The sequence below is a fragment of the Aliivibrio friggae genome (genome assembly GCF_057368515.1).
The window spans coordinates 1,959,937-2,017,607 of sequence record NZ_CM170648.1; the positions used below are offsets into that span (position 1 = coordinate 1,959,937).

The 57,671-nt window shown below is 39.4% G+C and carries 54 protein-coding genes (1 of these 54 running past the window's edge); 13 read left to right on the forward strand and 41 right to left on the reverse strand.

Annotated features, from left to right (window positions below; genetic code table 11):
* Positions 1-525 carry the 3' portion of a rhombosortase gene (gene rrtA, locus AC2INI_RS09100; RefSeq protein ID WP_486304663.1) on the forward strand. The gene continues 39 nt to the left of window position 1, outside the view, so only the last 525 of its 564 coding nucleotides appear in the window; its start codon lies off the left edge, out of view; it ends in the stop codon at positions 523-525.
* On the opposite strand, the gene recR is transcribed toward rrtA, so the two are convergent.
* The 6 genes from recR to AC2INI_RS09130 form a co-directional block, all read right to left on the reverse strand.
* Positions 497-1,099 carry a recombination mediator RecR gene (gene recR, locus AC2INI_RS09105; protein WP_486304664.1) on the reverse strand — a complete coding sequence of 201 codons (603 nt, stop codon included), beginning with the start codon at positions 1,097-1,099 and terminating at the stop codon, positions 497-499. The two genes, rrtA and recR, sit on opposite strands and share 29 nt — an antisense overlap.
* A 97-nt stretch (positions 1,100-1,196) precedes the next feature.
* Positions 1,197-1,532, reverse strand: coding sequence for a YbaB/EbfC family nucleoid-associated protein (locus AC2INI_RS09110; protein WP_122033171.1), 336 nt, complete (start codon positions 1,530-1,532; stop codon positions 1,197-1,199).
* 104 nt (positions 1,533-1,636) lie between these two features.
* Positions 1,637-3,769, reverse strand: a complete 2,133-nt coding sequence (gene dnaX, locus AC2INI_RS09115) for a DNA polymerase III subunit gamma/tau (protein WP_486304665.1) — start codon at positions 3,767-3,769, stop codon at positions 1,637-1,639.
* Between the two features lie 103 nt (positions 3,770-3,872).
* On the reverse strand, positions 3,873-4,418 hold the full coding sequence (gene apt / locus AC2INI_RS09120; protein WP_122033173.1) for an adenine phosphoribosyltransferase: 546 nt from the start codon (positions 4,416-4,418) through the stop codon (positions 3,873-3,875).
* Between the two features lie 143 nt (positions 4,419-4,561).
* Positions 4,562-4,960: a DUF454 family protein gene (locus AC2INI_RS09125; protein ID WP_486304666.1), complete on the reverse strand. Its 399-nt coding sequence runs from the start codon at positions 4,958-4,960 to the stop codon at positions 4,562-4,564.
* A 20-nt stretch (positions 4,961-4,980) separates the two neighbouring features.
* Complete coding sequence (locus AC2INI_RS09130; RefSeq protein WP_486304667.1) at positions 4,981-6,090, reverse strand: response regulator; 1,110 nt, start codon at positions 6,088-6,090, stop codon at positions 4,981-4,983.
* A gap of 255 nt (positions 6,091-6,345) precedes the next feature.
* Between AC2INI_RS09130 and AC2INI_RS09135 the strand changes: the two genes are divergently transcribed.
* Entirely contained in the window at positions 6,346-7,221 is an 876-nt protein-coding gene (locus AC2INI_RS09135; RefSeq protein ID WP_122033175.1) for a LysR family transcriptional regulator, read from the forward strand.
* 92 nt (positions 7,222-7,313) lie between these two features.
* On the opposite strand, the gene purF is transcribed toward AC2INI_RS09135, so the two are convergent.
* The 10 genes from purF to fabB all read right to left on the reverse strand — a co-directional run bounded on the left by purF (position 7,314) and on the right by fabB (position 21,240).
* Entirely contained in the window at positions 7,314-8,828 is a 1,515-nt protein-coding gene (purF, locus tag AC2INI_RS09140) for an amidophosphoribosyltransferase (protein WP_122033176.1), read from the reverse strand.
* A 34-nt stretch (positions 8,829-8,862) separates the two neighbouring features.
* On the reverse strand, positions 8,863-9,354 hold the full coding sequence (gene cvpA / locus AC2INI_RS09145) for a colicin V production protein (protein ID WP_122033177.1): 492 nt from the start codon (positions 9,352-9,354) through the stop codon (positions 8,863-8,865).
* A gap of 61 nt (positions 9,355-9,415) precedes the next feature.
* Positions 9,416-9,976, reverse strand: a complete 561-nt coding sequence (locus AC2INI_RS09150; protein WP_122033178.1) for an SPOR domain-containing protein — start codon at positions 9,974-9,976, stop codon at positions 9,416-9,418.
* Between the two features lie 9 nt (positions 9,977-9,985).
* Positions 9,986-11,266, reverse strand: a complete 1,281-nt coding sequence (gene folC, locus AC2INI_RS09155) for a bifunctional tetrahydrofolate synthase/dihydrofolate synthase (RefSeq protein WP_122033179.1) — start codon at positions 11,264-11,266, stop codon at positions 9,986-9,988.
* A 100-nt stretch (positions 11,267-11,366) separates the two neighbouring features.
* Positions 11,367-12,251: an acetyl-CoA carboxylase, carboxyltransferase subunit beta gene (gene accD, locus AC2INI_RS09160; protein WP_122033180.1), complete on the reverse strand. Its 885-nt coding sequence runs from the start codon at positions 12,249-12,251 to the stop codon at positions 11,367-11,369.
* A gap of 177 nt (positions 12,252-12,428) precedes the next feature.
* Positions 12,429-13,217, reverse strand: coding sequence for a tRNA pseudouridine(38-40) synthase TruA (gene truA, locus AC2INI_RS09165; RefSeq protein WP_122033182.1), 789 nt, complete (start codon positions 13,215-13,217; stop codon positions 12,429-12,431).
* A gap of 91 nt (positions 13,218-13,308) precedes the next feature.
* The gene (locus AC2INI_RS09170) at positions 13,309-17,400 is read right to left on the reverse strand and encodes a FimV/HubP family polar landmark protein (RefSeq protein WP_486304668.1); all 4,092 of its coding nucleotides are present in this window, start codon (positions 17,398-17,400) and stop codon (positions 13,309-13,311) included.
* 191 nt (positions 17,401-17,591) lie between these two features.
* Entirely contained in the window at positions 17,592-18,605 is a 1,014-nt protein-coding gene (locus tag AC2INI_RS09175; RefSeq protein WP_122033858.1) for an aspartate-semialdehyde dehydrogenase, read from the reverse strand.
* A complete protein-coding gene (locus AC2INI_RS09180) occupies positions 18,605-19,735 on the reverse strand; it encodes a 4-phosphoerythronate dehydrogenase (protein ID WP_122033859.1) in 1,131 nt (376 codons plus the stop codon). The genes AC2INI_RS09175 and AC2INI_RS09180 overlap by 1 nt, the downstream gene beginning before the upstream one ends.
* Positions 19,736-20,028: 293 nt before the next feature.
* Positions 20,029-21,240 (reverse strand): beta-ketoacyl-ACP synthase I, encoded by a 1,212-nt coding sequence (fabB, locus tag AC2INI_RS09185; protein ID WP_486304669.1) that lies wholly within the window; start codon positions 21,238-21,240, stop codon positions 20,029-20,031.
* A 120-nt stretch (positions 21,241-21,360) separates the two neighbouring features.
* Here fabB and mnmC point away from each other — a divergent pair, with 120 nt between their 5' ends.
* Entirely contained in the window at positions 21,361-23,403 is a 2,043-nt protein-coding gene (gene mnmC, locus AC2INI_RS09190) for a bifunctional tRNA (5-methylaminomethyl-2-thiouridine)(34)-methyltransferase MnmC2/FAD-dependent 5-carboxymethylaminomethyl-2-thiouridine(34) oxidoreductase MnmC1 (protein ID WP_486304670.1), read from the forward strand.
* Positions 23,404-23,532: 129 nt separating this feature from the next.
* Here mnmC and AC2INI_RS09195 read toward each other — a convergent pair whose 3' ends face one another.
* Both AC2INI_RS09195 and AC2INI_RS09200 read right to left on the reverse strand, forming a co-directional pair.
* A complete protein-coding gene (locus AC2INI_RS09195; RefSeq protein ID WP_486304671.1) occupies positions 23,533-24,507 on the reverse strand; it encodes a lytic murein transglycosylase in 975 nt (324 codons plus the stop codon).
* Positions 24,507-24,791 carry a YcgL domain-containing protein gene (locus AC2INI_RS09200; protein WP_122033862.1) on the reverse strand — a complete coding sequence of 95 codons (285 nt, stop codon included), beginning with the start codon at positions 24,789-24,791 and terminating at the stop codon, positions 24,507-24,509. The genes AC2INI_RS09195 and AC2INI_RS09200 overlap by 1 nt, the downstream gene beginning before the upstream one ends.
* 183 nt (positions 24,792-24,974) lie before the next feature.
* On the opposite strand from AC2INI_RS09200, the gene minC reads away from it, so the two are divergent.
* The 3 genes from minC to minE are packed head-to-tail and all read left to right on the forward strand — an operon-like array spanning position 24,975 to position 26,740.
* On the forward strand, positions 24,975-25,640 hold the full coding sequence (minC, locus tag AC2INI_RS09205) for a septum site-determining protein MinC (RefSeq protein ID WP_122033863.1): 666 nt from the start codon (positions 24,975-24,977) through the stop codon (positions 25,638-25,640).
* 24 nt (positions 25,641-25,664) lie between these two features.
* A complete protein-coding gene (gene minD / locus AC2INI_RS09210; protein WP_122033864.1) occupies positions 25,665-26,477 on the forward strand; it encodes a septum site-determining protein MinD in 813 nt (270 codons plus the stop codon).
* A 2-nt stretch (positions 26,478-26,479) separates the two neighbouring features.
* Entirely contained in the window at positions 26,480-26,740 is a 261-nt protein-coding gene (gene minE, locus AC2INI_RS09215; RefSeq protein ID WP_122033865.1) for a cell division topological specificity factor MinE, read from the forward strand.
* Positions 26,741-26,856: 116 nt separating this feature from the next.
* On the opposite strand, the gene rnd is transcribed toward minE, so the two are convergent.
* From rnd to AC2INI_RS09255, 8 genes are all read right to left on the reverse strand, one after another.
* Positions 26,857-27,978 carry a ribonuclease D gene (gene rnd, locus AC2INI_RS09220; protein WP_122033866.1) on the reverse strand — a complete coding sequence of 374 codons (1,122 nt, stop codon included), beginning with the start codon at positions 27,976-27,978 and terminating at the stop codon, positions 26,857-26,859.
* A gap of 142 nt (positions 27,979-28,120) precedes the next feature.
* A complete protein-coding gene (gene fadD / locus AC2INI_RS09225) occupies positions 28,121-29,803 on the reverse strand; it encodes a long-chain-fatty-acid--CoA ligase FadD (protein WP_122033867.1) in 1,683 nt (560 codons plus the stop codon).
* Between the two features lie 184 nt (positions 29,804-29,987).
* Positions 29,988-30,857: an alpha/beta fold hydrolase gene (locus tag AC2INI_RS09230; protein ID WP_486304672.1), complete on the reverse strand. Its 870-nt coding sequence runs from the start codon at positions 30,855-30,857 to the stop codon at positions 29,988-29,990.
* A gap of 5 nt (positions 30,858-30,862) precedes the next feature.
* Positions 30,863-31,411 (reverse strand): Slp family lipoprotein, encoded by a 549-nt coding sequence (locus AC2INI_RS09235; protein WP_486304673.1) that lies wholly within the window; start codon positions 31,409-31,411, stop codon positions 30,863-30,865.
* 23 nt (positions 31,412-31,434) lie between these two features.
* Complete coding sequence (locus tag AC2INI_RS09240; RefSeq protein ID WP_045102495.1) at positions 31,435-31,749, reverse strand: hypothetical protein; 315 nt, start codon at positions 31,747-31,749, stop codon at positions 31,435-31,437.
* 56 nt (positions 31,750-31,805) lie between these two features.
* Positions 31,806-32,507 carry a tRNA (adenosine(37)-N6)-threonylcarbamoyltransferase complex dimerization subunit type 1 TsaB gene (gene tsaB, locus AC2INI_RS09245; protein WP_486304674.1) on the reverse strand — a complete coding sequence of 234 codons (702 nt, stop codon included), beginning with the start codon at positions 32,505-32,507 and terminating at the stop codon, positions 31,806-31,808.
* Between the two features lie 7 nt (positions 32,508-32,514).
* The gene (gene yoaA / locus AC2INI_RS09250; protein ID WP_486311215.1) at positions 32,515-34,476 is read right to left on the reverse strand and encodes a DNA repair helicase YoaA; all 1,962 of its coding nucleotides are present in this window, start codon (positions 34,474-34,476) and stop codon (positions 32,515-32,517) included.
* A gap of 85 nt (positions 34,477-34,561) precedes the next feature.
* The gene (locus AC2INI_RS09255) at positions 34,562-34,750 is read right to left on the reverse strand and encodes a hypothetical protein (protein WP_122033872.1); all 189 of its coding nucleotides are present in this window, start codon (positions 34,748-34,750) and stop codon (positions 34,562-34,564) included.
* Between the two features lie 165 nt (positions 34,751-34,915).
* Here AC2INI_RS09255 and purU point away from each other — a divergent pair, with 165 nt between their 5' ends.
* Entirely contained in the window at positions 34,916-35,749 is an 834-nt protein-coding gene (gene purU / locus AC2INI_RS09260) for a formyltetrahydrofolate deformylase (protein ID WP_045102498.1), read from the forward strand.
* A 77-nt stretch (positions 35,750-35,826) separates the two neighbouring features.
* Here purU and AC2INI_RS09265 read toward each other — a convergent pair whose 3' ends face one another.
* The 10 genes from AC2INI_RS09265 to AC2INI_RS09310 all read right to left on the reverse strand — a co-directional run bounded on the left by AC2INI_RS09265 (position 35,827) and on the right by AC2INI_RS09310 (position 44,625).
* On the reverse strand, positions 35,827-36,624 hold the full coding sequence (locus tag AC2INI_RS09265; protein ID WP_045103337.1) for an alpha/beta fold hydrolase: 798 nt from the start codon (positions 36,622-36,624) through the stop codon (positions 35,827-35,829).
* Positions 36,625-36,752: 128 nt separating this feature from the next.
* Positions 36,753-37,625 (reverse strand): hypothetical protein, encoded by an 873-nt coding sequence (locus AC2INI_RS09270; protein WP_486304676.1) that lies wholly within the window; start codon positions 37,623-37,625, stop codon positions 36,753-36,755.
* Positions 37,622-38,764 (reverse strand): beta-ketoacyl synthase N-terminal-like domain-containing protein, encoded by a 1,143-nt coding sequence (locus tag AC2INI_RS09275; protein WP_486304677.1) that lies wholly within the window; start codon positions 38,762-38,764, stop codon positions 37,622-37,624. Before AC2INI_RS09275 ends, AC2INI_RS09270 begins: the two co-directional genes overlap by 4 nt.
* A 5-nt stretch (positions 38,765-38,769) precedes the next feature.
* On the reverse strand, positions 38,770-39,039 hold the full coding sequence (locus AC2INI_RS09280) for an acyl carrier protein (protein WP_486304678.1): 270 nt from the start codon (positions 39,037-39,039) through the stop codon (positions 38,770-38,772).
* Positions 39,036-40,202: an ABC transporter permease gene (locus tag AC2INI_RS09285; RefSeq protein WP_486304679.1), complete on the reverse strand. Its 1,167-nt coding sequence runs from the start codon at positions 40,200-40,202 to the stop codon at positions 39,036-39,038. Before AC2INI_RS09285 ends, AC2INI_RS09280 begins: the two co-directional genes overlap by 4 nt.
* Positions 40,195-41,118, reverse strand: coding sequence for an ABC transporter ATP-binding protein (locus AC2INI_RS09290; RefSeq protein WP_486304680.1), 924 nt, complete (start codon positions 41,116-41,118; stop codon positions 40,195-40,197). Before AC2INI_RS09290 ends, AC2INI_RS09285 begins: the two co-directional genes overlap by 8 nt.
* On the reverse strand, positions 41,118-42,062 hold the full coding sequence (darH, locus tag AC2INI_RS09295; protein ID WP_486304681.1) for a BtrH-related acyltransferase DarH: 945 nt from the start codon (positions 42,060-42,062) through the stop codon (positions 41,118-41,120). The genes AC2INI_RS09290 and darH overlap by 1 nt, the downstream gene beginning before the upstream one ends.
* A gap of 85 nt (positions 42,063-42,147) precedes the next feature.
* Entirely contained in the window at positions 42,148-42,561 is a 414-nt protein-coding gene (locus tag AC2INI_RS09300) for a DarG family dialkylresorcinol biosynthesis protein (RefSeq protein WP_486304682.1), read from the reverse strand.
* Entirely contained in the window at positions 42,561-43,709 is a 1,149-nt protein-coding gene (locus AC2INI_RS09305) for a beta-ketoacyl-ACP synthase III (protein ID WP_486304683.1), read from the reverse strand. The genes AC2INI_RS09300 and AC2INI_RS09305 overlap by 1 nt, the downstream gene beginning before the upstream one ends.
* 1 nt (position 43,710) lies before the next feature.
* Positions 43,711-44,625, reverse strand: a complete 915-nt coding sequence (locus tag AC2INI_RS09310) for a hypothetical protein (RefSeq protein WP_045102507.1) — start codon at positions 44,623-44,625, stop codon at positions 43,711-43,713.
* A gap of 199 nt (positions 44,626-44,824) precedes the next feature.
* Between AC2INI_RS09310 and AC2INI_RS09315 the strand changes: the two genes are divergently transcribed.
* Positions 44,825-44,983 (forward strand): YqaE/Pmp3 family membrane protein, encoded by a 159-nt coding sequence (locus AC2INI_RS09315; RefSeq protein ID WP_122033882.1) that lies wholly within the window; start codon positions 44,825-44,827, stop codon positions 44,981-44,983.
* 119 nt (positions 44,984-45,102) lie between these two features.
* On the opposite strand, the gene metE is transcribed toward AC2INI_RS09315, so the two are convergent.
* Positions 45,103-47,436, reverse strand: coding sequence for a 5-methyltetrahydropteroyltriglutamate--homocysteine S-methyltransferase (gene metE / locus AC2INI_RS09320; protein ID WP_486304684.1), 2,334 nt, complete (start codon positions 47,434-47,436; stop codon positions 45,103-45,105).
* 220 nt (positions 47,437-47,656) lie between these two features.
* Between metE and AC2INI_RS09325 the strand changes: the two genes are divergently transcribed.
* Positions 47,657-48,568, forward strand: coding sequence for a LysR substrate-binding domain-containing protein (locus AC2INI_RS09325; protein ID WP_486304685.1), 912 nt, complete (start codon positions 47,657-47,659; stop codon positions 48,566-48,568).
* Positions 48,569-48,615: 47 nt separating this feature from the next.
* On the opposite strand, the gene AC2INI_RS09330 is transcribed toward AC2INI_RS09325, so the two are convergent.
* Both AC2INI_RS09330 and AC2INI_RS09335 read right to left on the reverse strand, forming a co-directional pair.
* Positions 48,616-48,810: a DUF4250 domain-containing protein gene (locus AC2INI_RS09330; protein ID WP_122033885.1), complete on the reverse strand. Its 195-nt coding sequence runs from the start codon at positions 48,808-48,810 to the stop codon at positions 48,616-48,618.
* Positions 48,811-48,877: 67 nt separating this feature from the next.
* Complete coding sequence (locus tag AC2INI_RS09335; RefSeq protein ID WP_486304686.1) at positions 48,878-49,585, reverse strand: hypothetical protein; 708 nt, start codon at positions 49,583-49,585, stop codon at positions 48,878-48,880.
* Between the two features lie 324 nt (positions 49,586-49,909).
* Between AC2INI_RS09335 and dcuC the strand changes: the two genes are divergently transcribed.
* Together dcuC and AC2INI_RS09345 are read left to right on the forward strand one after the other, a co-directional pair.
* Positions 49,910-51,277: an anaerobic C4-dicarboxylate transporter DcuC gene (dcuC, locus tag AC2INI_RS09340; protein WP_122033887.1), complete on the forward strand. Its 1,368-nt coding sequence runs from the start codon at positions 49,910-49,912 to the stop codon at positions 51,275-51,277.
* 395 nt (positions 51,278-51,672) lie between these two features.
* Entirely contained in the window at positions 51,673-54,087 is a 2,415-nt protein-coding gene (locus AC2INI_RS09345) for a YgiQ family radical SAM protein (RefSeq protein ID WP_486304687.1), read from the forward strand.
* Positions 54,088-54,191: 104 nt separating this feature from the next.
* Here the strand turns inward: AC2INI_RS09345 and tyrS are convergent, their stop codons facing one another.
* Entirely contained in the window at positions 54,192-55,472 is a 1,281-nt protein-coding gene (gene tyrS / locus AC2INI_RS09350) for a tyrosine--tRNA ligase (RefSeq protein ID WP_486304688.1), read from the reverse strand.
* A 358-nt stretch (positions 55,473-55,830) separates the two neighbouring features.
* On the opposite strand from tyrS, the gene AC2INI_RS09355 reads away from it, so the two are divergent.
* Positions 55,831-56,601 (forward strand): phosphoribosylglycinamide formyltransferase, encoded by a 771-nt coding sequence (locus tag AC2INI_RS09355; RefSeq protein WP_486304689.1) that lies wholly within the window; start codon positions 55,831-55,833, stop codon positions 56,599-56,601.
* Between the two features lie 96 nt (positions 56,602-56,697).
* Here AC2INI_RS09355 and cydH read toward each other — a convergent pair whose 3' ends face one another.
* Entirely contained in the window at positions 56,698-56,787 is a 90-nt protein-coding gene (gene cydH / locus AC2INI_RS09360; protein WP_486304690.1) for a cytochrome bd-I oxidase subunit CydH, read from the reverse strand.
* 197 nt (positions 56,788-56,984) lie between these two features.
* Between cydH and AC2INI_RS09365 the strand changes: the two genes are divergently transcribed.
* A complete protein-coding gene (locus AC2INI_RS09365) occupies positions 56,985-57,566 on the forward strand; it encodes a porin family protein (RefSeq protein ID WP_486304691.1) in 582 nt (193 codons plus the stop codon).
* Positions 57,567-57,671: the final 105 nt, after the last annotated feature.

A 57,671-nucleotide genomic window follows, 5' to 3' on the forward strand; every position in this document is an offset into this window, starting at 1 on the left:
CTTGCACAACTGACTCCGGTATCAGATTTTTTTGTTTGGGACAGAAGCTTAATTCAACAAGGGGAAATTTGGCGATTAATAACAGGTAACTTTACCCATACTAACCTTCCTCACTTAATGATCAACGCAGCTGCTTTAACTGTATTTTGTTTTATTTTTAAGGATATTTTAAACCCTAAAAAGTTATGGCTATTACTGCTCTCTATCAGTTTGCTGACAGGATCGTTTTTATTGCTTTCACCCATGCAATCTTATGTCGGATTATCGGGTGTGTTACACGGTTTATTTATCTGGGCAGCCATTGAAGACATTAAACATCAACGCAATACTGGTTGGCTATTATTAATCGGTGTACTGGCTAAAATAGCTTGGGAGCAATACTTTGGAGCAAGTACTTCCACCATTTCTCTTATCAATGCAAAAGTCGCCACCGAAGCCCATCTTATTGGAGCACTTAGTGGTGGAATGCTCCAATTAGTCAGTCATCTTTTAATGCTTAATAAAGCTTCTGACGTCCCAAAATAGAGTGAGATAACGTCGTACCATCCACTAATTCGAGCTCTCCTCCCATAGGGACACCATGAGCAATTCGACTTGCTGATACTTTGTGTTCTTGACATATTTCAGCAATGTAATGTGCTGTTGCTTCCCCTTCAACGGTTGGGTTTGTTGCAAGAATCACTTCTTTAATATCCCCACGGCCTAAGCGGTAGTCAAGTAAATCTAGCCCTATATCACTTGGCCCAATACCATCAAGAGGAGATAAATGCCCCATTAAAACAAAATAACGTCCAGAGAATTGCCCCGTAGCTTCAACGGCAACAATATCAGCAGGACTTTCAACAATGCATAGCTCTCCACTGACCTGACGTTTTGGATTTAAACAGATCGCACACGTCTCTTCTTCAGTAAACGTTCGGCACTCTGAACAATGACCGATTTCAGACATCGCACGAGACAGAGAATCGGCTAATTGCATTCCCCCTTGACGATTACGTTGTAAAAGATGAAATGCCATTCGTTGAGCTGATTTCGGGCCAACCCCTGGGAGACATCGTAACGATTCCATTAATTGTTCTAATAGACCACTGGTACGCATAGTTTTTATATTCCAGAAAAGAAAAAGGCAGCCACTTAGCCGCCTAATTTACCAAGATAAATCGTAATCTATCCTAATATTTATTATCTAAGAAAACTTAGAATGGCATTTTAAAACCCGGTGGCATTTGCATTCCACCTGTAACACCAGCCATTTTTTCTTTTTGTGTTTCTTCAATACGACGAGACGCATCATTGAACGCTGCAGCGATCAAATCTTCTAGCATGTCTTTTTCGTCTTCTTCCATTAGGCTTGGATCGATTTCAACACGACGCACACTGTGAGAACCAGTGATGGTTACTTTAACAAGGCCTGCACCTGATTCACCAGTCACTTCTGTGTTTGCGATTTCTTCTTGTACTTTCTGCATGCGATCTTGCATTTGCTGGGCTTGCTTCATCAAGTTGCCCATGCCGCCTTTTCCACCGAACATAATTATTCTCTCTTAAGTTTACTTCTCTATTATTAAGAAAATGGGGATGAATATTGCAATTTCAACCCATCGGAATATTTTACTTTAGATTGCGTGAGCGACGTTTAAATCGGTCTTACGCTCTCTTGATCTATTTCTGCACCAAATCTCTGCATAAAGAAATTTACGTGCGGATCTTGTTGTAGGCTTTGGTACGCCGTCTGTAATTTTGTTTGGTACATTTGTTCGCGTAACTCTAAAGGTGTCGTTCCTTCAGTGCTGATATCAATTGATACGTTGACGTCTTTATTTAACGCCTGACTCAACGCTTGCGTAATCAATTCATTGGCTTTGTCACCATTTAAATGTGATTGTTCCGCTCTCAAATGTAACGCTATTTGATTATCTTGCTCAACAAAAGAAGAGTTTAAGACCAATTGTTGAATAAGCTTTGGTAATGTTGTTAATGACATTGCCAATGCTGACCATGGATCTTGCTTTGATGATTCGTCCACCAATAGCTGCACCATCTCCGGTGTTTTCTCATGCTCTAACGCTTGTTTTAACTTGGTTGGCGTAATATCACTTGCTACCTTTTTAACTTCAGGCTGCATTGATTTCCAACGATAAGGTTCTTCTGGTTTCTTCTCTTGTGCTGCTGAGTTTCCAATTTGCGACACCTGAGTACGAGGCGCTAAATGTTGCTTCTCAGCAATACGTTCTAGCACTGAACTCGTTTTTTTCTTATCGGATGCCGCACTAGACTTTTTTGAGCCAGTACCATTGTTTGTGTTAGCTAAATTATTTTTTGCACTGCGTAACTGATTACGAACGCCTAGCAAACCACTTTTTGGTGGTGTCACAGGGGCTTGCTGTGCTGTCTGTGGTTGTTCCTGCATTACTTGATGCGGAGTTCCCATCGGTGGAGCATCATACACTGGTGGCTGCTCTGACTGCGCTGGTGGCACATATTGATTCTGTGCGTATTCTTGTTGCGGTGGTTGAGCAACTTGAGGTGCCTGACGCTGTGCTGGCGTTTGAGGTCTCATTGCTGCTTGATTTTGATTCACCGGTGCCGTTGGTTGCTGTCTTAATACAGGAGCCGCTGTTGTTTGCGCCGCTTGAGGCTCTGTAGCTGGTACTGCGACAGGTTGAGCATCTAGCTGTTGTGCATGAACAGGACGAAACGCGACCATTCTTAACAACATCATTTCAACGCCTGTTTTTTCCGTTGGCGCTAACGATAAATCTTTACGACTCTGTAGGGCAATTTGATAAAAAAGCTGTACTTCTTGTGGTGATAACTGGCCACTTAATAGATCAATACGCTCTGCATCTGGTTGAGATTTATCCAAGGTTGCTGGCAATGCTTGATACATGGCTAATTTATGCAATTGATTAGCGATTTCTTTTGCTAATCCATCCCACTCAATTCCCATATCAGCGAGATCATTCACACAGCTCATTAGTGTCTGCATGTTTTTGGTGCTAATCGCTTCTAAAATGCGAACGGCTTGATCGGTATCTAGTGTCCCTAACATCGCAGAAACGATATCAGTAGTAACAGAACCATTACCCAGTGCAATCGCTTGGTCAGTCAAACTCAGCGCATCACGCATACTGCCATCGGCAGCGTGTGCAATAAGTCCTAGCGCTCTCGCATCTTTGGTCACTTCTTCTTTATCTAAAACAAAATCAAGTTGTTCATGAATTTGATCAACGCTGATGTGTTTTAAATGGAACTGCAAACAACGAGATAAAATCGTCACAGGTAATTTCTGTGGATCGGTCGTTGCTAATAAGAATTTGACGTATTCTGGCGGCTCTTCCAATGTTTTTAATAACGCATTGAAACTGTGGCGCGACAGCATATGAACTTCATCGATCAAGTAAACCTTAAAGCGACCACGCGCAGGTTTGTATTGAACATTATCAAGTAGCTCACGTGTATCTTCTACCTTGGTTCTAGAAGCCGCATCGATCTCAAGTAAATCAACGAAACGTCCTTCGTCAATTTCTTTACAGGTAGAACACACACCACATGGCGTCGATGTGATCCCTTCTTCACAGTTCAGCCCTTTTGCGAACAAACGTGCAATGGTGGTTTTACCCACACCACGAGTCCCGCTAAATAAGTAAGCGTGATGAAGTCGATTATGGTCAAGTGCGTTTTCCAACGCCGTAAGCACGTGAGGTTGGCCTACCACATCTTTAAAATGATGTGGACGCCACTTACGCGCCAGAACTTGATAGCTCATAGAATACAGCCCAAAATAAAATAGATCTAAATCGTAGCACAGCAAAAAAATGAGATCTCCCTTGATAGAGAGATCTCACTCAATTTATTGTGTATATGAAGAATTAGTGACCAGCAAACTCACAAATGCTGTACACGTTTAAACCTAGACCTTCTAAACGAGTTTGACCACCGATTTCTGGTAGGTTAATAACAAACGCGGCATGCTCAACATCACCACCAAGTTGACGGATCAGTTTCACTGTTGCTTCAATCGTACCGCCAGTTGCTAGTAGATCATCTACTACTAATACTTTATCGCCTTCAACAATCGCATCAGTATGGATTTCTAACGTATCAGTACCGTATTCAAGATCATACGTTTGTGCAATTGTTGGACGAGGTAACTTTCCTGGTTTACGAACAGGAATAAAACCGACACCTAATTCTAATGCTAATGGTGCGCCAAATAAGAAGCCACGAGCTTCAGTACCAACGATCTTAGTGAAACCGCCTTGCTTATATTTTTCTACAAGTAGCTGGATAGTCGCTTGGTATGCTTTTGGGTCTTCCATTAAGCTTGTTACATCACGAAACATGATGCCAGCTTTTGGGTAATCAGGAATAGATTTGATGCTGTTTTTAATCAGCTCTAGTGTTTCTGTCGACATGATTTTGTCCTACTCTGCCAAAATATGGCATTAAAATAAATTAACCGACTTATGTTATTCACTTTCTTTGCCGTGAGCAAGTATTACCCGTCGAGATGAGTTGTCGATCAAATCCCGATTAATCTTCACGATTCATTGAAAAATTAAGAGCTTGGAATAGTTGAGAACCAGTAAAGAAGTATAATTGCCAATACAAGCAACAGAACTTTTACCCACACGATTGGCGCTAAACTGATTGATATAATAAAACTCACAACAATCATAAATTGTGCTTTCTTTTTTATGGAGGCTTTAATAGTTTTACGATCTTGCCATTCAACAATAGGAGGGCCAAGAGAGGAATGTGTTAATAACCAATTATTCATACGTGGAGAAGCACGCATGAACCCTGCGCTCGCTAATAATAAAAAAGGTGTGGTCGGTAATAGGGGAAGGAATATACCGATAATTCCTAAGATTAACGCAATACTTGCCAAAATAAACCAAAATGCTTTATGTGAAAAATGCAAATTACTGTCTCTACATATACTGGATAACTTCATTTTTACGCTATCTGCATACATTAATCAACAGAGGTAGAACTCAACTCTAATTTAAAGCTACTACAGCCTAAATTATTTAATAACAATCGATTACGTTGCATGATCGGAAAGCGATGTACCTTATTTTTTGCAGCATTTAGCACTAACTGTTCACCTGCATGCAAAATATGTCGCTCTCTCTTATTTTCCCATACAGCGTCTAATCCTGCGGATAAAATAAATAAAGCTTCGTCTGCCAGATCAACGTAACCAAAAATAGCTGACATCGGCTGTGCATTATCTATTGTTACCATCCCTTTTTCTATTGATTCCAACATACTTGGAAGTGTATTTAATGAGATATTTTGATCTCGTATAAAATCATTAAAAAATGCTCGGATCAATAAACAAGAAACGACACTGCTCTCACCACCAGTATTAGAATCCACCAAATAGAAAAATAAACGACCATCTAATAACCATTCGTAATCAAAGATTAATGGCATGCCGTCAGTTGATTGAAGAAGACGATAGCCAAGTTTCCAATCACCATGCTGAGCATCACTCTCTGGCAACAGCTCAAATAATAATTCTCGTCCAACATTTGGTTCTTTTTGTAAATAATCTAAATGCCAGTGCAATTCATCATTACAACTTCTATCCATTTCTGATGTTCTAAACCATTGACTCGAAAAGTCCTGCATTCGATAAGAACTCTCTTCACTTAACTTCAATGCCGATGCTAATGATTTAATAAGAATAGAGACATCCGTGATAGGTTTTACTAAAAAGTCTTTTGCTCCTAAACGTAATACTTTGGCTACATCCTGCATATCACCACTGCCTGAGATAACAATGATAGGTAACATTGGGTACTCGAGAACCGCCTCTTCAACGAATTCAATGCCATTTAAAATCGGCATTGCTAAGTCACACAGCAGAACATCGGGCAACGAATGTTGTAGCATTTGTAAGCCTTCTAATCCATTACTCGCTTCTTTGACATTACATGAATAGCTTTCTAAAACGGCTCTGACGATTGAACGAAACGTTGGGTCATCATCTACAATTAAGACATCTTTATTCAATAATAGATCTTCTACTGGTACTTTATTTTCACGCACTCTTTTTTTACATTGCTCTACCGACATACGACTACCCTCTGCACGTTCCCTTGGCGAATAATGAATAATTCCCTTACTATTTAATTTATCACTCAGAATAAATTTAGTTCGAGATCAGGTTGAGTACAAATATTTTTCAATAAGATTGTTAATAAGTGTAAGCTTAAGCGCTTATGTGGACTTTTATTTATAAAATTTCACTTTAGTTGACTTATAACAACACGTACCTTAGGGTTTTAGTTACACTTTAGCGCTAGAAAAAACAGAGAGTATCTCAATATAATGAAATTAGATGATTTAAATTTGTTTCGACAGGTGGTCGATAATGGCAGTTACACTGCTGCCTCAAGAAAGACACTGATCCCTGTAGCGACAATTACTCGTCGGATTCAAGCTTTAGAAGATTCTTTAGATATTCGCTTACTCAATCGCCATGCTCGCAAACTATCATTAACAGAGTCGGGACAGAAATTTTACGATGAATGCGCCCCAATTTTAGCGACTTTAGTTAATATGAGTGAATGCTTAGGTGAAGAGTGTCGCGGAGCGGCTGGTAAGCTCAAAATCGCTGCGCCCTCTAATCTCACAAAACGCATGATCCAACCGATATTAAATAAGTTCATGTTACTCTACCCAAACATTGATATTAACTTAACAATGAGCAATCAACCGGAGCAACTTGATCCTACTGATTGGGATATCATTTTTAGAGTAGGAAGACAGCGTGACTCTTCACTTATTGCCCGTCAAATTGGCTCTTTAGAAGATATTTTGGTTGCTAGCCCTGCTTATTTAGAGGCGAATTCAGAGCCGAGTCATGCTCAAGAACTTCATAAACATAGCTTATTAAAAGGCCACCCATTAATGCGTTGGCGCTTAACAAATGGTGAAGGTGAATCGGTTACGATTACTGACGCTGGTCGCTTTGAAGCAAGTGAATTGAATGTTATTCGAATGGCTTGTTCTGATGGCTTGGGGATCACATTAATGCCAGACATCATGATCAGTCGTTATATTGCTGATGGTTCTCTAGTGCGTGTTCTTAAAAATTGGTCTGCTAACCCTAGAGACATTTATATGATCTACAATCATAAAGATCATCAACCAGAAAAAGTTCGTCTCTTTATTGATTTCGTAAGTAACCATATTGCCGAGTGATACGCATTTAGTTTTGTCTAAAAGAATGATCAAAAAAGCCTGTAAATATCACAGGCTTTTTTATATTAATCAATTATTTACTACGATTGGTATTACACACCTTCGTTATAAATATCTAGGCTTGCAATGTCTTGAGCTTCACTGTCTTGCTTAGCATCATCACCGCGCAATCCTTCAATGTGCTCAAGATATTCTTGGTCAATATCACCCGTTACATAGTGTGCATTGAACACAGACGTTTCAAAACGCTCTATCTCACGGTTACCACAACCAACAGCATCAACAAGATCTGGTAGGTCTTGGAAGATTAACGCATCTGCACCTATTTGCTTACAGATCTCATCCACTTCACGGCCATGAGCAATTAATTCGTTCGCACTTGGCATATCAATACCATACACATTCGGGAAACGAATCTCTGGTGCTGCTGATACCATATAAACGTTTTTCGCACCTGAATCACGAGCCATTTCAATGATTTGCTCTGATGTAGTACCACGAACGATTGAATCATCAACCAGCAATACGTTTTTATCTTTAAATTCTGAACGAATTGCGTTCAGTTTACGACGTACTGATTTTTTACGCTCTTGCTGACCAGGCATGATAAACGTACGACCAACATAACGGTTTTTCACAAAACCTTGGCGGTATGGCTTATTAATAATTTGTGCAATTTCAAGTGCAATATCGCATGAGGTTTCAGGAATAGGCAAAACGACATCAATATCTAAGTCTTCCCACTCGCGCTTAATTTTCTCGCCTAAGCGTTTACCCATCTCAACACGAGCGCTGTACACTGAAATTTTATCAATGAATGAATCAGGGCGAGCGAAGTAAACAAATTCAAAGATACATGGGTTTAATTTTGGATCATGAGCACATTGTTGTGTGTATAAACCACCTTCAAATGGAGCATAAATTGCTTCACCTGGTGCAACATCACGAACAAAGTCAAAACCAACCGCATCAAGTGCTACTGATTCAGACGCAACCATGTATTCTGTACGACCTTCGACTTCACGCTTACCTAAGCATAAAGGACGAATACCGTTTGGATCACGGAAGGCAACCATACCATGGCCAATAACCATAGCAGCTACCGCGTATGCACCACGAATTTGTTCGTGTACGTTAGCTACCGTTTTAAAAATATCTTCAGCAGTAAGAGGATAATGTGTTGTTGCATCAAGGTGGTGAGCAAAGATGTTTAATAGCACTTCAGAATCTGAAGTCGTATTTACATGTCGGCGCTCTTGTTCAAATAAGGTCTCACGGATTTCATTCGCATTGGTTAAGTTACCATTGTGCGCTAATGTGATCCCAAAAGGTGAGTTTACATAGAAAGGTTGAGCTTCTGAAGCGCTTGAGCTACCTGCTGTAGGGTAACGAACATGGCCAATACCTACATTACCTTGTAGACGTTGCATGTGTTTTGCTTCAAATACATCCTTCACCAAGCCGTTCGCCTTTCTCAGACGGAAACGATTGCTTTCTATGGTAATAATACCAGCAGCGTCTTGGCCACGATGTTGTAACACTGTCAAAGCGTCATAAATTGACTGGTTTACAGGTGTTGCGCCTACGATTCCAACAATACCGCACATGTCCTAGAGTCCTCAATTTGCTAAAAAACTGGCGCTATTTAGCGCCAGGAAGAAAACTTGATGTATCCTTTAAGTAATCGAAGAACCATTCAATGACCACCGAAAATTGCGGTATCAATTGAGATTGCTTCCACCACTCAGAGTCTGATAATGAGGTAAAGGCATCGATAAAGAAAAGGACCGCGGCTATAATTAATACGCCCCTTAACCCACCAAAGACAATACCCAACACTCGATCAGTTCCTGATAATCCGGTTTTTTGAACTAGCTGTCCAACAACATAGTTCACCACCGCACCAACGATCAGTGTCGCTACAAACAAGGCAGCAATTGCACTGCCATTTCTTATCATTTCATCATGTATGTTTGTAAAATAAACCGCTAATTTAGGATAGAAGTTACTGGCGACAAAAAAAGCACCAAACCATATCACTAATGACAACGCTTCTTTTACAAATCCTCTAATCAAACTGATTAAAGCTGATAGGCTAATAACACCTAAAATGACAAAATCGATCCAAATCATAATTTATCTTTTCTCTGTTGCTGCGCATTTTAACAGAAAAATCCGCGACGCAAACGTTTTCTTATGGGTTTAGTGGTGTAAATTTAAGCAATTGACCATTTAAGCCAGTAATTTCTTTTAGTTTCGGTAACTGTTTCTCTAAATCAGGTTTCGAAACATCTGGACCGACAGCCACTCGTACTAAATCCCCTTTTTTAGGATCTTTAGGAAAAGTATGAGCTTGAAAGCCTTGCTTACGCAGTTTAAGAGCTAAATTTTGTGCATTATCTGCATTTCTAAACACGCCTAACTGAATAATCCATGCGCTTTTAGCGTAATCAATTTTTTTGGCTTCTGGTGCTGGTTTTTTCTCTACAATGGTAAGCACTTCTTTTTCAGGCTCCGCTTCAGATGACTCAATAGTCACCTCAACAGGCTCACCTGGAAGCTCTGCATCAAAGTCGACAGGCTCTTGGATTTCGAACTGCTCTACATCTTTAGAAAGCTCTGGTTTAATTGGAATGCTGGCAAATTCTTCTTGGTAATGTTTTTTCTTACCATCGAATACATCTGGTAAAACAATTACCCCAATAGCAACCAATATAATGGTTCCGACTAAACGTCGTTGAAATGGACTAGACACTCATGTTCCTCATGCTTCTTTTTTCCAGTAATCCCATACTTCACCAACCGTATGGAAAGAACCAAAAACTAAAATTAAATCATCATTATCAGCCTGCGTTAGCGCTACTTTAAAGGCATCTACAGGTGATGAATATTCTGTTGCTTCTACATCTATAACCGCGGTTAATTCACTCGCGTTAGCCGCTCTAGGGCCAGATAATGAAGCAGGATACCAAACATCAACACTTCCCGTGAACTCACCTAGAGTCGATTCAATGTCTTTATCATGTAACATGCCGACTACTGCATGTACTTTCTTATTTGGGAAACGCTGTCTTATTTGTTGTACGAGATAATTTGCTGAATGTGGGTTATGTGCAACATCAAGAATAATCGTTGGCTCACTCTCTTGATTGCCACGGCTTAAACGTTGCATTCGCCCCGGTAGACTCGCTAACGTTAACCCTTCAACAATATTAACATCTGTTAATTCTAACCCTGATGTCCCTAAAGCCATGATTGCCGTTGCAGCATTCGCTAGTGGTAAGTTTGGTAATGGCAGATCATTTAAATCAAATGCCCCACTTTTCCAAGACCACGTTTGCGCTTCAGAGTTCACGCTGTAATCAAATTGATAACCGACTTGGTATAAATCAGCACCAATATCATCTGCATGGGCGGCAACACTAGATGGTGGATTTGGCTGACCACATATTGCTGGTTTTTCAGAGCGATAAATCCCTGCTTTTTCAAAACCAATTACTTCAATGTCATCACCAAGCCAATCAACATGATCAACCGCTAAACTCGTAATAATAGAAACATCATGGTCAACAATATTTGTTGCATCTAAACGTCCACCAAGGCCGACCTCTAAAAGAACAACATCGACTTGATGCGCTTTAAAAGCCCACAAAGCAGATAGCGTACCAAATTCAAAAAGGCTTAAGGATGTTTCTTTACGCCACGCTTCAATCGCAGAAAAAGACTGAGTGATAAGTGAATCAGATAAATCGTTACCGTTGATACGAATACGTTCGTTGTAACGAATAAGGTGAGGAGAGCTATAAACGCCTACACGATAGCCGGCATTAAGTAAGATAGATTCCATTAATGCACAAGTAGAGCCCTTACCATTTGTTCCTGCAACAGTTATCACTGTTGGTGCAGGTTTGGTGAGTTTTGCTCGTTGTGCAACACGCTGAACGCGCTCAAGGCCTAAATCAATGGCACTTGTATGAATGCTTTCTAAATAACGAAGCCACACCGATAAATCAGATGTGGCTTTCGGAGAATCAAATGATGTCATAATTCAACTACTTCACTACGGAATATAGTGACAGTATATATGACTTAGGTTGCTGTTTTAAAGTAAGAACTAACAACCTTGCTCTCATTTAATTTGTTTTTTACTTTGGTCCATCAACAGAAACAACTAATGGAGAAGACTGATTCGTCATTTTCGCCATTAAACCACCGATGCGCTGACGCATTTCACGACGGTCAACAATCATATCGATTGCACCATGTTCAAGTAAGAACTCGCTGCGTTGGAAACCTTCTGGAAGATCTTCACGAACGGTTTGTTCGATAACACGGCGACCAGCAAAACCGATTAAGGCTTTTGGCTCACCAATATTAATATCACCTAGCATTGCTAAACTTGCTGATACACCGCCCATTGTTGGGTCAGTCAGTACAGAGAAAAATGGTAGGCCTTTACGAGATAAACGTGCTAATGCCGCACTTGTCTTTGCCATTTGCATTAGAGACATAAGTGCCTCTTGCATACGAGCGCCACCACTTGCAGAAAAACAAACTAATGGACAGTTGTTTTCAATTGCCGCATCAACCGCTTTAACAAAGCGAGCGCCAACAACAGAGCCCATTGAACCACCCATAAATGAGAATTCAAATGCACAAGCAACAACAGGTAATTCTAATAATGTTCCTTTCATTACGATAAGAGCATCTGTTTCATTACTTGATTTCTGTGCTGCTGAAATACGATCTTTATAGCGTTTTGAGTCTTTAAATTTTAAAAGATCTTTTGGCTCTAATTCTTGACCAATTTCTACACGGCCTTCTGCATCTAAAAACGTTTCTAAACGTTTACGAGCTTTCATTCGCATGTGATGGTCACATTTAGGACACACTTCTAGATTACGTTCTAGCTCTGCAGAATAAAGCACTTGTTCACATGACGTACATTTCGTCCAAACCCCTTCAGGGATCGATGCTTTACGTGAACTAACAATATTGCTTGTATTAAAAATCTTTTCAAGCCAACTCATGGACGACCTTTCTATTAGTGATCTCTCGCACCATCGCAAGAGAAATAAAATCAATTAAATAGATTAAACCATAAATAATAGCCAGTGTAGATAAAAAACTGGTTGTACCTATTTTCAAGATTGAACCTATATCAACTTTTTGCTGATTAAATACACATATTTAATCTCGTTGAAAGATCAATTATCCGGTAAAAATAGAGGACCTAATGGCACTCGTGGTAAATCCCATTCTTTTGGATAATCCACATCAATAAGATATAAGCCTTCAGCTTTAGCTGTTGGTCCCGCTAATTTACGGTCTTTTGCTTCTAGTAGCCATTGAACCCATTCGGGTTTTTGCTTACCTCTGCCTACTTCAATTAAGCTACCAGTAATATTACGCACCATATGATGAACAAAGGCATTAGCTTTAATATCAATCACGATAAAGTCCCCATGACGGGTTACTTTCAAGTGGATTAGATTACGCCAAGGGGTACGTGACTGACAACGAACAGCTCGAAACGAAGTGAAGTCGTTTTCACCCAATAAATACTGCCCAGCTTGGTGCATTAAATCAGCATCTAATGCTTCATGATAATGGCTAACACCATGACTAAAAATGGCAGGACGTTGGCGGTTATTAAAGATGATATAACGGTAACGTCGTGCTGTAGCGGTAAAACGAGCATGAAAATCTTCGGTAACTTCTTTAACCCAACGAACCGCTATATTTTTTGGTAAATTTGCGTTTACCCCTACCATCCATACTGGTAATTTACGGGTGCTATTTGTATCAAAATGTACGACTTGACCGGTTCCGTGTACTCCAGCATCAGTTCGGCCTGCACACATAACCTCAATAGGTTCATTCGCAACAATCATTAAGGCTTTTTCTAATTCTTCTTGGACACTCGTTACGTCTTTTTGACTCTGCCAACCGTGATAACTGGCACCATCATATTCGATACATAAAGCTATTCGCATGATATTTGATTCTTTTTATTCAATAATACGCCATTATAAAAAAAGGCGGAGCTCACCGCTACCGCCTTTTTAAGATTATTGCCAATCTAAACTAATCAATTTGTCGCATTAATTTTTCAGCTTCAACTTTCAGTGCTGGATCATCACATCGCAATACTTCTTCTAGAAGCTCTAAAGCGCCTTTGTCATCAGACATCTCAATATAAGCTTTAGCTAAATCAAGCTTGCTTTGAGCATCACTATTTACATCAACATCATGAGAGCCTACATTACCTAGCATGTCTGGGAAGTCATCCAACCCAACATCTAAATTCAAATCTTCTTCTTCGAAGTCTGATTTATCTCCATTTTCAGTTTCTGCAATTAATGCTTCTATACTTAAGAAACGATCTTCACCGTGAGGATCACTCTCAACATTAGGTTGCTCTGACCAATCTTCATCTTCTAGTTCTGCTTCTGTATTTGATGCGTTATCTAAATTGAATCCGCTCCAATCACTCGCTCCATCATCTAGCATGCTATCAAGATCTAAACCTGAACTATCAAGATGAGTTAAGGCTTCTTTTTCTTCATCAGAAACTCGTGATTGAAAATCAAAAGCTGTTGGCTCTGATTTATCTTCATCTTCTGCTGCTTCATTTCTTGGCTCTGCGTGAATAATTTCATCAGAAGTATCTAATTCAGAATTAAACTCTTCAAGATCGTTACTGTCTTCATCTTCTAAAGCAGCCAATGCATCTTCTATTGATAGTCCTTCAAAGTCACTGTCACTGTCATCAAGTTGAGTTTCATTGCTTGGTTGTGAAAAATCAACGGCACTGTTTTCTAAGAAGTCATCTAAAGAAAAATCATTTTCGTCGTCTTCATCTTCTACTTTATCTAAAGGCTCATCATTTTCAACGTCTAGCTCTTCAGTTTCAGCAAACAGATCATCTAACTCATCGTTAGTTTCTGACTCTAACTCTGGCCCTTGAGCTTGTTCTGTCGCATCTGTACTTGATGTATCCAGTTCTACTGGCTCTTCAAGTTCAGAGAATACATCATCTTGTTCAGCTTCTGATTCAACTTCAGGTTCAGGTTCAGGTTCAGGTTCAAGAAGATCATCAAGCTCAAACGAAATTTCATCTTCTGTTTCCTCTTCTACTTCTCCTAAAGGCTCATCATTTTCAATGCCTAGCTCTTCAGTTTCAGCAAACAGATCATCTAGCTCATCGTCAGCTTCTGACTCTGGCTCTTGAGCTTGTTCTGTCGCATCTGTACTTGGTATATCCAGCTCTACTGGCTCTTCAAGTTCAGACAATGCATCATCTTGCTCAGTTTCTAATTCAACTTCAGGTTCAAGAAGATCATCAAGCTCAAACGAAATTTCATCTTCTGTTTCCTCTTCTACTTCTCCTAAAGGCTCATCATTTTCAATGCCTAGCTCTTCAGTTTCAGCAAACAGATCATCTAGCTCATCGTCAGCTTCTGACTCTGGCTCTTGAGCTTGTTCTGTCGCATCTGTACTTGGTATATCCAGCTCTACTAGCTCTTCAAGTTCAGACAACGTATCATCTTGTTCAGTTTCTAATTTAACTTCTGGCTCAAGAAGATCATCAAGCTTAAATGAGATGTCGTCTTCTGCTTCCTCTTCTACTTCAGCTAAAAGCTCATCATTTTCAACATCTAGCTCTTCAGTTTCAGCAAACAGATCATCTAACTCATCGTTAGTTTCTGACTCTGGTTCTTGAGCTTGTTCTGTCGCATCTGTATTTGGTGTATCCAGTACTACTGGCTCTTCAAGTTCAGACAACGCATCATCTTGTTCAGTTTCTAATTCAACTTCTGGTTCAAGAAGATCATCAAGCTCAAATGAAGCATCTTCTTTTTCTGTATCAGATTCAAATAATGAAATATCATCATCTTCGTCTTCATCAGCTTCAACTAACCAATCTTCATCACGAGGTGTGTCTTCTGAAAGTGCCTCTGATACTGCTACACCTTCTACTTCAGTATCATCGCCACGCTTTCCCGGAGTAGTTTCTTCCTCTTCAACATCATCACCAAGTAACTCATCTAAAAGTACGGTGCTGTCTTCATCTAGCTCAATTGTATCGTCTTCGTCTTCATCATCTAAAAACTCATCCAGAAGGGCTGTGCTATCTTCATCGATTTCTACACTGTCGTCTTCTTCACTCAGCTCTTCGTCATCACCAAGTAATTCATCAAGTAATGCCGTACTGTCATCTTCGATATCTAAGTCAATGCTCTCTTCTTCATCATCAGACTCGCCCAATAACTCATCAAGTAGCGCCGTATTGTCATCTTCGATATCTAAATCAATACTCTCTTCATCATCAGATTCATTAAGCAACTCATCTAGTAACGCTGTACTCTCTTTATCAGATTCTAAATCAATATCCTCTTCATCAAGCTCTCCAAATAAAGCATCATCATTATCTAGTTCGATACTCTCTTCTTTATTAGAACCTTCAGTCGTTTCATTTGTATTTTCCATCTCTGATAATAAAGCATCAAAGTCCAATTCATCTTCTACTGAATTTGAAACCGGCTCTGGAGCAAGTTTGGTTTCTTCTTTTTCGTCCAGATCCCAACCTTGGTCTAGCTCAGACTCTTCTGAGTCATCTTCCATATCCATTGATGAGAACAGATCATCTAGCATTGATTGATCAAGTTCTCCACCTTCAAGATCTTCGTTATCATCAAGTTCTGGCGCTGATTTATCTAACGCTGATAGATCTGAATCATCAATAAGTGATAGATCAAAGTCGTCATCTTCTTCTTCTAAATCGCTTGCTGAGAATAAATCACTGTCGAAATCATTCAGTGCTTTTTCCATCTCCTCAAGACCTAGTGCTTTTTCTTCCGCATCAACGGTTAGTGCACTTGAGGACATATCAATGTCATCATCTAAACCATCAAGGTCTAAATCAAGATCTCCATCAGACAACATTAAATCTAAATCATCGTTTTCTTCACCGTCTAATGAAGCAAATGGGTCATCATTATCTGAACTGTTATTTTCGGTTTCAAACTCAGCGAATAAATCATCATTTGAATCTGAATTATCGTCACCAAATAAGAATTCGTCATCATTTAGATCACCTAAAAGGTCATCATCGTCATCTAAACTAATTTCTGGAATGTCATCATCCATATTGAAATTATTATCTGGCATAACTAGCGGTGAAGGCTGAGTTTCTGACGTATTTTCTGCGTCTTCCTCTTCCTCTTTCTTACGACGGAATAAGAAGAATGCAATTAAGCCTGCAATTAAGGCGCCTGGAATTAAAGCAAGTAATGCGATTAGACCTGGGCTTGATGCTAAATTATCCATTGCACTTGGTTCTGCTTTTTTCTCAGCAGCCGCAAGTTGTTTCTGTTCATTAATGAATTTTTCGACTTCATTACGAATTCGGTCTTCATCCCCTAATGAATTTTTTAGATTGTCGACTTCATTTTGAACTTCTGCTAATCGAACACGCAGTTGGTGGTTATTTTCTTGTAATGCTGAAAATTCTTGTTCTGTGGTATCTAATTCAGATTTCAGCTCAATAACTGAAGCAGGAGCAACAGCTTTACTCACCTCTTTAGCTGGTGATTTATTAACAACCGATGCTTTTTCTTTACTTGGAGATAACGCTGTTTCTTTTGACGCTGGCGTTGATTTACGCTCTGATACAACTGTACTTGTCGTTTTGGTACTCACTGATTTTTGCGCGTTCTGTTTATTTTTATGAGCAATAAGCAGTTGTTTAGCATCATCAGTATTTTCACGACGAACTTGTTCTAACGTCGGTAATCGCAAACGGCTATTTGGCTCTAATCCATGAATATTATTATTTTCAAAGGCGTGTGGATTTAAGCGATAAATAGCAATTAAGGTTTGCTGTACCGAGGTCGTATTTGATGGGTTCACACGACTTGCAATTGACCACAGAGTTTCATCTTCTTTTGTTGGGCCATACATTTTTGTCGGTGTTTTTGCTTTTTGCACAACAGCAGTAGTCGAGGCTCTCTCTGGTTGTGATTGAACAACAGCTTGCGAACTGACAGTTTGATCCTTTCCCTCAGGCCCCACAATTTGAATTGTTCCTGCTGCGTTTGCAACGGAACATTGTGATGCAATGAATAGCGCCAAAGGAGTTAGCGTTTTTAACAATTTGTTGGATGCGTCAGACACTAGAGATGCCTCTTAAATAAATGAAAAAATGATATCTATGTAACTATATCGGATAATAATAAAAAAACTGTAGCGATTTAGCAAAAACTGTGGAGTTAATGGAAGAAAAAAGCCTTAGCTTTCACTAAGGCTTTCTTTTTTATGGCTAATATGCGTATTTGTTATAAGCAATTCTGCATATATATTATCTATTAATAATAATCGCGAATTAATACTTCTGCGATTTGTACTGCGTTGGTTGCAGCACCCTTACGTACATTATCTGCAACAACCCACATATTTAGCCCCATTGAGTGACTAATATCCTCACGAATACGAGCAACCATTACATGGTCTTTACCTGTAGCATCACTCACTTGTGTTGGGTAATCATTACCGTGGAATACTTCAATTCCATCTGTCTCTTCAAGTAAACGAGTTGCTTCTGCTGCATCAATTGGAGCACGAGTTTCAATATGAACCGATTCAGCATGGCCATAAAAAACAGGGACACGCACACACGTTGCATTCACTGTGATGCTTTCATCTGCAAAGATTTTTTGCGTTTCCCACACCATTTTCATTTCTTCTTTGGTGTAGCCATTGTCCATGAACTCATCAATGTGAGGTAGGCAGTTAAATGCAATTTGCTTATCGTATGCTTTGTTCTCTGCTGGTAAGCCATTTAATAGCTTAGCCGTTTGACCTGCTAATTCATCAATACCCGCTTTACCAGAACCTGACACTGACTGGTACGTTGATACGTTAATACGATCAATACCTACAGCATCATGAATTGGTTTTAACGCAACTAACATTTGAATCGTTGAACAGTTAGGGTTCGCAATGATATTGCGGTTACGAAAATCAGCAAGGGCCTCAGGATTTACTTCTGGGATCACTAATGGAATATCCTGATCGTAACGGAAGTGCGAGGTATTATCGATAACAACAACACCAGATTCTGCTGCAATTGGAGCCCATTTAGCTGAAAGTTCACCACCCGCAGAAAATAGACCTATTTGCACTTGGCTCCAATCAAACTCTTCTACATTTTCAACAGTTAATGTCTTATTATTAAAACGAACTGTTTTACCTTCACTACGCTCGGAAGCTAAAAGGTATAAATTGCGAACAGGAAACTTACGCTCTTGCAATACTTCTATGATTGTTTCGCCAACGGCACCAGTTGCGCCAAGAATGGCAACATCAAATTCTTGAGTCATTAGACTTCCTCGATTGTAAATCCAAGTTGTTGTAACGGGGTAAGACCACAGTTTTTATCACCTGTGATTGTGATTGCACTGTATTCTCTTCTATCCCAATAATCTTTGCGCATTTTGTCAAATGCACCAACTGTTGAGATTTCGGTTCTGAATATGGCATCATCTTTTCGCACATCATAGACTAACTGAATCAAATTGTGCAGTGTTGAATGATCCCATTGCTGATTTAGTGTCACATTAGGGATTGGCGCGATAGGTAATAGAGCCTGAGGATCAGCTCGTTCTTCACGATTTAATAACTCACAATAAGAGTTAAAGATCATGGTTGTTCCACGTGCTTTGCCTTCTAGTCCATACCCTGCAATATGAGGAGTGGCGAAAGAGAGTAAAGGCAATAATTCCATATCAACTTCTGGCTCAAACTCAAACACATCTAATACCGCTTTAAAGCCATCTTGTTTTAATAAGCGTTGTTTTAATGCTTGATTATCAACCACAGGACCACGCGCAGCATTGATCACTATTTGGTCATTACGCAGCGCTGTTAATCTTTTTTCATTCATCAGATGATGAGTTGGAAATTCACCATTGCGGGTGATCGGCGTATGGAAACTAATAACATCTGATTTTTCTAACAATTCTTCTAGCGGCACGAATGCGCGTTGATCGCCTTCTTGCTCTTTGATTGGGTCATTAAGTAAGTATGGAATAGCTAACGCATCAAGACATTTAGCTAAATAAGAACCAACTTGACCTGCACCCACAATACCAAACGTTTTATCAAAGATAGAAAAACCGTGTTGTTGAGCCAATACCATGACACAACTTAATACGTATTCAGCAACACCCACTTTATTACAACCAGGAGCTGCCGTGAAAAATATCCCTTTTTCTTTCAATAAAGTTTGATCAACATGGTCCATACCTGCTGTTGCTGTGCCTACAAACTTAAGTTTATTGGCTTTTGAGATCAGCTCAGCATTCACTTTGGTTACAGATCGAATCATTAATGCATCAACATCAATTAAATCATCTGCTGTTAGTGTTCTTCCTGATTTAGCAACAACTTCGCCTAGCTCACTAAATAGTTCAGCAGCATAAGGCATATTTTCATCAATCAATATTTTCATTTTTTAATCAGTTATCCTTTTCGATTTATGAATTCAGTTTATCATACCAATCACAGTAAGTAAGTGTTCAGAAATAGCGCAGGAAAAATGCTTGAGAACAAGGCGGATTTTTTGATAAGTAGCTATTCTACAATCAAAAAATTGAACGCAGTTATCGAGCATTTTAACCAGCTAGGATGATCAATTATTTACTACGATTGGTATCACACACTTCCGTGATAGAAAACAGGCATAAAAAAACCCAGCCAATTTAAGTGACTGGGTTTTACTATCTTTTTTTAGTGGTTACGCGATTACGCTTCGTATTTCTTAATTACTAGCGTTGCGTTTGTACCACCAAAACCAAAGCTGTTAGACATAACTGTTGTTAGTTTTTGATCGCGTTTTTCAGTAACGATATCAAGACCTTCAGCTGCTGGATCTAGTGTTTCAACGTTGATACTTGGCGCGATAAAACCGTGATCTAGCATTAGCGTTGAGTAGATAGCCTCATGAACACCGGCTGCACCTAGTGCGTGACCAGTCATTGCTTTAGTTGCAGAGATTGCAGGGCTGTTCGCACCAAATACTTCTTGGATAGCGCCTAGCTCTTTTGCATCACCAACAGGTGTAGATGTACCGTGAGTGTTCACGTAATCTACGCTGTCTACATTTTGCATTGCCATTTTCATACAACGAACTGCGCCTTCGCCTGATGGTGCTACCATGTCGTAGCCATCAGATGTTGCACCGTAACCTACGATTTCACCGTAAATTTTAGCGCCACGAGCAAGTGCATGTTCAAGTTCTTCGATAACAACCATACCGCCGCCACCAGAGATAACGAAACCGTCACGATCTGCATCGTAAGTACGAGATGCTTTTTCTGGTGTGTCATTGTATTTTGATGATAGTGCGCCCATCGCATCAAACATCATCGTTAGAGACCAATCTAGCTCTTCACCACCACCAGCAAACATTACGTCTTGTTTGCCAAGTTGAATAAGCTCTACCGCGTGACCAATACAGTGCGCAGAAGTTGCACATGCAGAACTCATTGAGTAGTTAACACCACGAATTTTAAACGGTGTTGCAAGACATGCAGAAACCGTTGACGCCATTGTACGTGGAACCATGTATGGACCAACACGCTTAACGCCTTTCTCACGCAAGATATCCACTGCATTTACTTGGTTTAGTGATGATGCACCACCAGAACCTGCAACAATACCTGTGCGGTCATTTGAAACTTGATCTTCTGTTAAGCCAGAATCTGCTACTGCTTGCTCCATTGAGATGTAAGCAAATGCAGCCGCATCACCCATGAAACGCATTTTTTTGCGATCGATGTGGTCAGCAGGGTTCATTTTCAAATCGCCCCAAACATTACTGCGCAGACCCTTTTCAGCGAACTGCTCAGAGAAGTTAATGCCTGATTTACCAGCTTTCAGAGACTCTAATACTTCTTCTGCATTGTTACCGATACTTGATACAATGCCCATGCCTGTAATTACGGCTCTTTTCATGATTCTTTCCTAATAAGTCATAAATCTTGGTAGATAATAGCGAAGATAGCACAACAAAGTGGTCAGCTTTCCTATAAGTCGTTAAAATCCGACGTAGATTATCTTTAATGGTTCTAATTTATGTCACGAAATCACATTTTACCACAAAACAGCATCACTAATGCAATCCTTGATTGGAATGAGTCTGGAACTCCTGTCTCAAATGACTTTGATGATGTCTATTTTTCTAATGATAATGGATTAGAAGAGACACGATACGTCTTCTTACAGCAAAATCATCTGCCTCAAAGATGGCAAGATTATGACCAACGTCGTTTTGTAATCGGTGAAACAGGATTTGGTACTGGGTTAAACTTCCTTGCTGTGTGGCAATGGTTTAAAACATTTAGAGAACAAAACCCAGATGCTGCACTTAAAGAGCTTCATTTTGTTAGTTTTGAAAAATTCCCTGTCACTAAGGCCGATCTCATTAAGGCCCACCAAGCATGGCCTGAATTAGCAGAGCTAGCTGAGCAACTGCAAGAACATTATCCTGCTGCCGTTCCAGATTGTCACCGACTGGTATTAGAAGATGGCATGATAACACTCGACCTTTGGTTCGGTGATATCAAAGACTGTATGCCACAAATTTGGATGGATGATTCAGGAGTTATCGACGCTTGGTTTTTAGATGGTTTTGCACCAAGTAAAAACCCTGAAATGTGGAATCAAAATCTATTTAATAATATGGCCAGCCTTGCTAAAAAAGGCTGTACTTGCGCTACTTTCACAGCAGCAGGTTTTGTTCGTCGAGGCTTGATTGAAGCAGGCTTTGATATGAAAAAAGTCAAAGGTTTCGCTCATAAAAGAGACATGATCGCTGGTACATTAACGGAACGTAAAACCAAGGCGAATCATGCGGTTTGGTATGCACGCTCGACACCAGAAAATATCACAGATGTGGCTATTATTGGTGGAGGTGTTGCCAGTGCATCATTGGCGACAACACTGCTTCGTCGCGGTGTAAATGTCACTGTTTACTGTAAAGATGATAAAGCCGCACAAGGCGCTTCTGGTAATCAGCAAGGCGCTGTATATCCTCTACTGAATGAGAAGTTTAACTCACTGTCACGATTCTTTGCTCCCGGCTTTATTTTTGCTCGTCAGTTCATCGACCAAGCAGCCAAAGACGTGGAATTTGATCACGATTGGTGCGGCGTAACCCAACTCAAATGGGATGATAAATCAGAAAATAAATTAAATAAAATGCTAACCGCTCAGTTTCCCAATGAACTCGTCACCGCATTTAGCAAAGAAGAAACAAACCACCATGTTGGCCTACCAATCAATATGGAGAGCGTTCATTACCCTCTTGGGGGCTGGTTATGTCCAAAACAGTTAACTCGTGGGATCTTTACTCATTTATCAGAAAACCCACTATTTACGTTGCATAATAACGCTGAAGTGACGCAATTAACTCAAACTGACGATAAGCAATGGAACGTTATTCTTGGTGAAAAAATAAATCGACATCAAGCCGTTGTGGTTGCTAATGGCCATAAATTTACTGATTTCGAACAGACCAAAGATATTCCAGCAACACCGGTTCGAGGCCAAGTGAGTCATATTCCTACCACGGAATCACTAAAAAAACTGAAAACAGTGTTGTGTTATGACGGTTATTTAACCCCTGAAAATACCAAGAATCAAAGCCATTGTATTGGCGCAAGTTACGATCGCCGTGATTTAGATTTAGCGTTTAAAGAATCAGATCAAATAGAAAATGGTGAACGATTACAGAAATGTATTCCTAATGAAGCTTGGGTGAAAGAGGCAGATACGTCTGACAATCACGCTCGTGTCGGCATTCGCTGCGCCAGTCGTGATCATCTGCCATTTCTTGGCAATGTGGTTCGCTTTGAAGATATGCAAGAAGAGTACAAATATATCTATAAAAAACGCCACTGGTTACGTGAAGCGAAAGATATACCTGTCTATGAAGGTTTATTCTGTATGCTGACATTAGGTTCAAGGGGATTAAGCTCTGCGCCACTATTGGCAGAAACCTTAGCATCACAGATCATGGGAGATCCAATTCCGCTACCAAATTCGGTACTTGAAGGATTGCACCCAGGAAGATTATGGGTGAGAAGGTTGTTGAAAGGAAAGCCGTTGGATATTTAAGAGAAAGTAAGAGCAGGGACTAGGTCGGTCGCCAGCTCCCTTTCAGGTTTCAGGGGGCTCGTTGTAAGTGATAAACTCACAACAAACTCCCCTGAATCCTTTGAGCGAAGCGATCTGAACCCTGCTCTATTACTTAATCGAATCAGCTAAGTGACTCACCGCTAACGCAAAGTAATGCGAACGGTTCCAGTCCATTAAAACTTGGTAATTATTGTAAACCAGATACGCACGACCATCGTTATCATCGGGTTGCACTAACCACGCTTCGATATCGACGTCAGGTAACGCTTTGCCCGTTAAACGACGAACACCAAGGTCTTGCCATTGAGCTAATGACTTACCTTTTTCTTCAGATAGCCCTTTTAGGCTTTCAGCATCTAATGATTCAGGTAATTGTACTTGACGTCCCCACGTATAAGTATCGTCCCAACCCACTTGCTTTAAGTAGTTTGCTGCTGATGCGAATACATCCGCGTGAGTGGTCCAAATATCTTTACGACCATCACCATTGCCATCAACGGCATAAGCTAAGAATGACGTTGGCATGAACTGACATTGTCCCATCGCCCCTGCCCATGAACCTTTCATGTTTTCTGGAGTAATGTGACCTTGCTGTAAAATGGTTAATGCAGCCATGGTTTGTTTTTTGAAGAATTCTTCACGACGGCCGTCATAAGCTAACGTCGTCAATGCTTCAATCACATTATAACCACCAGTCAGCTTACCAAAATTACTTTCAACGCCCCATAACGCAACAATAAAACGAGGTTGAACGCCATATTCATTTCCAATACGGTTCAGCTCTTTATAGTGTTTTTGGTATAAATCGTTTGCTTGTTTGATTTTCCATTTCGGCACTGCGCGTGGAATATACTCATCTAGCGTTAATTTTTTTTCTGGCTGGTTACGATCTGATTTGACCGCTTTTTCTTTAAAGGCAATATCTTTAAATGCACGCTCAAGAATAGGTTCTGAAATACCTATCTCTCTCGCTTCATTTTTTAACTCTACAATATAGTCCTGAAATTCCCCTTCAGGAGTATTTGCTGTAACAGATGTTGCCATGAGCAGACTGACTATCCCTAGCAGTAATTTTTTCTTCATTATTCACTCTCTTTTCTTGCTGCTTTATCTTTTTTATATTTTTCAAGCAAATTTTCTGGTGGTGGCGGAAGTTGTAAAAAGAAACCTTCATTTTTAATTGATGTCTTTACTGTTTCTACATCAACTGAAGCTAGCGTTCTTCCTGCTAAGTTTACTACCATTACCATGGTTGGCGTTCCAAACATCGCCATCAGTTCTTTAGGAACTGGTGTAAAGTCATCTTTTTTCTCTATATAAAGATAAGCACCTTGTTTTTTGGTACTTTTATAAACTGAACAGAACATTTTATAACCTATTTTGAAAAGGGTTGATCTTGCTCTCAACTTCTAACATGTAAACAATGTCTATTTGATGAGAGCCTTACTAAAAAGTACACTTAAGACAAGAAGATAACTTGCTGTGCAGTCAAACTGACTATAACATGGTATCAGATTTGTGGTATTAAATTTATCAAGATACAGAATAGTATGACAAAAACAGCCGATTTAAAGGGCAGTAATTTCACCCTTTCAGTATTACATTTACCTAATGATGACGTACATCAGGCATTAGCTATGCTTGAAGAAAAAGTGGCAAAAGCGCCTTCTTTTTTTGCTTCTGCGCCTGTTGTTGTAAACATTGAAAATGTATCAAATGAAATTAACTTTGTTGAGCTAAAATCTGGTGTCGAACGCACTGGTATGATCCCTGTCGGGATCACTGGCTGCAAAGATAAAGAAAAACAAGCTCAGGCCACTGCAGCAGGGTTTGCTGTTATGACCTCATTTACACCTCAACAAGTAACACAAAAAGCCAATATGCAACCAACGAAAGTGGTTAGAACCCCTATTCGTTCTGGTCAGCAAGTGTATGCAAAAGATGCCGACCTTGTGATATTAAATCACGTAAGCCCAGGCGCTGAGGTCATTGCTGATGGCAGTATACATATACATGGAACCTTGCGAGGCAGAGCAATTGCTGGTGCGAGTGGCCAAACAGAAGCAAAAGTTTTCTGTAAGAATTTACAAGCTGAACTGATTTCCATTGCGGGTAATTATTGGTTAAGCGACCAAATTGACAAAGAGTATTGGCATCAAAATGTCATGATCACTATGGTTGAAGACCGTATTCAGATCGATACCCTAACGTTATAGCACAACATAAAAGGAATAATAAAAATGGCACGTATTGTCGTTGTGACTTCTGGCAAGGGCGGTGTAGGTAAAACTACGTCGAGTTCTGCTATTGCATCAGGTCTTGCGCTGGCTGGCAAGAAAACAGCAGTTATCGATTTTGATATAGGCTTACGTAACCTTGATTTAATCATGGGTTGTGAGCGTCGTGTAGTTTACGATTTTGTAAACGTGATTAATGGCGAAGCTACTCTAAATCAAGCACTAATCAAAGATAAGCGCGTAGGTAACTTGTTTATCCTACCGGCTTCTCAAACTCGCGATAAAGACGCACTAACCAAAGAAGGTGTACGCCGAGTTCTTGATGACCTTATTGAAATGAATTTTGACTTCATTATTTGTGACTCTCCTGCGGGTATTGAAGCTGGTGCATTAATGGCACTATACTTTGCTGATGAGGCAATTATTACGACGAACCCTGAAGTTTCTTCAGTTCGAGATTCAGACCGAATTCTAGGGATTTTAGATTCTAAATCACGTCGTTCAGAAGAGTCATTAGAACCAGTTAAGCAACATTTACTACTTACTCGTTATTGCCCTGCTCGTGTAAATCAAGGCGAAATGTTAAGCGTAGAAGATGTTGAAGAAATCTTGAATATTCCACTATTGGGAGTTATTCCAGAGAGTCAATCAGTACTAAATGCATCTAACAAAGGTGTTCCAGTAATTTTTGACGAAGAATCAAACGCAGGCTCTGCATACCAAGATGCAGTAGACCGTCTGTTAGGCAAGGAAGTTTCATTCCGCTTCTTAGAAGAAGAGAAGAAAGGTATCTTTAAACGACTATTTGGAGGTTAAGCATGGCATTGCTTGAGTTTTTTAGACCACAGAAAAAAGCCACTGCTAACATAGCTAAGGAAAGGCTACAGATCATCGTTGCAGAACGTCGCAATGGCGGTCCTGCTCCTTCATATTTACCACAGCTAAAAGAAGATATTCTTAAAGTGATCAGTAAATATGTAAACGTAAGTCCTGAAATGGTAACCGTGTCTCTTGAACAAAAAGAAGAAGACCTATCAGTTTTAGAACTAAACGTGACGCTTCCAGAAGACGACCATTAATCTTTAGGTTAAACACTGCGCTTATAATATTAAAAAAGGTGACTATTAATAGTCACCTTTTTAGTAAGCAAGCAATAATACCAATTCCAGTAATTACCTAATTAATTACATTGATATTACTTTTCAAGCACAGACATAAATCGAGCTTCTAATAAGTCACCACGCCAACCGTTTAATGTTTCCGGTTTGAATTCTGGCGCAGAATTTTTCTTCCACTTCCAAGAAAGTAACTGATTTAACTGCTTTTTAGACGACAGAAATTCAGGCATTAATCCAGACTGATCTGAAGCTAATTTCACTTCATCTTTCAACAGCTTAAAAATCTGCTTATAGCCTGGGTAATCCATTAATCGAGAGATCTCTTTTGGGTATTCTGCTGGATCTAAATCATCCGCTAAATAAGTAAAGCGTAACAGCTTACCACCATGACGTTGAACTTCTCTTGGGTCAAAACCCTCTTTTAGCATTTGCTCTTTGCTGCGCAAACCAAAACGCGCTAACTTCCATAAACTTAATTCATGAACAACAAAGTTAACCGCTAAATCACGCTTTCTAGCTTCTTCTAAACGCCATTTCGCGGCCATTTTCAATATTGCTAATTGCTTAGGGTTTAATTGCCATGCATTTTTAATATCTAAATACGCTTTCTCAGCATCTGGCTGCTTTTCACGTTTTTTTACCGCTAATTCAGATTCTTCATAGGCTGCTGCTTCCCACTGTGTTTCTGCTAATTCTGCTTTTAGCTTTTCAAACATAGGCAGTAAGTAATGCACATCTGCTGCGGCATAGTTAAGCTGTTTTTCAGACAATGGACGCGCCATCCAATCTGTTCGAGCCTCACCTTTATCTAGATCTACACCTAAATAATCCGACACCAATTTCGCAAAGCCCGTGGATAAACCATAACCCAAGAATGCAGCCATAATTTGAGTGTCTATCATCGGCGTAGGCATACAACCTGCGTAGTGTTGGAACACTTCTAAATCTTCACCACAAGCATGAAGTACCTTAGTGACTGATTCATTTTTTAATAAATCCCAAAGCGGAGTTAAATCATCTATTTCAACCGGATCAACCAATGCTAACGTTTCACCATCAAACATTTGAATCAAACCTAAACGTGCATATAACGTTCTTGTGCGTACAAATTCAGTATCTAACATTAGAAATGGTTTATGACTTGCTTGCTGACAGATCTCAGCTAAACGTTGACTCTGTTTAACGATTTCAAATTCCACAGTTCTTCCTTAAAAAATCGGTAAGGCAAGATAGCTTAACCTCAATAAAAACTAAGCTATCTTGTCTCTATTATTTATATTTATTATAAAAATAATGCCAGCGATTAAGCTGGCATTATCGTGTTTTTACATTGTAACCAAATTACGCGTTTTCTTCTGCTTTATATTCATCTCGCAGTTCACGACGCAAAATTTTACCTACGTTTGTTTTTGGAAGATCGTCTCTAAACTCAACAATACGTGGGATTTTATAACCAGTTAAATGCTTGCGGCAGTGAGCAATAAGTTCATCTTTAGTAAGGCTAGGATCGCGCTTAACAACACAAATACGAACCACTTCACCCGATGTTGGATGAGGTTTACCAACAGCTGCAACTTCTAACACTTTCCCATGAAGCGCAACTACATCTTCAATCTCATTTGGATACACGTTAAAACCTGAAACTAAGATCATGTCTTTTTTACGGTCAACAATGTGTAGGAAGCCTTCATCATCAAATTTAACGATATCACCAGTGCTTACCCAACCATCATCAGTGATCATATCTTTCGTTGCTTCAGCACGGTTCCAATAGCCTTTCATCACTTGAGGACCACGGACTTGAAGCTCACCAATTTGATCATTAGCAACGACATTGCCCTCTTCATCAACCATACGAACTTCAGTTGATGGGACAGGTAAACCAATAGACCCATTGTATGAGGTTAGGTTATGTGGATAAGCTGCAACCAATGGAGAACACTCTGTTAAGCCATAGCCTTCGAGTAAGTAACAACCTGTATGTTGCTGCCATTTTTCAGCAACTGCACGCTGCACAGCCATACCACCGCCAACAGATAAGCGAAGATTGCTAAAATCTAACTCATGGAAATCTTCATTGTTTACTAACGCATTAAAGAGTGTGTTCACTCCTGTAATTGCCGTAAATGGATACTTCTGTAGTTCTTTAATAAAACCAGGAATATCACGAGGGTTAGTAATAAGTAAGTTGCGACCACCCATTTCAACAAATAGTAAGCAGTTTACGGTTAATGCAAAGACATGATACAGAGGCAATGCGGTAACAATAAGCTCTCGACCTTCTGTCAACACAGGACCGTAAGCCCCTTTTGCCTGCATTACGTTAGCAATCATATTACGATGAGTCAGCATTGCGCCTTTTGCTACGCCCGTAGTGCCGCCAGTGTATTGTAGGAAGGCTAAGTCCTGACTATCAATAAATGGCTTGATATATTGCATTCTACGGCCTTTACGCAATGCATTACGCATAGAAGTCGCATGAGGAAGATCGTACTTTGGTACCATTTTCTTCACGTACTTAACAACGAAGTTTACAATAGTGCCTTTCGCACGAGGTAATTGCTCACCTAGATTCGTTAAGATCACGTGTTTAACTGGCGTATTATCTACCACTTCTTCTAGCGTACTAGCAAAGTTTGAAACAATCACGATTGCCGCCGCACCAGAATCATTCAACTGATGCTCTAATTCACGTGGTGTATAAAGTGGATTAACGTTTACCGCTACCATACCTGCACGTAATACACCAAACAACGCAATAGGATATTGCAATAAGTTCGGCATCATTAAAGCAACTCGGTCGCCTTTTTTCAGTTTAAGTTCATTTTGTAAGTAAGCAGCGAAAGCACGACTGCGCTCTTCTAACTTACGAAATGTCATTACTGAACCCATATTGATAAATGCAGGCTGATCGGCATATTTATGAACCGATTGCTCAAACATATCAACCAATGAACTGTATTGGTCTGGGTTTATTTCTGCTGGTACGTCTTCTGGGTAACGTGAAAGCCAAACTTTATCCACGCTTTTCTCCTATTCTATATACGATTCATTGCTCTTTTAGCAATAACTCAATAACAGTGATCAGTATCACTTTTGATGAGTAGACTATTTACTCTACAATTATAGTCAACTATTTTTATTATCAATTATTTATTCGTTGCTTATTTGACCATAAACATGGCTTTTTTTTAAATATGTGAAGCAGTTATGTGGTTATTTTGTTAACCAGAACACCAATATAATAGCTCACTTGATCTGGGTGCTCTAAATGGCAGTGGTGACCACCCTCTATTTTAAAACATTCAAAATTGGAAATATGACGATATCGATGGGTTTTCTGCTTTAAATGCCCATAACCTTCACTGCCAATAACAGCAACAACTGGGCATTCAATCTTCGAAAGTAACGATAAAGCATGAGCTTCACTCATTCGATAGAGAGAATCACATTTCACTTTCGCATCAGTTGTCCATTGCACATGTTCAGATGATGTTGTTAATGAACGAGTGACCATTGGTTCTATTAGTAACTCAGGCAATTGATTCACTTTTGATCGCAACTCAATCGCCGCTTGCTTATCTTTTAATGTTCGTTGAGGCTTATTCCGATAGCGTTGGCGACTTAGGATCCCTTGGCGTAACCGTTCAGTGATCTTATCTTCTTCTTCACTCAATGGGCCTAATGCTTCAATCATCATAAGTGCGGACACTTTTTCAGGAAAAACAGCACAATAAGCACTCGCAATTAAAGCGCCTAGTGAATGCCCAACTAATACTACATTTTCTAATTTTGTTTGAAGTATTATCTGATGAAGATCGTCAATATAGTCAAAGAAGTGATAAAAATTATCATCCCCTTTATGGCTTGATAACCCGTGACCAAACCAATCTATCGCAATTAAATGATGAAATAGCTGCTGCTTTGTGTAGGCTTCCATCGTTGTTTTAAACGTGGCCGCATTATCTTGCCAACCATGTAAAAATAATATCGTTTGATGGATCTCTTTTGGTTTAATTTCCATCACGGCTACTGTGCCATGGTGAAGGTCAATGCTTGATTGTTGAAATAAACTCATACTGGTTATTTTACTTCCTGTACGACTTTCCCACGTCGGCTTTCAATACTGCGCTGATGTAAACATCGACTGCCAGTACACGGCATATAGCTCATATTGAAATCATTGCTCACGACGTATTCTTGCACTTGCCATAAATGAATAGCAGTACCCGTTATAACAGGAAAAGAGTAAAGAAAATCACCGACATTGGCCTTTTCAATTCCATTTGATTGCCCTAAGACCGTAATTAATCGACCTTTTGCATAAGTCACCGGATCGATAAACCCATCAAAATAGACCACAAATCGGCCATTAGGCTCTTGAGCTATATCTGGTTTTCCAGCAGAAGAAATAGGTAGGTTAACCACTTCAATGCGAGTGGTCGTTTTTAAGTTATCAATACGAGCAACAACCCCACCTAAACGTACTTCGCTTGGTCGGCTATGTTCAGCAGCTGCTGAAAAAGCACTGTATTCAGTAATCACTGCCGCTTGAGATGATTCTAATTCTGTAGGAAGTGAGCTACAACCTGCAAGTAATAACGCAAATAGAAAGCACAATGTCTGTTTCATATTAATCCTTTTCATAACTGAAGCTAGATATAGAGATCGACACCGACGAGCTGAGCAAGTTCCTCTCTACGCTTTTGCAGCATAATATCCATATACTCTTCCATTGCTTTACGATTCCCCCCTTCAGGCAAATCGTATTGCAATCGAGAGTTAGCATACTCTGAAGCATTAAGCTGCTTTACTTGATTAGTAACTGCTGTAGCCACTTTGGACGGCTGAGCAACCATGGCTTTACTGCCATTAGCTTTCTTAACCTGATTATTCTTTCCAACGGCTTGCTGCTTTTGTACTTTTTGATTCTGTACTAATGCAGGCGGTAGCCCATGAATTGATACCATAGTGACCTTTCTTAATTGATTAATAAACGGAGCTCATCACTCCGCTAATTTAAAAATTATTCGCGACCTGGTAGCTTTTTCCAAGTAACCGTATCACGAACATAAACAGGGGCAGATTCTTCTGCTGGCAACGCCAATCCTTGCTCAAATTTTTGTTGCGCTAAAAACGCGATATCTTCCGCATCAGGATAAAGTACTTCTGATGCTTTGCGCTCTAATGGTAATTCCACTAACGCTTCCGTATACGCATCCCAGCCGGTACCTACGGTTAACCACTCACCTGATTGTTCAGGTAAATACGTTAACAAGGCTTCTGGCTTAAACACAGATTCAGCAACGTTATAAGTCCAGGTTGCATCATCATTACGTTGATACATACCAAAGTAGACTTCACCCATGCGAGCATCAATCGCTGCGGCAACTTGCGTCGCCCCATGAACTCGGTAGCCCGCTTGCGCCATTGCTTCTAATGTTGAAATACCTATCATAGGTAAATCGGCACCAAATGCTAAACCTTGAGCAATACCAATACCGATACGAACACCAGTAAAGCTACCTGGCCCTTGACCAAATGCGAGAGCATCTAAATCTTGTAAGCGCACACCCGCTTCTTTTAATACTTCATCGACAAATGGAAGTACTTTAATCGTGTGTTCACGCGGTGCCACTGCACGTCGAGAATAGACTTTTCCGTCAACAATCAGTGTGACAGAACAGTTTTCAGTGGCGGTATCTACCGCTAAAATATTTGCGCTCATTAATGCCTCAATTTTCTAAAATGGCTTCTTGTTTTTCTGATTCATTTTCATTGGTCTGATTGGCTTTTGCCAAAAATTCAGACACATTACGTAAATCTCGTGTGCGCGGTATCGGTGGTAAACTTTGCAAGAACGTAGAACCATAAGGTCGAGTGACCAAACGATTATCACAAATAACCAATACCCCTTTATCTTTAGTATCTCGAATAAGACGACCAACACCTTGCTTTAAGGTGATCACAGCATCTGGTATTTGTACTTGCGAGAATGCATCACCACCACTCAATTGACAATCTTCAATTCGAGCTTTTAGCAATGGATCATCAGGTGCTGTAAAAGGAAGTTTGTCTATGATAACACAGCTTAGCGCGTCACCTCTAACATCGATACCTTCCCAAAAAGCCCCTGTCGCAACCAATAATGCATTACCCAGTTCCATAAACTCAGACAATAATTTCTGCTTTGTCGTTTCACCTTGAACTAACACTGGTAAATCGAGAGTTTGTCTAAATTGCTCCGCCAGATCTCGCATCATTTGGTGCGAAGTACACAAGAAAAAACAACGGCCATTATTTTGTTTAATCACGGGTTGTAATAATTCAACTAACTTATCCGCAATGCCATAACTGTTTGGTTCAGGCAAAAAGCGAGGAACACACAGTAATGCTTGGGTTTGATAATCAAACGGGCTCGGCAGAGAAAATTGTTTTGTCGGCTCTAACCCTAAGCGTTGTGTAAAATGAGAGAAATCATCATTTACCGCTAACGTTGCAGACGTAAAAATCCAAGCACCTTCTTTATCTGCCACTTGCTCTTTAAATTTATCAGCCACAGATAATGGCGTAATATTCAAACTAAAATGACGTGGCGTACATTCATACCAATAGGAATAACCACCAATAGTGGTATCACAAACACGCTCAAGACGGTTCTTCAATAAAGCACAACGATCAAAAGCCGCATCCAATAATTGACTGCGTCCTAGTGCTAGCTTTAATACATCATGAGCTAATTCAAACGCATCATTGATTCGAACTATTTCGCGCTGAACCGCTTGTGATTTAATCGCTTCTCGCCAGTTACCCCTAAAATTGGTATCACCTAGAATAATACGAAGATCCATCGCGGCACCCGCTAGACGCTCTGCTACTTTTTGTAACTGACGCATGTCTTTCGCTTCAGTGCGATAACCGATCTCTATATCTTTTGCTAATTCAGTTAACTGGCGACTAGATAGATTTTGACCAAAATATTGACTCGCAATATCTGGTAACTGATGCGCTTCATCAAAAATAAAAATGTCAGCTTCTGGGATTAATTCACCAAACCCTGTTTCTTTAATCGCTAAGTCTGCAAGAAATAGATGATGGTTAACGACCACGACATCTGCATCCATCGCTTTTTTACGTGCTTTAACCACAAAACACTCATCAAAGCTTGGGCAATCCTTACCTAAACAGTTGTCATTAGTAGAGGTTATTGAAGGAACAATTGGGCTGTCTTCTGCAATCGCTGTGCAATCGCCTAGATCACCCGTTTTGGTTTCAGATGACCAAGCCCGTACTTTAACCAATTGGGTTAATAATTCAGGATCAGCTTGCGGAGTATGGCTTTCTACCAGTTGTTGATTTAACCGTTCAGGGCATAAATAATTTGAACGCCCTTTTAATAACGCAACTTGGCCATAAAAGCCCAACGACGACGTCATCAAAGGCAGATCACGATGAAATAACTGCTCTTGTAAGTTTTTAGAGCCAGTGCTGATAATGGTTTTTTTACCACTCACAAGAGCAGGAGCAAGATAAGCAAAGGTTTTTCCTGTCCCTGTCCCTGCTTCTACTACAAGTTGTGTACCATTTTTAATAGCATCATGGACCGCATGAGCCATATCAAGCTGAGGTTGACGAGGTTGGAAACCAGGAATGGCCTTACCTAACGCGCCTGAAGAAGAAAAAATCTTGGCAATCATATCAACCTACATTCATCGTGATTATAAAATAGGAAGTGATTATGCCAAGATTTTCAAAGAAACTAAACGTTAAGTTTCTTGAGAATTATTTATTAAGGTATCGATTTAACCAAGGACTTTGAATAGGGGAACTCAGTTCTTTTGCTGCTGTCATTGGGGATGTATGATTTTCGAATAGTCCCAATAACTTACCATCATCAATATCATCTAAAGATGTTTTCATAATTGATGCTACACGTTCTTTATAAAGTTTACTTGCTAACATTTTATCCATAACGGTCGCCTTTAAAAGAGAGCACGTATTCCTGTGCTATTTATAATTTAATTTTATTTCTGAATGAAAAACGCTTTACGATTCATTCAATTGTAGGTACAAACAAGAGGTACGCTTTATATATATCAAATTTAAATAGAACACTTTGTGATCACGAGAGATAAAATGGAAAAGAAAATACTACTAACGGATTGCCCTGATTCTCGTGGGCTAATAGCGAAAATAACCAACATTTGTTACAAGCATCAATTGAACATAGTTCACAATAATGAATATGTTGATAACGTAACAGGCCAGTTCTTTATGAGAACGGAGCTAGAAGGTATTTTCAATGATGAAACCTTCTTACTAGACATTGATCAAGCATTACCAACAGGTAGTCACCGTAAATTAGTCACTGAACCGTGCAAAAAAGTGGTTATTCTAGTCACTAAAGAAGCACACTGTATTGGTGATATTTTAATTAAAGCTTATTCAGGTGCCATGAATATTGAGATTGCTGCAGTCATTGGCAACCACGATACCTTAGGTGGACTAATCGAAAAGTTCGACATTCCATTCCATCATGTTTGTCATCAAGGCTTATCACGTGAAGAGCATGAAGAAAAAATGCTGGATGTGATTAACTCATACCAACCTGAATATGTCGTGCTAGCAAAGTACATGCGTGTATTAACCGCTAACTTTGTTGCCCAGTTCCCTAAAAAAATCATCAACATTCACCACAGCTTCTTACCGGCTTTTATTGGTGCAAAACCTTACCAACAAGCTTACGATCGTGGTGTCAAAATCATTGGTGCAACCGCGCATTTTGTAACGAATGATTTAGATGAAGGTCCAATCATTAAACAAGATGTTATCCCTGTGGATCATAACTTCAGTGCAGAAGACATGGCGATGGCCGGTCGTGATGTGGAGAAATCAGTATTAAGTAAGGCGTTAACTAAAGTCTTAAATGATCACGTATTTGTATATGGTAACAAAACCGTTATTCTTTAATTCAGAACATGAGTTAACGGATATAAAAACGGCGATCATGATGATCGCCGTTTTCTATTCAATTCTTATGTTTGTTTCTATTGAGCTGCAATAAATTCTATCGCGTACTTATTGAATTCTTTTGGTCTATCAATATTACACACATGGCCACATTCTGGAATTTGTAATAACTGACTGTGTTCATGTACCGCTACCATCTCTTCTACTGGCTTCATAAATAAATAATCATTTGCTCCCATCACATACAGTGTAGGAATTGCTAATTCTTTATCTTTGAAATAACGCATTAGTGGATTTACATCAGCGGCTAGCTTAAACCAACGTTTAAACTCTTTCTGACACAATTTTTTAGCTTCACGGGTAAAGATATGACGTGATTCTTTTTGGCTTTTTTGTGGCATAACAACATAAGAGAACAGTTTATATAACCACATATAAGGCATGATATTTTTCGTCATATCTCCCATCTTAATTAAAAATTGAGATCGAAAATTAAAACGAGTAATTGCTCCTGCCAACACCATAGAACTTACTCTATCTTGTGCTAACTCGGCCAAATTACGAATAATAATAGTGCCTAAAGACATACCCACAAAATGTGCAGATTTAATATTAAGATGATCAAGTACATCAATAATATCTTGGCTTACCACTTTAAAAGAGTATTGCTTGTTCATGAATTCTTTAATTTTCGAGAAATTATTCGAACGTCCATGACCACGTAGATCAATTAGCAGAACATTAAAATTCTTCCTAAAAGCAGCTACTTGCTTAAACCATGTTGTCGAACTTCCACCCGCACCATGAACAAAAACAACCCACTTAGAGCTTGATTCATGTTCATAAGCTCTGTGGAATAATAAAGAATCAGACATCCATTCAACTTTCATAAAAAATATACATTGCGATGACTATATCACTTCAAGACAGTAATGAATATACATCACCACATTTCCTGTCGTTGAGCTAACAAGATAAAATAAAGACATCCTAACCCATTGATTTATAGATCTAAGGTTAGGGTTATTACTCTATATCTCTCCTCAAAGCCATCAATGAACAGTAAGCGGCCTTGTTGTTCTTCTATAAATAGATTCAAAGCATACAATTGATTGGTTTCGTAGAAATCACAAACAGGTTGGCAATCAAATAAATCGCTAGGCACAACGTCCATAACACAAGTTATTAGATCATTTGAAACTCGTTGACCAAATGCGACATGCGTTGCGAAAAAGGCTTGAGTCGTTAATAAGGAAGTCAGATATGCCAGTAACGATTGTTGGTTAAACTGTTGAGGTAATACATCAATTTTTGCTTTAGCGCCATTCTTACTTGCACTTAATAACATCCAATTTGATCCCTCGCCTATCACCGCATCTTCTGAAAGATCTAAATAACCATGAGGATCATTAGATTGCTCTACTCGCTCATCCACCCCACCCAGCAATATATTCTGCTCTTGTTGGTTTTTTAGACTCGCATCGGCTAGTAGTAATGCATTTTCAACCACAAATCCTTGCTGCGCTAAGTTTAGGTTTTTACTCTCAAGGCCTAAAAACTTCGCAATATAAAACCCAGCTGTATTACTTAATGAGTTAATAAAGTCGACGGGTTTAGGAGGCATATTTTCCACATAACGCTGCTGACACAATCGATTAAATACCGATAAGTTCCCCTGACCAGAGACCATAAACAGTGCGGTATTTTTATCTAATTCCTGTTGCTCTTTAATATCAGAGACACCTAACAAACTAAGTTGAATAAAACGATCAGTTCGACGAACAAAACCAGACGCTACTTTTTTGCATTCTGCTTTTACATCAACATCTTGGTCTTGTTTAATATTCACACTAGCAACGCAATGCACATACATCATACGACGTCCTTCTTCACAACAAGTGCATTATTGTTACCACCAAAACCAAAACAGTTCAGTAAAAATACCCCAGAATCACACGGGATGCTTTCTTGTGTTGGAGTCCAGTTAATCTCATCATCTTGAATTTCAAAGTTTGGCGTTTTAGGTATGAATCCGTTGTTAATGGCCTGCATCATGATCACTAACTCACTCACACCGCAACTGCCTAGCGTGTGACCAATATACGGCTTTAATGAAAATAACGAGGGCGTTTGAGAAAACACTTGTTTCATGCCATTTATCTCTGCTAAATCACTTAGATTACTTGCGGTTCCGTGTGCCTTTACAGCTGTGATATCTTCTTCGCTCACATTACTGGCTTGCAGTGCATTCTTAATTACTTGAGCGATACCAGAACCATCCGGATTTACGCCTGTCACACTGTGTGTCTCACACTGACTACTGCCACCACAAAACTGCCAAGGTGATAGTTTGACATCATCACGACTCATTAACAGTGCACCTAAGGCTTCTCCTAATAGCAATCCATCTCTGTTTGCATCAAAAGGCTTAGTTTGCTGCTGAGCCAATAATTGCATAGATACGAATCCCTCAAAAGAGTGAGAGGCGAACATTTCCATCCCGATGACCAGTGCATAATCGATGACACCCGCCTCCAGCATCGTTGCTGCATCTAAAATGGCATTAGAGCTCGAAGTACAAGCGGTGTTGTAAGTTAAGCTAAATGGATTTAAACCAAACTTAACCGTTAATCTATCGGCATACACACCATTTCCGACTCGACTACCTGAAAACTGAGGTGGATTATTTTCTTTAATACTCGAACCAAGTGGTTGCATTAACGACATATCATTGGCGGCACAACCTAAAAATAAACCACAACGTTGGCGATCTTGCTCTGATATATTGTGCAGTTCAAACAAGTTGCTAATCAGTGTGTCCAAATAAGGAATAGGATCAAACAGTTCCTCAAAATTACCGTTATTCTGAATCGCGTAATAAGGCAACGTTTTGATCTGTTCAAATACATTCACTGATTTATCAACAGTAAGGTATTTGCCCGCTTTCATTAAATCCAATTGCTGTGCTTTATTGCCAAGTGCGCTTAACACGTCGCCACCAAGTATCGTAATCATCGTTATTATTCTGGTTGTAGGTGATCAGCAAGGTGGTTAATCGTCGTTACAATACGGCGAAACTCTTTTGGGTCTACCAAACGTAAATTAAAGTGACGCTGCAATAACATCGAAATTTGCAATCCATCTACTGAATCTAACTCTAAACCACTTTCATCAGAAAATAGCTCTACATCATCTGCCAATTCATCTGTTGCGATTTCTTCTCTGTCACACTCTTCAAGGATCATGTTTTTAAGTTTTATTTTGAATTCTGTATCTAACGACCCTTTCATGAACTTTTCCTTTGTTTATAAGTAAATACAATACTGGCAATCAATAGTGAAACCACGCCAAATAACGTCAATGCCATGGCTTCATTAAGCACATCCATTACGCTTCCTCGACGTAAGAAAATATCTAAAAACCCCTCTAATCCCCACGACATCGGAGAAATATTGGAGAAAGTTTGCATTGCTTCTGGCATCACAAACTTAGGCACCATGACGCCACCAATCGCCCCTAATAAAATATTAACAATGCCGCCAATCGTCGTTGCTTGTTCAATGCTATCAACCACGGTTGCAATCAAAATAGACAAACCAATTGCCGATAAACTGAGTGATAATGAAACCAATATCAAACCAAAAACCGAACCACCAATCGTTAATGGAGCCGCACCAAATAGAGGAACGATATACATGCCAACGCCAATCATTAACCAGACTTGCACTTGATTTATCAGCATATAAGGTAATATTTTCCCACCAAACAAGGCCGCTAAGCTGAGATTCATGGTGCTTAATCTCATTAAGGTATTTTGTTTTCGCTCACTAATAAAAATGGTCGACATCGGAATAATGACAAAGAACAGACCAAACACGATCCATGAAGGTACGCTTTGTTGAGTCGAGGTCGGTTTTTCATCTTGGGATAACTTGGCGTATTGGATTTCCATTAATGACGATTCATCAAAAGAATTATCAGCACTGTCATCATCCAAAAAATCAAAATTATCTTGATTAGCAGAGTTCACTTCATCAAGTTTATTTCCCATCCAACTCAAGGCTATTTGGTTCTTGAAAATGGTCAGTAAAGAGGGAGAGGTATCTGCCGCCACACTAATTTTCAGTGGTAGATCGTCTTGATAAAAACCATCAGGAATATCGATAATAAACTGCACCCCCTCTTCTTCAGGTGAGAGGTAGTCATTCGAACTCAAAGGATACTGAGTTAATGTTTTAATAGTAGATAATTTAGTCGTTAACGCTTCACTAGCAGCGGTTGAATCTTGATCAATCACTGCATAAGTCATTAATGATTTATCTTCGTTCATCACATCTTTAAGTGCCAATGACATGATCAAGATAAACACCGCAGGCATAATAAACAACGCAGCTAACGCGTGTTTATCTCGGCCTACCAATAAGAATTCTTTTATCAACATGGCTTTAAACATCGGTTCTTCCTTTTGATGTTAGATTGATAAACAGAGATTCAAGTGTGGTTGCACCATAGCGGATTTGTTTCACTTTGATGTGCTGTTGTTCTAATTCACTGATCACTTGAGCAACCAATGTGCTGCTTGAATGATCTAATAGTAGAGTCGTCGTATCAACTACGCTCACGGCCTCCATATTCATAATAGACAGAGATAGCGGTACCGATGAATGAGGATAAAGCTCTACAATCACTTGCTGACTCTCTTGATTATTAATCAATGAGGATATTGAACCTTGCTTAACGATTTGACCCGCATTCATGATTGCCACGTCATCACAGATTTTTTCTATCTCTGGCATATAGTGCGATGTATAAATCACGGTTTTATTATCTGACTTATACGCCTTAATTGTATCCAAAATTTCATTGCGCGATTCAGGATCAATCCCCACTGTCGGCTCATCAAAAAACAGAACATCAGGATTATTTAACAAACCAATCGCTATATTTAAACGGCGCTTTTGACCGCCAGATAAGGTTGATGATTTTTGATCCATCATGGCTGCAAGGCGATTCGTTTCTACCGCATACGCTAAATTATCTTTTAAGGTTTTGCCTTTTATTTTTTGCACACCAGCAAAGAAGTTTAAGTTCTCTTTTACACTTAAATTCTCATAAAAAGCCAAGCTTTGAGGGATCAAAGAGCAGCGCTGACGAATAGCCTTTAGATTATTTTTTAACGGTAAATCAAAAAAAGAGACCTCCCCAGAATCAAACGACACTAAGCCATTTAAAATGGAGATCAGCGTGGTTTTTCCTGCTCCGTTAGGACCGAGCAAACCATAAATACTATTTGAGGGAATGGAGAGCATTAAGTTATCTAACGCTTTCTTGTTACCATAGGATTTATTTAAGCCACTAATTTTGATCATTAAAACGCTCGCATTAATGATAAGTACAATTGCTTTTCTTGCTCAGCAACTGATTCTAATTTTGCTGCAATAATATCAAATTCAATGGCTTTTTTATTTCGAGGACGGATCGCTTTGGCTATTAATAATGCAAATTCACGCCATTCATCACCAATCGCCGTCATCTCAATAGAAGCGGTTTTTAGCTTTTCGTTATGAATCAACTCTGACGCTTCTTGTAAAAAAGAAGCGTAGATATAACGAAAACCGGCACCACCGGTACCAATCTCTTCTTGCATACGAATGATATGGCCTAAAAATAACTTGGCATAATGCTCGTCTTTATTTTCTAATTGGCGAATATGCTTGGCTAAAAAATGCATCCCTTTTAAGCCTGCAATAGGCACAGGGGTTTTCAGCATCGTTTTAGCGGTTTTCTTAATGCTTTTTTCAATCACACTAGGGTAATCAATCGAACTTGGAATATATGTTGGGTAATACAATGACCCTTTTGGTGCCATAACACCTTTAACAAAACGGGCTTTTTGTAGCGCTTTCTCTTCGGCTTCAACTAAGCGCTCAAAGACTGGGTCACTGATTTGATAGGTTTGATTTTTTTTATCAACAACAATGAGGTTATGAGCATTAAAATGAAAACGCATCTCTTCTGGAAAATACGGCAACCAGAATACAGACGTTTGTGCGCCGACGATTTTACCTTGTTCAAGTAACTCATCTAATCGCTTGGTGCCTTGCTCTGGCTTTGAAAACTTCTCTAATTTCATTTTCAAACCGATGCTTTTTTGCAATCCTTTCATTATGGATTTTGGCATCGAACGATAGGCAATCAATGGCATGCCGCTAAGTTTCACAAACGGAAGATAAGCAAACACTAACGCGCTTGATAAACCAAACACCATTGGCTCTGATAATGGCAAACCATGATGAGTAAGCATCGAAGACATGACACCACTCTCGCAGTGTGCATAGTGTTTGTGTTGAAACTGAGTATTATTTTTTTTCAAGGTAGTGGTCATGAACACGCTTTATTTATTTTTTATTCGAAAGGTTAGGTAATTTAGTTAATTGCTTAACTGAAATACCTAATGCATCACTATAGGCCGAAAGCTTAGCTGGCGATAACTTAGCAAACACCGATGGTGAAAAATGACGTTTAACTCGCCATTGAAACCAACCAACGGATTGCGCTAACACCATTAGATCCATACGTTGAGCAAACATATGATAATACAAAGAGGACTTTTCACCTGTTCTTACCAGGTCATACGCTACTTGTGCTTGTCGTTCAAATTCATTTAAGGCTTGCTTGGTGACTTCTTCTTCGACTTCCCAACCTGTAGACGCGACCACTGAGTACTCGCCATTTTCATCGGTGGCATACACGGCTTTCGCATTATTAGCGTAAGTTGAAATATTATCTTGCGGGACTTTGTTAACTTCCATTAGACCACCTTCAATTGCATAAAGGCGGTAGAGAATCGTCCACTCTCAGGTACGTAACACAATAATGTATCACCTACTTTTAACTCACCAGAATGGAACAGCTCTTCTAACATGATATAAATCGAAGCTGAGCCTGTATTTCCTTTGCTTGGTAAATTAGTAAACCAGCGTTCTTGTGGAATATCACAGCCAGCCTCTAACATCCCTTGATACAGACGATCACGGAAGTAACCTGATGAGTAATGAGGAACAAAATAGGTCACTTCATCTGCGTTTACTTTACCTTGCTCAACTAACTCTTTTAGCGGCTTGGTTACCGTGTATTCAACAATATTATCGTTCAGTTGTTTTACGTCTTGCTTAACTGAAAATATAGATTGATCTAACCACTCTTGAGACCCATATTCACGCCAGCCTTTTAAGCTGCCATCTGCTTGTTTTTCAGCCCCCGCATACATACAAGCATTAAGCTCGTTAGCGTATGATTTTTGCATCATCCATTCAATTTCAAGGGAGATTGAATCGGTATTAGGTTGAGACGTTAATAGTGCAGCACCCGCCCCATCACTTAACATCCAACGTAAAAAGTCTTTTTCAAAAGCAATCTCAGGTTGACGCTCTAGTTTATCCACCACATTTTCAATTTCAGCTTCAAACTTATTGGCTCTCATCATCGCTGATGCATTTTCAGAACCTGTGACCACGGCATTATTACTTTGGCCACTTAGAATCGACATATAGCCATATTTTAATGACATGGTCCCCGACAAGCAGATCCCAGAGGTTGCCATCACTTCACAGCTAGGGATCCCTAGTTCACCGTGCACCATTAGGGCATGATTTGGTAAAATTTGATCCGCAATCGTCGTACCACAAGCTAACAACTCGGTGGAATTAATATCAAAGGAAGGTGACGATAATTTTCTGATCGCTTCTGCTGTAAGCTCAGTATTCGTATGCGTCGTTTCGCCGGTTGCAGGATTAATTGCATAATAGCGCTGCTTAATTTTATTGGATCGCAAAATGAGATTTTTTGCACGAGAGGGACGCGAACCAACTTGTCCAAGAACGTTTTCGATTTCTTTATTACCAACGGCATCATTAGGCAAAAAGGCCTGAATGTCATTGATATATACTTTTTTATTCATTCTAACGTCCTGACGGTTTTTCGTAATAGGTAATGCTTTCTTCTACTGCTTTCTTTCTAAAAGGTGAAATAAGTTTCTTTACTAATAAGTTTATCGGTACCAAAGTTAATACCATTAGCGCTAAAAATACGGCGTATATAGTAATCACTATTTTACGAGGAAAAGAACCTGGCTTACCTGACTTTTGAATTAGCTTGCCCCACACCATAAATGAGCGTGTGGCGATTTTTTCAGAACCGATCAGTTTTCCATTTACTGTCACTGCATTCAGGTTTTTAAGTAGCGGTTCTTTTTTCTTTTCTAAATCATTTTCTAATGCACTAACAAGGCGATGACCAAAGCGTTCACTTTCTTGCAGATCTTGTTCAGATACCCCTGCGGCAGGGAAAATCCAAAATGGATCTTTTTTGCCTGTTAATAACCAACGAGGGGTAGTAATAAATGCATAAATAGACCCCCCTTGATCGGTTAATACCGCATTATCGATCAATGTACCACCTAACTCTGCAATAACCGCTTTCATCTTCTCTTGCGCCATTACCCACATATCACGACAGGCAATAAAAGTAATAACCGGCTTATCTTTAATTAAACGCTTTGCTTGCGCTGTTTTAAGAAATCCAGTCATTGGAATTGAAGGAGATAAAAACCACACCGTATAACCGATAATAACTAAGTCATACTCTTCTTCTAAATTTTCTGCAGGCTTCACTTCACAGCCATTCATATAAATCGCTTCAGGAAAAGCATCAAAGAATGGGTAAAACGACCATGGATAAGGGTATTTATTGACAGGCTCAACACAGTGATAATCAACCTTTACTTCATCACTTTGACGTAAAGGTGCAGTTGCGAGCTCAACAAATTTTGCAAGCTGCCCACTTTGAGAGTGAGAGACGACTAAAACTTTTTTCATAGGCGAAGTAATTTCATTATTAATGTGATTATTTGCAAACTATTTTATAGCATCCATAATTATTATAAATAGGTAATCAATATATTTAACAACTTCAAGCTTAAATAGATAATCTCCTCGTTTAATTAATAAACTATTTGATATTAACTCCATAATAAATTAGCGTGAGCTCATAACTTCATTTTATTAAGGATAATATATGAACAAGCTTGTTTTAATTATTTTATGTGTATTGCTTCCACCACTAGGTGTTTTCTTTGCAAAAGGGGTAGGAAAAGATCTCTTAATCAACATTGTACTGACTCTTTTCTTCTGGGTACCAGGAATGATCCACGCCCTTTGGGTAACGACTCGTTAAAAAAGTAACTCATTAAAAAACCGTAAAATAAAAAAGCGAAACCCTAAATGAAGGTGTTTCGCTTTTATTTGGTTCCACGTAAATGAACGTTATTAACCAGCAATATTAGTTACTCTTATCTAAGCTGCGTTAACTTGCCATTTCTTACGCAGTGTTTTCGCCGCTTTTACCATGTTTTCAAGCGCTGCCTCTGTTTCTTTCCAGTTACGCGTTTTCAAACCACAATCTGGATTCACCCATAAACGCTCAACAGGCACTTTTGCTGCTGCAGTTTCAATTAAATCAACAATCCACTCTTCGTTTGGAATATTTGGTGAGTGAATATCATAAACACCCGGTCCAATCTCATTTGGATAATTAAAGTCTTCAAACGCTTTCAATAATTCCATGTTTGAACGAGACGTTTCTATCGTGATCACATCTGCATCTAACGCTGCCACTGATTCGATAATCTCATTGAACTCGCTGTAACACATGTGAGTATGAATTTGAGTTTCTGATTTCGCACTTGCTGCTGAGATCTTAAACGCTTCTACCGCCCAATCTAAATACGCTTTTTGATCACTCTTTTTAATCGGTAACCCTTCACGAATTGCTGGCTCATCAATTTGAATAATATTAATGCCCGCTTGCTGAAGGTCAGAAACCTCATCACGTAATACCAGAGCTAATTGCTGTGCGATCTCTTTACGAGTAATGTCTTCACGTGGGAACGTCCAACCAAGAATCGTTACAGGACCTGTTAGCATGCCTTTCATTTGCTTGGTTGTTAGAGACTGTGCGTACTGAGTCCAATTGACTGTAATTGGAGCTTCACGCTCAATATCTGCCACCACGATAGCCGGTTTAACACAACGAGAGCCATAGCTTTGGACCCAACCAAATCGTGTTGCTTGAAAACCATTTAGATTCTCCGCAAAATATTCAACCATGTCATTTCGTTCTGCTTCACCATGCACTAATACATCCAAATCTAAACGCTCTTGACGCTCAACTGCATCAGCAATATGACCTTTCATTGCCGCAACATAATCTTGTTCGTTTAATTTACCTGCACGATACGCGCTGCGCTGTTGACGAATATCAGAGGTTTGTGGGAATGAACCAATTGTTGTTGTTGGCAATAATGGTAAACCTAATTTTTCAGCTTGGTGTTGTGATCGAACTGAATACACATCTGCTCGCTCTGCTAACGCAGGGGTAATTGCCGCTAAACGTTGCTGTACTGCAGGCTTATTAATGTGCTCTGCCGTCTCACGCTCACGCAGTGGCTGACTGTATTGATGGCAGGCTAAGATTGCGTTTTGGTTACCATCTAGTGCACCACCTAACAAAGTCACTTCTTTTAACTTTTGTTTTGCAAACGCAAACCACTGTGCCGTTTCTTGTGATAATTCCGTTTCTTGATCTAAATCTACAGGGCTATGCAACAATGAACATGAGCTCGCAATCCACAACTTATCACCCAATTTAGCTTTCACTGGTTGCAATCTTTCATGCAAACGTTCTAAATCTGCTCGCCATACATTACGACCATTAATCGCACCAACAGACAATACCCACTCTTTTGGTAATGCAGCTACAATCGTGTCTAATTGTTTAGGGTCTGCAGAGATATCAATATGTAAGCCATTTACCGCTAATTCAGTGATCTTATCTAAATGGTGTTCGACGCCATCAAAATACGTTGTTAATAGTAACTTCACATCACTTTGGATTACTTGATAAGCCAATTTAAATGAATTTGCCCATGCCTTTGGTAGTTCAAGCGCTAGAATTGGCTCATCAATTTGTACCCATTCAACACCAAGCGCAGATAACTTCGAAAAAATTGCCTGGTAAGCAGTGAGTAAGCGAGGAAGAAGCGCTAAACGATCAAACCCTTGCTCTACTTCTTCATCATTCACTTCTTTGCCTAACCACAAATAGCTTAATGGACCAAGAAGTACTGGTTTAACGGTATGCCCTTGTTTTTGTGCTTCTGCAATTTCATCAAATAGCTGTGACCAACTAACGTTAAATTTATCGTCTTTAGAAAATTCAGGAACAATATAGTGATAATTAGTATTAAACCACTTAGTCATATCTGAGGCCGCTTCACCACAACCACAGCTGTTTTGGGATTGACCACGCCCCACTTTAAATAAGGTATCTAAATCTGGAAAACCGTTATTGTGACGAGCTGGTACATGACCTAATAGAAGACTCGTCGTTAATACATGATCGTACCAAGCAAAATCACCCGCAGTAACGAAATCAAGTCCAGATGTGGTTTGATCTTTCCAATGACGTTGACGTAATTCACTGCCAACTGCTAATAATTCTTTTTTCTCTATCTCACCACGCCAATATTTTTCTTGTGCAAATTTCAACTCTCGTTGAGCACCTACTCGTGGGTAGCCTAAAATATGAGTGACTGTTTTTCCTACTGTATTGTTTAATTCTGTTGTCATTGACTTAATTCCCTTAGCCGTTTGGATGGCTAAACAATGACGTTTTTTATCACTATCTACAACGTCGAATACTTCACTTTGATTATGAATTTATTTCAACAACGCTTCTATATTATAAATTTCTTTATTTGGTTTTAGCCGTCTAGATGTTTACTTTTCTGCATTTTCATTTTACTGTGAAGAGAATTAAACAAACTCAAACGGAACTTGAGGATTTATAATGATTGAATTAAAACATCTAAAAACATTAACTACATTGCGGGATACTGGCTCATTAACCGCAACGGCTAATGCCCTCCATTTAACCCAATCAGCCCTTTCCCACCAACTGAAAGATTTTGAAGCTCGCCTTGGTAATCATGTTTTTTTACGTAAAACACGCCCGGTAAAATTCACCTCAGAAGGTGAGATCTTATTAAAACTGGCAGATGAAGTTTTGCCGAAAATGGCCAGAGCTGAATATGATATTGCCAGCCTAAAAGAAGATTTGCATGGTCGGCTGCATATGGCCATAGAGTGTCACTCTTGCTTCCAATGGTTAATGCCTGCAATTAAAGAATATCAAGTTGGTTGGCCTGAAGTTGAATTGGATTTTTCATCAGGCTTTGGTTTTGAGCCTTTACCTGCATTAGTGAATGGCGATCTAGATTTAGTGATCACATCTGACATTCAACCTCGTGGAGAGATACATTACGAGCCATTGTTTGATTTTGAAATGCGCCTTGTCATGGCAACAAACCATCCTCTCGCGAATAAAGAATGTATTGAACCTGAGGATTTGCTCGATCAAACCATGCTAACTTATCCAGTCCAAAAACAGCGCTTAGATATCGTAAAACATTTCCTATCGCCAAATCATGTTGAACCAGCCAAATGGAAACAAGCAGAAAATACATTAATGTTGATACAAATGGTGTCGGCAGGTTTAGGAGTTGCAGCATTACCTAATTGGGCAATCAGTGAATTTTCAAGACAAGGATTAATTGAGAGTAAACCATTAGGGAAAGGATTATGGAGAAGATTGTTCGCTGCCGTTAGGGACAGCGAACATGATAAAAGATATGTACAAGCATTTTTCTCTACTGCGAAACAGCAGAGCCAGAGTCATTTAGATGGAATTAAAATGACTTAAATCGAGGTATCTTCTATTGCTTTATTTCTATTGCGTTAATTTAAAACTTAGCTATTTTTAAATTGATTCGTTAATGGGTCATATTGATAACCCAAGCCACTGAGCTTGTCTTGAACTCCTTGTGTATCAAGCTCATACACGCTGGACAATTCTTCTAGACTGTGACATTCCAATCGCAATTTTTCATTAATGATGCCGAGTAGAATTCCACTTTCTAGTCCGTGAGCATTACTTAAATCCAATCTTCACCCTCCATGTTGCTTAAGAGACATACTTAGATTAGATCAGTTTTGAAAAGTAATGCGTGGCCTACATCACAAAAAACAACTGAAATTGATAATAACCAGAAATAGCCATAATAACGCTTGAAACAAGCAATACTTGCCACTTCACAGCCTGTTGTTTAAATAAGTGAAAACTCCACAAACCAATACTTAATAGCATCAAGCCTAATGCAATACCCAATTTAACGGCCATCTTATCCAAGAATATTTCATGAATACTTAATGTTTGGCACAATAAAATAATGGCCATGACAATTCCACTCACTACACCACTGATTGGTAATAGCTTATGGAATGTTTGTAAACGAGTTCGTGCCAAGGTTAATAGTAAATGAGTTAACAATGCTCCAAATAAGAATGGACCTGTCATTGCAAAAAATAACTGGGTAAATGAACCTGAACCCAAGGCTAAATTAACAAAGCTTGCCGCAGCAAAACCATTCGCTAATGCCATCACAATTAATGGCCCTTTATCACGCGTTTTGCCTGTTTTTACACTCAGATAAAAACCAGCAATGGCAATCGCAGGGACAAAATTAATTGCAAAAATAGAAGCATAAGTTATACCGATACCAGCAATGACACACCAGCCAAGGATCAAGACAGGTAGCCATTTATGAATACGGCCACGTTGACCAGGGCAAATATCCCCTTTGTGTAGAATGATCGTTAATAGTATTTGTGCACCTAAGAGTGCAGGAATAAGAATATATTGTAAGGTTTGAAAAAACATAACTACGCCACCTAATTAGAATGACGCTAGTATAAACCCTAATTTCACTTCGTCTAGTAACGGTTGAAAAACAATCAATTTCTATTAGGTTCTCAAAAAGACAGGTAGTAAGTTTCAACTCATTAGCCTTTTACAGCAACAAGAACAACAGTTGCGCATCATCTTATTAACAGAACTATTTTTTATTTGTTTTAGATCATGATGAGGTTAAGTAGCAGATGTGCTACAGGTGAAAATTAGGTAAGTTTCTATTACGAAATGTGTAAGAATATGTATATAAGTTACACAATTTTTGTATTTTTGAAATCTTAAGGGGAAAATTCCATGTTGGAGTTAATGATTGGTTTGGTGATCACCGTATTGGTGGGTTACTTTATCGTAAAAGGATATAAGGCGGCAGGTGTACTACTGACCGCTGGTTTAGCATTACTTATTATTGCAGGCTTATTAGGGCACACCGTTTTACCTGCAAAAGTTACCGCTACAGGTAACTTATTAACAGATGCACTAGAATACGTGAAATACATGCTGCAATATCGTGGGGGCGGCCTAGGTATGCAAATCATGCTACTTTGTGGTTTTGCTTCTTACATGACTCACATTGGTGCAAACAATGTTGTTGTAAAGCAGTTCTCTAAACCATTAGCATTTATTAAATCACCTTACGTTTTACTTGTTGCGGCTTATATCGTAGCGTGTTTAATGTCTCTTGCAGTAAGTTCTGCAACAGGTCTTGGTGTGCTATTGATGGCGACACTTTTCCCAATGATGACAGCGATGGGTATCTCTCGTCCTGCAGCAGTTGCCGTTTGTGCCTCTCCAGCAGCCATCATTCTTTCACCAACTTCTGGTGACGTTATCGTTGCTGCAGAAAAATCAGGCCTTCCTCTACATACGTTCGCGGTTGAGACGGTATTACCTGTTTCTATCTGTGCAATCATCGTTATGGCAGCAGCGGCTTTCTTCTGGAATAAATACCTAGATAAGAAAGAAAATACGCCAATGGAAAAAGTTGATATTTCAGCAATGGAAGTTAACGCACCTTCTTACTACGCGATTTTACCTTTCTTACCAATCGTTGGTGTCTTTGTCTTCAATGGCGAAACTATCCCTGGTTTATCTCTAGATATTTATACTATCGTTGTTGGTTCAATCTTCATTGGTGCGGTCATTAACTTTATTACTAATAAACTAGACGGCAGAGCTACGCTAGAAGATTTAGAATCTTGCTACGCAGGTATGGCTGACGCGTTTAAAGGTGTGGTAATGCTATTAGTTGCAGCCGGTGTATTTGCACAAGGCTTAATGTCTGTTGGTGCAATTGATAACCTACTGCACCTTGCAGATTCTGCTGGTGCAGGTGGTATCGCATTAATGCTTCTTCTAACTGGCTTAACCGTAGCTGCAGCGATTGCAACAGGTTCTGGTAATGCTCCTTTCTATGCATTCGTAGAATTAGCACCACAACTGGCTGGTAAAATGGGTCTTAGCCCTGCATTCCTAATCATTCCTATGCTGCAAGCATCTAACCTTGGTCGTACTATTTCACCAGTATCTGGCGTTATCGTTGCGACATCTGGTATGGCAAAAATCAGCCCATTTGAAGTGGTAAAACGTACATCTGTGCCTGTTATTTGTGGCTTAATCACGGTAATTGCAGGAACGATGGTACTTGTTCCAATGTATGCATAATATGCTAAATAGATAACAATATTAACGCCAGTGGTTTAATTCGACTGGCGTTTTTTTTTAATCTATAACCTATTTTCTATTAAATTTTGTGATACCCCATCAAATCGGCACTTTTCTTACAAAAAATTCACCTAATTCTCACGTAAATCTTATTAATTGAAGATACATTTGTCATATTCAATATTTCAATCAATACGAGCACATTTCCCATGATTAAAGATACGGCTATCATTTTTACCCTCTCTTTTTTAGCCATCTCTATTACCTATTTATGCCGTTTATACATCTAGTTCTATCTTGCTATTAGACGCCCCTACTTATATTGAGGGCTTTATTTTCTGGTTAAATCACTCGCAAATCGGTATAATTCGGCCTCCAAATTCTGAGGTGAACTAATGCACAACGTAACTCCAATAAACGAATACCCGAAATTCTGGGCAGAATGCTATGGAACAGCCCCTTTCTTTCCTACTTCTCGTAAAGAAATGGACCAACTTGGTTGGGATAGCTGCGACATTATCATTGTAACTGGGGATGCGTACGTGGATCACCCAAGTTTTGGTATGGCGATCATCGGACGTTTGCTAGAAGCACAAGGCTTCCGCGTTGGTATCATTGCTCAACCAAAATGGGACAACAAAGACGAGTTCATGGCTCTTGGTCAACCAAATTTATTCTTTGGTATCACTGCTGGTAACATGGATTCAATGATCAACCGTTATACCTCAGATAGAAAACTTCGTCATGATGATGCCTATACCCCAAACAATGAAGGTGGTAAGCGCCCTGACCGTGCTGTACTGGTATATTCTCAACGTTGTCGTGAAGCGTTTAAAGATACGCCTATTGTTTTAGGTGGCATTGAAGCAAGTCTACGCCGTTTAGCGCATTACGATTACTGGTCTGATAAAGTTCGTCGCTCAGTACTGTTTGATGCTAAAGGTGACATACTTCTTTTTGGTAATGCTGAGCGTGCTTTAGTTGAAGTTGCCCATCGCCTTGCTAGTGGCGAAGATGTTAAAACAATGACCAATATTCGTGGTACTGCGGTGAATCTACCTACAGAACCTGAAGGCTTTAAAATCATTGACTCTTCTCGTATTGAAAAGCCAGGTAAAGCTGCTTTTGTTCCAATCAACCCATACGCAACGGAAGAGCAATGTGAAACCAACAAAGCTGAAGTAAAAGAAGAGCAGCCACAAGTTATTACGGTAACGGCCTCTCGCCATGATTCAAAAACAACAGCGATTCGTATTCCACCGTATGAAAAACTAAACGGTGACCGTATTCTTTATGCTCACGCTAGTCGTATTATGCATTTAGAAACCAATCCATACTCTGGTCGTGCATTAATCCAGCGTCATGGTGATCGCGAATTATGGGTAAACCAAGCACCAATTCCTCTGACAACAGAAGAGATGGATTTTGTGTTTGACTTGCCTTATGCGCGTGTTCCACACCCTATGTATGGCAAAGCTAAGATCCCTGCGTATGACATGATTAAAACATCAGTCAACATTATGCGTGGTTGTTTTGGTGGTTGTTCATTCTGTAGTATTACCGAACACGAAGGTCGTATTATTCAGAACCGCTCTAAAGAATCGATCATCAATGAACTAGAAGAAATTCGTGACAAAGTTCCTGGATTTACCGGCACGATCTCAGATCTTGGTGGTCCAACAGCGAACATGTATCGTTTAGGCTGTTCAATACCGAAAGCAGAAGCAACCTGTCGTCGTCCTTCTTGTGTTTTCCCTAAGATCTGTGACAAGCTAAATACTGATCACGTACATACGATTGATTTGTACCGTGAAGCTCGTAAAGTTAAAGGCGTTAAGAAAGTATTAATTGCTTCTGGTGTTCGTTACGATTTAGCAATTGAATCTCCAGAATACGTGCGTGAGTTAGTCACCCACCACGTTGGCGGTTATTTGAAAATTGCACCTGAACATACCGAAAAAGGCCCATTAGATTTAATGATGAAGCCAGGTATGGGAACGTACGATCGCTTCAAGTCTATGTTTGAAAAATACAGCCAAGAAGCTGGTAAGAAGCAATATCTTATCCCTTACTTTATCTCTGCTCATCCGGGTACAGAAGATGAAGACATGCTGAACCTAGCGATGTGGCTGAAGAAAAACAACCTTGAGTGTGATCAGGTTCAGAACTTCTATCCATCACCAATGTGTAATGCAACCTCAATGTATTACTCAGAAACAAACCCACTGAAACGCGTGAAATATAAAAAACGTGAAGATGTGACGGTAGCTAAAGGTGAACGTCAACGTCGACTACATAAAGGCTTATTACGTTATCACGATCCTAAAAACTGGAAAATGATCCGTGAAGCACTAACAGAGATGGGTAAGAAGCACCTTATTGGTGACAAGCCACACTGTTTAGTACCTGAAGACGATATCGATACGCAAACACCTGCAGAGCGTCGTCAAACAGGACGTCACGGTGCGAAACGTTTTGCTACTAAGCATACTCAAGCACAGTTTGATGGCGACCCACGAAACAGTAACAATCGTGGTGGTCAAAATAAGAATAATCGTAACGGTAAACCTAACTCGCAAGGTCAAGGCCAAAACCGTTCTGGTAATGGTGGAAAACCAACAGGACACGCTAGTTCGGATAAGCCTGCATCAAGCGGACAGAAAAATGGCGTTCGTAATGGTTATTCAAACAATAAGCCAAGTGGCAATGGTAAACCTAAAGCGACTGGTGGTAACAAGCCTACGGGTAATAAACCAGCTGCGAATAAGCCAAGCGGTACTGGTGCTAAACGTAAACCAAAGCACCGTTAATTAAATTAACAAGCATAAAAAAAGCGAACCAATGCGGTTCGCTTTTTTATTATCTGAATATAAAGTAATGAAGTAGGACTCCCTACTCCACTATTAATTTATTCTTACTTCCAAACGTATAGGTTAAACAGTTTTTTACCACGTTTGATTACGCTGTATTTACCGAATAATGCGTCTTCTTTCTTAAGAACAACTTCAGAATCAGCAACTTTTTCGCCATTTACTGAAACCGCGCCATTACCAATAAATTCACGCGCCATCTTATTTGATTTTGCTAGTTCAGATTGAGTCAGTACTTCAACGATAGTTTGCTCTGAAGCCTCAAGCTCAGTCGTTGGCAGACCATCTTGTGCTAGTTGAGCTAAATCAGTTTCAGTTAGTGATGCTAAATCACCAGAGAACAATGCATCAGTAATACGGATAGAAGAAGCTAAACCTTCCTCACCGTGAACTAAGCGAGTCACTTCTTTAGCAAGTACACCTTGACCTGCAGGACGGCCTTGAACACTCTTATCACTTTCTTCAATTGCAGCAATTTCGTCTACAGATAGGAATGTGAAGAAACGTAGGAAGTTATATACGTCAGCATCCGCAGTGCCCAACCAGAATTGGTAGAAAGCGTATGGTGATGTTTTGCTTGGGTCTAACCAAATTGTACCTGATTCTGTCTTACCAAATTTAGTACCATCTGATTTAGTTACTAGCGGTAAAGTTAAGCCAAATACTTTATTACGATTCATACGACGAGTAAGATCGATACCACCAGTGATGTTACCCCACTGATCAGAACCACCAATTTGAAGCGTACATTCTTTTGCTTTGTTTAATGCAGCAAAGTCATATGATTGAAGCAGCATGTAACTGAACTCAGTAAATGAGATACCAGAACCTTCACGGTCGATACGCTGTTTTACTGATTCTTTTTGGATCATCGCGTTTACGCTGAAATGTTTACCGATATCACGCATGAATTCGATTACATTGATTTCACCAATCCAATCGAGGTTGTTCACTACTTCTGCGCCATTTTTCTCTTCTGTAAATTCAACAAAAGCAGAAACTTGAGCACGGATTTTATTAACCCAATCACCAACAACATCAGAGGTGTTTAATTGACGCTCAGCCGCTTTAAAGCTTGGGTCACCAATTAAACCAGTTGCGCCACCAACAAGTGCTAATGGCTTATGACCTGCTTGTTGAAAACGCTTAAGAACTAACAAAGGTACTAGGCTACCAATGTGTAAGCTGTCTGCTGTCGGATCGAAACCACAATAGAGAGTACGACAGTCAGTTGAAAGGTGCTCAGCTAATTCTTCGTCTGCTGTGCACTGTGCAATAAGCCCACGAGCTTTTAAATCCTGCAATAATTCATTTGTTGCTGTCATAGATAACCTACTTGTACTCTAAATTTCGGTATAAAAAAGAAGATTCGATTTTACACATTTACCCGCTAAATAACAGACTTTGTGCGTAAAAAGCCACTATGAACTATTATCTATTTCATCTCTTCATTTTATTAGAAATCTGTTTGTTACAATTGCTTTCAATTCCAAGAGCACAAAGTTCAAAAATTGACCTTAATTTAACGTCAAGAATTGTAATTCTGTGATGCTTAACTCAAACAAAAACAATGGTGATTTGCACCTCTTGAATCTGCTAAGTATGCCCATATTTATTTAGTAGGTGTTGCTAAGATGCAGTCTACTTAGTTGCTATTTCTTTCTGTCTTGCTAAGGAAAAAGAATGAAAAAGTTTGCCCGTGCCGCAGTCCTCATGGTTCTCGTATTTGGACGTCCTCAAGCACAAGCTTCCTCATTAATTGAGTATATTGAACCTGATTTTCAAGAAGCAAACCAATCAGAGATCGATCATCAACATGTCCTTCATAGCCTAAATGGTCTACTTTCAATTCAAAGTTGGAACCATTTCTCACATCAACCTTATGATGATTTTGATATTTTAAATTCTAAGGCTCATCAAGCTCAAAGAGAATTAGAAAATATCTGCAAAGAGACAGCATTAATGTCAAATGCTCAACCTCAATTTGCAGGTGTAAAAAGTACTGAACGAGCTTTATTAAAGATTGAACAAGAATTAAATGGTCAGGTAAATAAATTAACTGATATGGCAAGAGCAACAGTGGTTGCCGATTCAATACCTGACTTAGTGACGGCCTATGAATCAATAAATAGAGAAACAACCGTACTAAGTGTTACTAACCGTTTTTCAGAACCCGCCAAATCAGGCTATCGAGATATTAAGTTGTTAGTAGAATTACCAAAAACAAAATTAGTTGCCGAAATACAACTGCACTTAAAAGATATTGCAATGGTAAAAAATGGAGCAGAGCATAAGTTGTATGAAGAGATTCAAAATATAGAGCGTTTAGCGCTTGTTGAAAATAGAGAATTCACTGAATTCGAGCAGGCTCGCGTTGCTAAATTAAGATCATTATCTCAATCACTATACGCAAATGCTTGGCAAGCTTATCTACCAACTCAAGCACTAGCTTAAATAAGCTTTCTATAACTGAATCGCCATAAACTAAAAAGAGCAACCAATAACCTATTGATTGCTCTTTCTTTTTTAACTGCTTATGTTTTTTGCTCTTCACGCCATCAAAACCAAACTTCCAAAAAAAGCTAATCCTGAAAAAACAGCTACAGTTGTAATGAGTGCAAATTTAAAATCACTTTCCATAACGACTCCTTGTTATTGCGATGTAACAAAAAGTTAACACTAGTTTGACGTATCTTCAAGAAATCAAAAGAAGTAGACCATCAAGTTGGTATTGGCATCACAATGTCAGCATAATCAATCTAACATAAGCATGAAATTAACGATTTTGTGACTAAATACAAGTTAATCAAATTATGAAATACTTTTGGGAGGAATTAATGAAACGGACCTCATTACTAGGGCTACTCGCCATTGTACCTTTGCCACTATTTGCTCAAGTATATATAACTCCGTCGATTGGTATTGCTTCTGGCGGTGAAGTAGAAAATAGCACAGGTGAAACTTTCAGTATTAAAGCAGACAACGCACTCTCCTTTGCTATTGAAACGGATTTCGATACTGGTCGCATTGGCTTATTTTATAGCACTCAAAGCAGCGAAGTAAAATCACTTGGCTATAAAACACGATTTGATTATTTACACTTTCAAAGTGCATTGGATTACCCTCTTACTTCTCATTTAAGCTCTTTCTTTGGTTTAAGTCTTGGCGCTACTTATACCGATGTAGACTGGAGTGACGAAAGCCTACACTTCTCTGTCGGCGCATTTACTGGGTTGCAATACCACTTTACTGATAATCTAGCATTACAACTAGAAGCCCGTTGGTTAGGGACCTCTGTTGATAGCGATTTCGATAGCGCCTGTGTTTCTGGTTCGACAAAAAGTGGATGTGTCATCCGATATGAAGGAAGCTGGATGAATCAAGTGCAAGGCAATCTTGGACTAAGATTCAGTTTTTAAGCCCTTAGAGTACTGATAATAATTTCTTAAATTCCAATTGATACGGTTACTTTCTCATCGATTGGAATTTTTTTATAAAAACACAATTAATTATTTAACCTTTAA

Bases quoted from the DNA above. Each gene is read 5' to 3' on its own strand.
- recR (WP_486304664.1), bottom strand. From the start codon at position 1,099: ATGCGTACCAGTGGTCTATTAGAACAATTAATGGAATCGTTACGATGT.
- AC2INI_RS09235 (WP_486304673.1), bottom strand. From the start codon at position 31,411: ATGAAACAGACATTGTGCTTTCTATTTGCGTTATTACTTGCAGGTTGT.
- AC2INI_RS09110 (WP_122033171.1), bottom strand. From the start codon at position 1,532: ATGTTCGGTGGAAAAGGCGGCATGGGCAACTTGATGAAGCAAGCCCAG.
- apt (WP_122033173.1), bottom strand. From the start codon at position 4,418: ATGTCGACAGAAACACTAGAGCTGATTAAAAACAGCATCAAATCTATT.
- mnmC (WP_486304670.1), top strand. From the start codon at position 21,361: ATGTCACGAAATCACATTTTACCACAAAACAGCATCACTAATGCAATC.
- AC2INI_RS09280 (WP_486304678.1), bottom strand. From the start codon at position 39,039: ATGAAAGGGTCGTTAGATACAGAATTCAAAATAAAACTTAAAAACATG.
- minC (WP_122033863.1), top strand. From the start codon at position 24,975: ATGACAAAAACAGCCGATTTAAAGGGCAGTAATTTCACCCTTTCAGTA.
- AC2INI_RS09125 (WP_486304666.1), bottom strand. From the start codon at position 4,960: ATGAAGTTATCCAGTATATGTAGAGACAGTAATTTGCATTTTTCACAT.
- purF (WP_122033176.1), bottom strand. From the start codon at position 8,828: ATGTGCGGTATTGTTGGAATCGTAGGCGCAACACCTGTAAACCAGTCA.
- truA (WP_122033182.1), bottom strand. From the start codon at position 13,217: ATGCGAATAGCTTTATGTATCGAATATGATGGTGCCAGTTATCACGGT.
- AC2INI_RS09345 (WP_486304687.1), top strand. From the start codon at position 51,673: ATGCACAACGTAACTCCAATAAACGAATACCCGAAATTCTGGGCAGAA.
- AC2INI_RS09180 (WP_122033859.1), bottom strand. From the start codon at position 19,735: ATGAAAATATTGATTGATGAAAATATGCCTTATGCTGCTGAACTATTT.
- AC2INI_RS09270 (WP_486304676.1), bottom strand. From the start codon at position 37,625: ATGATGTATGTGCATTGCGTTGCTAGTGTGAATATTAAACAAGACCAA.
- AC2INI_RS09365 (WP_486304691.1), top strand. From the start codon at position 56,985: ATGAAACGGACCTCATTACTAGGGCTACTCGCCATTGTACCTTTGCCA.
- cydH (WP_486304690.1), bottom strand. From the start codon at position 56,787: ATGGAAAGTGATTTTAAATTTGCACTCATTACAACTGTAGCTGTTTTT.
- purU (WP_045102498.1), top strand. From the start codon at position 34,916: ATGGAAAAGAAAATACTACTAACGGATTGCCCTGATTCTCGTGGGCTA.
- AC2INI_RS09355 (WP_486304689.1), top strand. From the start codon at position 55,831: ATGAAAAAGTTTGCCCGTGCCGCAGTCCTCATGGTTCTCGTATTTGGA.
- AC2INI_RS09300 (WP_486304682.1), bottom strand. From the start codon at position 42,561: ATGGAAGTTAACAAAGTCCCGCAAGATAATATTTCAACTTACGCTAAT.
- AC2INI_RS09195 (WP_486304671.1), bottom strand. From the start codon at position 24,507: ATGAAGAAAAAATTACTGCTAGGGATAGTCAGTCTGCTCATGGCAACA.
- metE (WP_486304684.1), bottom strand. From the start codon at position 47,436: ATGACAACAGAATTAAACAATACAGTAGGAAAAACAGTCACTCATATT.
- darH (WP_486304681.1), bottom strand. From the start codon at position 42,062: ATGTCTTCGATGCTTACTCATCATGGTTTGCCATTATCAGAGCCAATG.
- AC2INI_RS09135 (WP_122033175.1), top strand. From the start codon at position 6,346: ATGAAATTAGATGATTTAAATTTGTTTCGACAGGTGGTCGATAATGGC.
- dcuC (WP_122033887.1), top strand. From the start codon at position 49,910: ATGTTGGAGTTAATGATTGGTTTGGTGATCACCGTATTGGTGGGTTAC.
- minE (WP_122033865.1), top strand. From the start codon at position 26,480: ATGGCATTGCTTGAGTTTTTTAGACCACAGAAAAAAGCCACTGCTAAC.
- AC2INI_RS09335 (WP_486304686.1), bottom strand. From the start codon at position 49,585: ATGTTTTTTCAAACCTTACAATATATTCTTATTCCTGCACTCTTAGGT.
- AC2INI_RS09310 (WP_045102507.1), bottom strand. From the start codon at position 44,625: ATGAAAAAAGTTTTAGTCGTCTCTCACTCTCAAAGTGGGCAGCTTGCA.
- AC2INI_RS09305 (WP_486304683.1), bottom strand. From the start codon at position 43,709: ATGAATAAAAAAGTATATATCAATGACATTCAGGCCTTTTTGCCTAAT.
- AC2INI_RS09175 (WP_122033858.1), bottom strand. From the start codon at position 18,605: ATGACTCAAGAATTTGATGTTGCCATTCTTGGCGCAACTGGTGCCGTT.
- tsaB (WP_486304674.1), bottom strand. From the start codon at position 32,507: ATGAGCGCAAATATTTTAGCGGTAGATACCGCCACTGAAAACTGTTCT.
- AC2INI_RS09325 (WP_486304685.1), top strand. From the start codon at position 47,657: ATGATTGAATTAAAACATCTAAAAACATTAACTACATTGCGGGATACT.
- AC2INI_RS09285 (WP_486304679.1), bottom strand. From the start codon at position 40,202: ATGTTTAAAGCCATGTTGATAAAAGAATTCTTATTGGTAGGCCGAGAT.
- yoaA (WP_486311215.1), bottom strand. From the start codon at position 34,476: ATGATTGCCAAGATTTTTTCTTCTTCAGGCGCGTTAGGTAAGGCCATT.
- fabB (WP_486304669.1), bottom strand. From the start codon at position 21,240: ATGAAAAGAGCCGTAATTACAGGCATGGGCATTGTATCAAGTATCGGT.
- AC2INI_RS09200 (WP_122033862.1), bottom strand. From the start codon at position 24,791: ATGTTCTGTTCAGTTTATAAAAGTACCAAAAAACAAGGTGCTTATCTT.
- AC2INI_RS09265 (WP_045103337.1), bottom strand. From the start codon at position 36,624: ATGTCTGATTCTTTATTATTCCACAGAGCTTATGAACATGAATCAAGC.
- cvpA (WP_122033177.1), bottom strand. From the start codon at position 9,354: ATGATTTGGATCGATTTTGTCATTTTAGGTGTTATTAGCCTATCAGCT.
- AC2INI_RS09240 (WP_045102495.1), bottom strand. From the start codon at position 31,749: ATGGTATCAATTCATGGGCTACCGCCTGCATTAGTACAGAATCAAAAA.
- AC2INI_RS09255 (WP_122033872.1), bottom strand. From the start codon at position 34,750: ATGGATAAAATGTTAGCAAGTAAACTTTATAAAGAACGTGTAGCATCA.
- AC2INI_RS09230 (WP_486304672.1), bottom strand. From the start codon at position 30,857: ATGAGTTTATTTCAACAATCAAGCATTGACCTTCACCATGGCACAGTA.
- AC2INI_RS09130 (WP_486304667.1), bottom strand. From the start codon at position 6,090: ATGTCGGTAGAGCAATGTAAAAAAAGAGTGCGTGAAAATAAAGTACCA.
- AC2INI_RS09290 (WP_486304680.1), bottom strand. From the start codon at position 41,118: ATGATCAAAATTAGTGGCTTAAATAAATCCTATGGTAACAAGAAAGCG.
- accD (WP_122033180.1), bottom strand. From the start codon at position 12,251: ATGAGTTGGCTTGAAAAGATTTTTAATACAAGCAATATTGTTAGTTCA.
- dnaX (WP_486304665.1), bottom strand. From the start codon at position 3,769: ATGAGCTATCAAGTTCTGGCGCGTAAGTGGCGTCCACATCATTTTAAA.
- tyrS (WP_486304688.1), bottom strand. From the start codon at position 55,472: ATGACAGCAACAAATGAATTATTGCAGGATTTAAAAGCTCGTGGGCTT.
- minD (WP_122033864.1), top strand. From the start codon at position 25,665: ATGGCACGTATTGTCGTTGTGACTTCTGGCAAGGGCGGTGTAGGTAAA.
- AC2INI_RS09315 (WP_122033882.1), top strand. From the start codon at position 44,825: ATGAACAAGCTTGTTTTAATTATTTTATGTGTATTGCTTCCACCACTA.
- folC (WP_122033179.1), bottom strand. From the start codon at position 11,266: ATGACATCATTTGATTCTCCGAAAGCCACATCTGATTTATCGGTGTGG.
- AC2INI_RS09275 (WP_486304677.1), bottom strand. From the start codon at position 38,764: ATGATTACGATACTTGGTGGCGACGTGTTAAGCGCACTTGGCAATAAA.